General features: G+C 67.1%; 53 protein-coding genes and 1 pseudogene (1 of these 54 only partly in view). 29 read left to right on the top strand and 25 right to left on the bottom strand.

Annotated features, from left to right (window positions below; genetic code table 11):
• The 15 genes from hisD to AXA74_RS14160 all read right to left on the bottom strand — a co-directional run.
• Nucleotides 1-524, bottom strand: partial view of a histidinol dehydrogenase gene (gene hisD, locus AXA74_RS14230; RefSeq protein ID WP_032957703.1) — the 5' portion only. It extends 784 nt beyond the left edge of the window; 524 of the gene's 1,308 nt are visible here — the first part of the coding sequence; it begins with the start codon at nt 522-524; its stop codon lies beyond the left edge, outside the window.
• A gap of 25 nt (nt 525-549) precedes the next feature.
• Nucleotides 550-1,221, bottom strand: coding sequence for an ATP phosphoribosyltransferase (hisG, locus tag AXA74_RS14225; RefSeq protein ID WP_029577754.1), 672 nt, complete (start codon nt 1,219-1,221; stop codon nt 550-552).
• Complete coding sequence (gene murA / locus AXA74_RS14220; protein WP_029577753.1) at nt 1,218-2,483, bottom strand: UDP-N-acetylglucosamine 1-carboxyvinyltransferase; 1,266 nt, start codon at nt 2,481-2,483, stop codon at nt 1,218-1,220. Before murA ends, hisG begins: the two co-directional genes overlap by 4 nt.
• A complete protein-coding gene (locus AXA74_RS14215) occupies nt 2,483-2,728 on the bottom strand; it encodes a BolA family protein (RefSeq protein ID WP_029577752.1) in 246 nt (81 codons plus the stop codon). Before AXA74_RS14215 ends, murA begins: the two co-directional genes overlap by 1 nt.
• A 3-nt stretch (nt 2,729-2,731) precedes the next feature.
• On the bottom strand, nt 2,732-3,529 hold the full coding sequence (locus tag AXA74_RS14210) for an ABC transporter permease (RefSeq protein ID WP_029577751.1): 798 nt from the start codon (nt 3,527-3,529) through the stop codon (nt 2,732-2,734).
• Nucleotides 3,526-4,335 (bottom strand): ABC transporter ATP-binding protein, encoded by an 810-nt coding sequence (locus tag AXA74_RS14205; RefSeq protein ID WP_032962866.1) that lies wholly within the window; start codon nt 4,333-4,335, stop codon nt 3,526-3,528. Before AXA74_RS14205 ends, AXA74_RS14210 begins: the two co-directional genes overlap by 4 nt.
• A 131-nt stretch (nt 4,336-4,466) precedes the next feature.
• Nucleotides 4,467-5,093: an MlaC/ttg2D family ABC transporter substrate-binding protein gene (locus AXA74_RS14200; RefSeq protein ID WP_029577749.1), complete on the bottom strand. Its 627-nt coding sequence runs from the start codon at nt 5,091-5,093 to the stop codon at nt 4,467-4,469.
• Between the two features lie 26 nt (nt 5,094-5,119).
• Nucleotides 5,120-5,908, bottom strand: a complete 789-nt coding sequence (locus AXA74_RS14195; RefSeq protein ID WP_029577748.1) for an MlaA family lipoprotein — start codon at nt 5,906-5,908, stop codon at nt 5,120-5,122.
• Between the two features lie 68 nt (nt 5,909-5,976).
• Nucleotides 5,977-6,459 carry an outer membrane lipid asymmetry maintenance protein MlaD gene (gene mlaD, locus AXA74_RS14190; protein WP_029577747.1) on the bottom strand — a complete coding sequence of 161 codons (483 nt, stop codon included), beginning with the start codon at nt 6,457-6,459 and terminating at the stop codon, nt 5,977-5,979.
• Between the two features lie 12 nt (nt 6,460-6,471).
• A complete protein-coding gene (gene mlaE / locus AXA74_RS14185) occupies nt 6,472-7,254 on the bottom strand; it encodes a lipid asymmetry maintenance ABC transporter permease subunit MlaE (protein ID WP_029577746.1) in 783 nt (260 codons plus the stop codon).
• Nucleotides 7,251-8,087 (bottom strand): ABC transporter ATP-binding protein, encoded by an 837-nt coding sequence (locus tag AXA74_RS14180; protein ID WP_029577745.1) that lies wholly within the window; start codon nt 8,085-8,087, stop codon nt 7,251-7,253. The genes mlaE and AXA74_RS14180 overlap by 4 nt, the downstream gene beginning before the upstream one ends.
• A gap of 330 nt (nt 8,088-8,417) precedes the next feature.
• Nucleotides 8,418-9,053: an OmpW/AlkL family protein gene (locus AXA74_RS14175; RefSeq protein ID WP_029577744.1), complete on the bottom strand. Its 636-nt coding sequence runs from the start codon at nt 9,051-9,053 to the stop codon at nt 8,418-8,420.
• 187 nt (nt 9,054-9,240) lie between these two features.
• Nucleotides 9,241-10,707 carry a glutamate synthase subunit beta gene (locus AXA74_RS14170; RefSeq protein ID WP_029577743.1) on the bottom strand — a complete coding sequence of 489 codons (1,467 nt, stop codon included), beginning with the start codon at nt 10,705-10,707 and terminating at the stop codon, nt 9,241-9,243.
• Between the two features lie 8 nt (nt 10,708-10,715).
• On the bottom strand, nt 10,716-15,455 hold the full coding sequence (locus AXA74_RS14165; protein WP_029577742.1) for a glutamate synthase-related protein: 4,740 nt from the start codon (nt 15,453-15,455) through the stop codon (nt 10,716-10,718).
• Between the two features lie 361 nt (nt 15,456-15,816).
• Nucleotides 15,817-16,590: a hypothetical protein gene (locus AXA74_RS14160; protein ID WP_029577741.1), complete on the bottom strand. Its 774-nt coding sequence runs from the start codon at nt 16,588-16,590 to the stop codon at nt 15,817-15,819.
• A gap of 167 nt (nt 16,591-16,757) precedes the next feature.
• On the opposite strand from AXA74_RS14160, the gene AXA74_RS14155 reads away from it, so the two are divergent.
• The 5 genes from AXA74_RS14155 (at nt 16,758) to rpoH (ending at nt 21,029) form a co-directional block, all read left to right on the top strand.
• Entirely contained in the window at nt 16,758-17,864 is a 1,107-nt protein-coding gene (locus AXA74_RS14155) for an S-(hydroxymethyl)glutathione dehydrogenase/class III alcohol dehydrogenase (protein ID WP_029577740.1), read from the top strand.
• A 10-nt stretch (nt 17,865-17,874) separates the two neighbouring features.
• Nucleotides 17,875-18,714 carry an S-formylglutathione hydrolase gene (fghA, locus tag AXA74_RS14150; RefSeq protein WP_032979418.1) on the top strand — a complete coding sequence of 280 codons (840 nt, stop codon included), beginning with the start codon at nt 17,875-17,877 and terminating at the stop codon, nt 18,712-18,714.
• Nucleotides 18,715-18,771: 57 nt separating this feature from the next.
• A complete protein-coding gene (locus tag AXA74_RS14145) occupies nt 18,772-19,455 on the top strand; it encodes a hypothetical protein (RefSeq protein ID WP_029577738.1) in 684 nt (227 codons plus the stop codon).
• A gap of 98 nt (nt 19,456-19,553) precedes the next feature.
• Nucleotides 19,554-20,012: a DUF302 domain-containing protein gene (locus AXA74_RS14140; protein ID WP_029577737.1), complete on the top strand. Its 459-nt coding sequence runs from the start codon at nt 19,554-19,556 to the stop codon at nt 20,010-20,012.
• A 129-nt stretch (nt 20,013-20,141) separates the two neighbouring features.
• Nucleotides 20,142-21,029: an RNA polymerase sigma factor RpoH gene (rpoH, locus tag AXA74_RS14135; RefSeq protein ID WP_029577736.1), complete on the top strand. Its 888-nt coding sequence runs from the start codon at nt 20,142-20,144 to the stop codon at nt 21,027-21,029.
• Nucleotides 21,030-21,336: 307 nt separating this feature from the next.
• Here the strand turns inward: rpoH and AXA74_RS14130 are convergent, their stop codons facing one another.
• On the bottom strand, nt 21,337-22,167 hold the full coding sequence (locus AXA74_RS14130) for a metallophosphoesterase (protein WP_223850469.1): 831 nt from the start codon (nt 22,165-22,167) through the stop codon (nt 21,337-21,339).
• Between the two features lie 173 nt (nt 22,168-22,340).
• Here AXA74_RS14130 and AXA74_RS14125 point away from each other — a divergent pair, with 173 nt between their 5' ends.
• Nucleotides 22,341-24,908, top strand: coding sequence for a cation:proton antiporter (locus AXA74_RS14125; protein WP_032962870.1), 2,568 nt, complete (start codon nt 22,341-22,343; stop codon nt 24,906-24,908).
• Here AXA74_RS14125 and gntR read toward each other — a convergent pair whose 3' ends face one another.
• Both gntR and AXA74_RS14115 read right to left on the bottom strand, forming a co-directional pair.
• Entirely contained in the window at nt 24,909-25,937 is a 1,029-nt protein-coding gene (gene gntR, locus AXA74_RS14120) for an HTH-type transcriptional regulator GntR (protein WP_029577733.1), read from the bottom strand.
• 23 nt (nt 25,938-25,960) lie between these two features.
• Complete coding sequence (locus AXA74_RS14115; protein ID WP_185844204.1) at nt 25,961-26,782, bottom strand: NUDIX hydrolase; 822 nt, start codon at nt 26,780-26,782, stop codon at nt 25,961-25,963.
• Between the two features lie 336 nt (nt 26,783-27,118).
• Here AXA74_RS14115 and coxB point away from each other — a divergent pair, with 336 nt between their 5' ends.
• The 5 genes from coxB (at nt 27,119) to AXA74_RS14095 (ending at nt 31,251) form a co-directional block, all read left to right on the top strand.
• Nucleotides 27,119-28,276 carry a cytochrome c oxidase subunit II gene (gene coxB / locus AXA74_RS14110; RefSeq protein ID WP_029577731.1) on the top strand — a complete coding sequence of 386 codons (1,158 nt, stop codon included), beginning with the start codon at nt 27,119-27,121 and terminating at the stop codon, nt 28,274-28,276.
• Between the two features lie 101 nt (nt 28,277-28,377).
• The gene (gene ctaD, locus AXA74_RS14105; protein WP_029577730.1) at nt 28,378-29,979 is read left to right on the top strand and encodes a cytochrome c oxidase subunit I; all 1,602 of its coding nucleotides are present in this window, start codon (nt 28,378-28,380) and stop codon (nt 29,977-29,979) included.
• A gap of 8 nt (nt 29,980-29,987) precedes the next feature.
• Nucleotides 29,988-30,113, top strand: coding sequence for a cytochrome oxidase small assembly protein (locus tag AXA74_RS24220; protein ID WP_029577729.1), 126 nt, complete (start codon nt 29,988-29,990; stop codon nt 30,111-30,113).
• A gap of 4 nt (nt 30,114-30,117) precedes the next feature.
• Nucleotides 30,118-30,342 carry a DUF2970 domain-containing protein gene (locus AXA74_RS14100; protein ID WP_029577728.1) on the top strand — a complete coding sequence of 75 codons (225 nt, stop codon included), beginning with the start codon at nt 30,118-30,120 and terminating at the stop codon, nt 30,340-30,342.
• 33 nt (nt 30,343-30,375) lie between these two features.
• Entirely contained in the window at nt 30,376-31,251 is an 876-nt protein-coding gene (locus AXA74_RS14095; RefSeq protein ID WP_029577727.1) for a cytochrome c oxidase subunit 3, read from the top strand.
• 63 nt (nt 31,252-31,314) lie between these two features.
• Here AXA74_RS14095 and AXA74_RS14090 read toward each other — a convergent pair whose 3' ends face one another.
• Nucleotides 31,315-31,515 (bottom strand): twin transmembrane helix small protein, encoded by a 201-nt coding sequence (locus tag AXA74_RS14090; RefSeq protein ID WP_029577726.1) that lies wholly within the window; start codon nt 31,513-31,515, stop codon nt 31,315-31,317.
• Between the two features lie 34 nt (nt 31,516-31,549).
• Here AXA74_RS14090 and AXA74_RS14085 point away from each other — a divergent pair, with 34 nt between their 5' ends.
• From AXA74_RS14085 to AXA74_RS14065, 5 genes are read left to right on the top strand one after another with little or no spacing between them, the layout of a single operon-like run.
• Nucleotides 31,550-32,302 (top strand): SURF1 family protein, encoded by a 753-nt coding sequence (locus AXA74_RS14085; protein WP_032965074.1) that lies wholly within the window; start codon nt 31,550-31,552, stop codon nt 32,300-32,302.
• Nucleotides 32,303-32,316: 14 nt separating this feature from the next.
• Nucleotides 32,317-32,925, top strand: a complete 609-nt coding sequence (locus AXA74_RS14080) for an SCO family protein (RefSeq protein ID WP_172899576.1) — start codon at nt 32,317-32,319, stop codon at nt 32,923-32,925.
• A gap of 4 nt (nt 32,926-32,929) precedes the next feature.
• Nucleotides 32,930-33,943 carry a COX15/CtaA family protein gene (locus AXA74_RS14075; RefSeq protein ID WP_032962873.1) on the top strand — a complete coding sequence of 338 codons (1,014 nt, stop codon included), beginning with the start codon at nt 32,930-32,932 and terminating at the stop codon, nt 33,941-33,943.
• A gap of 28 nt (nt 33,944-33,971) precedes the next feature.
• Entirely contained in the window at nt 33,972-34,868 is an 897-nt protein-coding gene (gene cyoE, locus AXA74_RS14070; RefSeq protein WP_029577723.1) for a heme o synthase, read from the top strand.
• Nucleotides 34,869-34,891: 23 nt separating this feature from the next.
• Complete coding sequence (locus tag AXA74_RS14065; protein WP_032979416.1) at nt 34,892-35,500, top strand: SCO family protein; 609 nt, start codon at nt 34,892-34,894, stop codon at nt 35,498-35,500.
• A gap of 12 nt (nt 35,501-35,512) precedes the next feature.
• Here the strand turns inward: AXA74_RS14065 and AXA74_RS14060 are convergent, their stop codons facing one another.
• Nucleotides 35,513-35,740: a DUF3717 domain-containing protein gene (locus tag AXA74_RS14060; protein WP_029577721.1), complete on the bottom strand. Its 228-nt coding sequence runs from the start codon at nt 35,738-35,740 to the stop codon at nt 35,513-35,515.
• 128 nt (nt 35,741-35,868) lie between these two features.
• On the opposite strand from AXA74_RS14060, the gene AXA74_RS14055 reads away from it, so the two are divergent.
• The 6 genes from AXA74_RS14055 (at nt 35,869) to AXA74_RS14030 (ending at nt 42,533) form a co-directional block, all read left to right on the top strand.
• Nucleotides 35,869-36,486, top strand: a complete 618-nt coding sequence (locus AXA74_RS14055) for a glycine zipper 2TM domain-containing protein (protein ID WP_029577720.1) — start codon at nt 35,869-35,871, stop codon at nt 36,484-36,486.
• An 11-nt stretch (nt 36,487-36,497) separates the two neighbouring features.
• A complete protein-coding gene (locus AXA74_RS14050; protein ID WP_029577719.1) occupies nt 36,498-37,250 on the top strand; it encodes a PhaM family polyhydroxyalkanoate granule multifunctional regulatory protein in 753 nt (250 codons plus the stop codon).
• A 66-nt stretch (nt 37,251-37,316) separates the two neighbouring features.
• Nucleotides 37,317-38,690 carry a bifunctional UDP-N-acetylglucosamine diphosphorylase/glucosamine-1-phosphate N-acetyltransferase GlmU gene (gene glmU / locus AXA74_RS14045; RefSeq protein ID WP_029577718.1) on the top strand — a complete coding sequence of 458 codons (1,374 nt, stop codon included), beginning with the start codon at nt 37,317-37,319 and terminating at the stop codon, nt 38,688-38,690.
• A complete protein-coding gene (locus AXA74_RS14040) occupies nt 38,687-40,081 on the top strand; it encodes an MFS transporter (RefSeq protein WP_080700972.1) in 1,395 nt (464 codons plus the stop codon). Before glmU ends, AXA74_RS14040 begins: the two co-directional genes overlap by 4 nt.
• Before the next feature lie 77 nt (nt 40,082-40,158).
• Nucleotides 40,159-41,481, top strand: a complete 1,323-nt coding sequence (locus tag AXA74_RS14035) for a UDP-glucose dehydrogenase family protein (RefSeq protein WP_029577716.1) — start codon at nt 40,159-40,161, stop codon at nt 41,479-41,481.
• Entirely contained in the window at nt 41,478-42,533 is a 1,056-nt protein-coding gene (locus AXA74_RS14030) for a glycosyltransferase family 4 protein (protein ID WP_032979415.1), read from the top strand. Before AXA74_RS14035 ends, AXA74_RS14030 begins: the two co-directional genes overlap by 4 nt.
• Here the strand turns inward: AXA74_RS14030 and AXA74_RS14025 are convergent, their stop codons facing one another.
• A complete protein-coding gene (locus AXA74_RS14025; protein ID WP_029577714.1) occupies nt 42,534-43,046 on the bottom strand; it encodes an Lrp/AsnC family transcriptional regulator in 513 nt (170 codons plus the stop codon).
• Nucleotides 43,047-43,191: 145 nt separating this feature from the next.
• Here AXA74_RS14025 and glmS point away from each other — a divergent pair, with 145 nt between their 5' ends.
• On the top strand, nt 43,192-45,024 hold the full coding sequence (gene glmS / locus AXA74_RS14020; protein ID WP_029577713.1) for a glutamine--fructose-6-phosphate transaminase (isomerizing): 1,833 nt from the start codon (nt 43,192-43,194) through the stop codon (nt 45,022-45,024).
• A 275-nt stretch (nt 45,025-45,299) separates the two neighbouring features.
• Here the strand turns inward: glmS and AXA74_RS14015 are convergent, their stop codons facing one another.
• The 3 genes from AXA74_RS14015 to AXA74_RS14005 are packed head-to-tail and all read right to left on the bottom strand — an operon-like array spanning nt 45,300 to nt 49,868.
• Nucleotides 45,300-47,792 (bottom strand): branched-chain amino acid ABC transporter ATP-binding protein/permease, encoded by a 2,493-nt coding sequence (locus tag AXA74_RS14015; RefSeq protein ID WP_032979414.1) that lies wholly within the window; start codon nt 47,790-47,792, stop codon nt 45,300-45,302.
• A complete protein-coding gene (locus AXA74_RS14010) occupies nt 47,789-48,667 on the bottom strand; it encodes a branched-chain amino acid ABC transporter permease (protein WP_032979413.1) in 879 nt (292 codons plus the stop codon). Before AXA74_RS14010 ends, AXA74_RS14015 begins: the two co-directional genes overlap by 4 nt.
• A 16-nt stretch (nt 48,668-48,683) precedes the next feature.
• Complete coding sequence (locus tag AXA74_RS14005) at nt 48,684-49,868, bottom strand: ABC transporter substrate-binding protein (RefSeq protein ID WP_029577710.1); 1,185 nt, start codon at nt 49,866-49,868, stop codon at nt 48,684-48,686.
• A 274-nt stretch (nt 49,869-50,142) separates the two neighbouring features.
• Here AXA74_RS14005 and AXA74_RS14000 point away from each other — a divergent pair, with 274 nt between their 5' ends.
• From AXA74_RS14000 to AXA74_RS13985, 4 genes are read left to right on the top strand one after another with little or no spacing between them, the layout of a single operon-like run.
• A complete protein-coding gene (locus tag AXA74_RS14000) occupies nt 50,143-50,571 on the top strand; it encodes a nuclear transport factor 2-like protein (protein WP_029577709.1) in 429 nt (142 codons plus the stop codon).
• The gene (locus AXA74_RS13995; protein WP_029577708.1) at nt 50,568-51,506 is read left to right on the top strand and encodes a polysaccharide deacetylase family protein; all 939 of its coding nucleotides are present in this window, start codon (nt 50,568-50,570) and stop codon (nt 51,504-51,506) included. Before AXA74_RS14000 ends, AXA74_RS13995 begins: the two co-directional genes overlap by 4 nt.
• Nucleotides 51,503-52,759: an amidase gene (locus tag AXA74_RS13990; protein WP_051593850.1), complete on the top strand. Its 1,257-nt coding sequence runs from the start codon at nt 51,503-51,505 to the stop codon at nt 52,757-52,759. The genes AXA74_RS13995 and AXA74_RS13990 overlap by 4 nt, the downstream gene beginning before the upstream one ends.
• 47 nt (nt 52,760-52,806) lie before the next feature.
• Nucleotides 52,807-53,583 (top strand): GntR family transcriptional regulator, encoded by a 777-nt coding sequence (locus AXA74_RS13985; protein WP_032956408.1) that lies wholly within the window; start codon nt 52,807-52,809, stop codon nt 53,581-53,583.
• Nucleotides 53,584-53,603: 20 nt separating this feature from the next.
• On the opposite strand, the gene AXA74_RS24565 is transcribed toward AXA74_RS13985, so the two are convergent.
• Nucleotides 53,604-53,969 (bottom strand): hypothetical protein, encoded by a 366-nt coding sequence (locus AXA74_RS24565; RefSeq protein WP_142028362.1) that lies wholly within the window; start codon nt 53,967-53,969, stop codon nt 53,604-53,606.
• Nucleotides 53,970-54,185: 216 nt separating this feature from the next.
• On the opposite strand from AXA74_RS24565, the gene AXA74_RS13980 reads away from it, so the two are divergent.
• Both AXA74_RS13980 and AXA74_RS24690 read left to right on the top strand, forming a co-directional pair.
• Nucleotides 54,186-55,199 carry a Bug family tripartite tricarboxylate transporter substrate binding protein gene (locus AXA74_RS13980; protein WP_048940402.1) on the top strand — a complete coding sequence of 338 codons (1,014 nt, stop codon included), beginning with the start codon at nt 54,186-54,188 and terminating at the stop codon, nt 55,197-55,199.
• Between the two features lie 119 nt (nt 55,200-55,318).
• Nucleotides 55,319-55,476: pseudogene (locus tag AXA74_RS24690) on the top strand (Rieske 2Fe-2S domain-containing protein); the annotation flags it as partial.

Genomic DNA, 55,476 nt, shown 5'->3' with positions numbered 1-55,476 from the left:
ACGATGGGATTGCGCAGGCCGTCGGGCGTGGGCGTGACCATGATGAGCTCGGGCACGCCGGCCACCTTGGCCGGAATGGCGTTCATCAGCACCGAGGACGGATAGGCGGCCTTGCCGCCCGGGACGTAGAGACCCACGCGGTCCAGGGGCGTGACCTGCTGGCCCAGCATGGTGCCCTCGGCGTCGGTATAGGTCCAGGTCTCGGCGCGCTGGTGCTCGTGATAGGCGCGCACGCGGTCGGCGGCGGCTTCGAGGGCATTGCGTTGCGCGGCCGGCAGCGAGGCCAGCGCCGCGTGCAGGTCGGACTGGGGGATTTCGAGCGCGGCCGCGCCGTCCACCGCCACGCGGTCAAAGCGCTGGGTGTATTCGAGCAGGGCGGCGTCGCCGCGGGCGCGCACATCGGCCAGGATGCCGGCGGCGGCGCGGTCGATGGACTCGTCCTCGGAGGCTTCGAAGGCCAGCAGGCGGGACAAGGCGGTTTGGAAGCCCGCGTCGCGGGAATCGAGTCGATTGATCAAGGCCATGGCGTCGGTCTTCAAGAGGGGCGGATCAGTCCTGGCGCGCCGAGGCGCGCTGGAAGGCGTCCAGCAACGGTTGCAGGCGGTCGCCGCGGGTCTTGAGCGAGGCCTGGTTGACGATCAGGCGCGAAGAGATCGGCATGATGGCCTCGACTTCGCGCAGGCCGTTGGCCCGCAGGGTGCCGCCGGTGGACACCAGGTCCACGATGGCGTCGGCCAAGCCGACCAGGGGAGCCAGCTCCATCGAGCCGTAGAGCTTGATGATGTCGACGTAGACCCCTTTGCTGGCGAAGTGCTCGCGCGCGGACTGCACGTATTTGGTGGCCACGCGCAGCCGGGCGCCCTGGTGCACGGCCGCGGCGTAGTCGAAATCATGGCGCACGGCCACGCTCAGGCGGCACTTGGCGATGTTCAGGTCGATGGGCTGGTACAGGCGGCCGGGCTGCCCGGCGGCGTGCTCGATCAGCACGTCCTTGCCGGCGATGCCGAAGTCAGCCGCACCATATTGCACATAGGTGGGCACATCGGAGGCGCGGACGATGATCAGCCTCAGCCCGGGGTCGCTGGTCGGCAGGATCAGCTTGCGGGAGCTTTCGGGGTTTTCGCCCACTTCGATGCCGGCCTCGGCCAGCAGCGGCATGGTCTCTTCGAAAATGCGCCCCTTGGACAGGGCCAGTGTCAGGGGCGCGGGGGCGATGCTCATTCCTCTTCCTTGCCGGAGACGCGCTCGATGCGCGCACCGAGATTGCGCAGTTTGACTTCCATGCGGTCGTAGCCGCGGTCCAGGTGGTAGATGCGGTCGACCAGGGTGATGCCCTCGGCCGCCAGGCCGGCGATCACCAGGCTGGCCGAGGCGCGCAGGTCCGTGGCCATCACTTTGGCGCCCGAGAGCTGGCGCACGCCGCGCACCACGGCCGTGTGGCCGTCGATATCGATGTCCGCGCCCAGCCGGCAGAGTTCCTGCACATGCATGAAGCGGTTCTCGAAGATGTTCTCGACCACGACGGCGGTGCCTTCGGCCACGGTATTGAGGGCCATCAGCTGGGCCTGCATGTCGGTGGCCAGGCCGGGGTATTCGTGGGTGCGCAGGCCGACGGCCTTGGGGCGGCTGTCCATGGCGCCGCGGATCCAGTCAGGGCCGGTCTCGATGGTCAGGCCCGCTTCGACCAGTTTGTCCAGCGTGGCGCCCATGATGGCCGGGTCGGTGTTGCGCAGCATGATGTCGCCGCCCGCCGCGCCGACGGCGCACAGGAAGGTGCCGGCCTCGATGCGGTCGGAGATGACGGTGTGCGTGGCGCCGTGCAGGCGCTGCACTCCGTCGATGACGATGCGGTCGGTGCCGTGGCCCTGGATGCGGGCGCCCATCTTGATAAGCAGTTCGGCCAGGTCCACGACCTCGGGCTCGCGCGCGGCGTTCTCGAGGACGGTCTGGCCCTCGGCCAGCACGGCGGCCATCAGCAGGTTCTCGGTGCCGGTGACGGTCACCATGTCGGTGCGCACCGAGGCGCCCTTCAGGCGCTTGGCGCGCGCCACCACGAAACCGTGTTCCATGGTGATCTCGGCGCCCAGGGCCTGCAGGCCCTTGATGTGCTGGTCCACCGGGCGCTGGCCGATGGTGCAGCCGCCCGGCAGGCTCACGCGCGCCTCGCCGAAGCGGGCCACCAGCGGGCCCAGCACCAGGATGGAGGCGCGCATGGTCTTGACCAGCTCGTAGGGCGCCTCCAGGCTGTCGACCTGGTCGGCCTGCAGCATGACCTGCGTGCCCGCGCTCTCGGCCTTCACGCCCATCTGGCCCAGCAGGCGCAGCATGGTGCGGGTGTCGTTGAGCTGCGGCACATTGGCCAGGCTGAGCGGGTCGGCGGTCAGCAGGCCGGCGCACAGGATGGGCAGGGCCGAATTCTTGGCGCCCGAGATGGAGATTTCGCCTTCGAGCCGGGCGCCGCCGGTGATGCGCAGTTTGTCCATCAGCGGCCCGCCTTGCGGAATTCCTCGGGCGTGAGGGTGCGCATGGACAGCGCGTGGATTTCGGCTTTCATGCGGTCGCCCAGGGCGGCGTAGACCAGCTGGTGGCGGGCGATCAGGCGCTTGCCCTCGAAGGCGGGGCTGACGATGACCGCGTCGAAATGCGAGCCATCGCCTTGCACGTCGATATGTTCACAGGGCAGTCCGTCCACGATGTATTGGCGGACTTGCTCGGGGGTGGGAAGCATGGGTCAGTTCCGAAGCTTGTAGCCGCTCGCCAGCAGGCGCAGCGCGAGTAAGGAAAGCACGAGGAACACGCCGGCCACCACCGCCAGGCTATGCCAGGGCGAGACGTCGGAGACGCCGAAAAAGCCGTGGCGAAAACCATCGATGGTGTAGAAGAGCGGGTTCCAGTGCGACACCGCCTGCCAGAATGGCGGCAGGGTATGGATAGAGTAAAACACGCCGGACAGGAAGGTGGCCGGCATCACGAGAAAGTTCTGGAAGGCGGCCAGCTGGTCGAATTTTTCCGACCAGAGTCCGGCCACCACGCCCAGCACCGCCATGATGCCGCAGGCCAGCACGGCGAAGGCCAGCACCCAGAGCGGGTGGCTGGGCACCAGCGGCACGAAAAACAGCGCCACCAGCCAGACGCACAGGCCCACGGCGATGCCGCGCGCGATGGCGGCGATGACATAGGCGGCAAAGAACTCCCGGTGCGACAGCGGCGGCAGCAGCACAAACACCAGATTGCCCGTGATCCGGCTCTGGATGAGCGAGGACGAGGGATTGGCGAAGGCGTTCTGCAGCATGCTCATCATCATGAGCCCAGGGATCAGGAAGGCGGTGTACGGCACCGAGCCGTAGACCATCAGCCGCCCTTCCAGCACATGGGCAAACACCAGCAGGTAGAGCAGCGCCGTGATGACGGGCGCGGCGATGGTCTGGAAGCTCACCTTCCAGAAGCGCAGCAATTCCTTGCGCAACAGGGTCGGGAAGCCCGAGCCCGCGTCCAGGCGCGGCTGCACCAGCGGCTGGGAGGCGCTCACGACAGGGTCTCCTCGTCGACCAGGGCCGCCGGCGGCGGATCATCCTGGTGCATGATGCGCACGAAGGCGTCTTCGAGGTCCACCCCGCCCACGCGGGCCAGCAGGGCCTGGGTCGTGTCCAGGGCCACGATGCGTCCGCCCTTGAGCATCGCGATGCGGCCGCACAGGGCCTCGGCTTCTTCGAGGTAGTGGGTGGTGAGCATGATGGTGTGGCCGGCGCGGTTCAGGCGCGAAATGAATTCCCAGAGCGTGCGGCGCAGGTCCACGTCCACGCCGGCGGTCGGCTCGTCCAGCACGATGACCGGGGGACGGTGCACCAGGGCCTGGGCGACCAGCACCCGCCGCTTCATGCCGCCGGACAGCGCGCGCATATTGGCGTCGGCCTTGTCGGCCAGGCCCAGGTTGAAGAGGATCTCGTCTATCCAGTCGTCATTGTTGCGCAAGCCGAAATAGCCGGATTGCAGGCGCAAGGTCTCGCGCACCGTAAAAAAGGGGTCGTATACCAGTTCTTGAGGCACGACGCCCAGGGCGCGGCGGGCTTCTTTGTAGTCGGCGACGACGTCGTAGCCACAGACGCTGGCCCGGCCCTCGGTGGCATGGGCCAGCCCCGCCAGGATGGAGATCAGTGTGGTCTTGCCGGCGCCATTGGGGCCCAGCAGGCCGAAGAACTCACCGTGCTCGATGCGCAGGCTGACGTCCTTCAGGGCCTGGAAGCCCGGCCCGGCCGAAGCGCCAAACAGGCTTTTCCACCCTTGCCGGCGAGGCGGATAGATCTTGGAGACGTGTTCGAGGCTGACGGCTGACATAAACGCGGCGGAAATTCCCGGGTCATGCCCGGTTGGCGCCCGGAAAGAGCGAAACCGCCATTATAGAGGGGCCGGGGCCGTGGGCCCCGCCTTGCCCCCACGGGCGGCCCGGGGCCGCCGGCCGCTGCCCCTTATTGGTTGCGGCGGTTCAGGGCGTCGATCAGGCCGTCGATGCCGTTCTGGTTGATCTGCTGGGCGAACTGGTTGCGGTAGTTCTCGATCAGCCAGATGCCTTCGACGTTCAGGTCGTAGATGCGCCAGCCCTGGGCGGTCTTTTCGAGCCGGTAATCCACCTGCACGGGCTGGGAGTTGGTCTGGCTGATGAGCGAGCGCACGACCACGTCGTTGGCGTTGGGGTCGCCGCGCTGCGGCAGCAGCTTGATGGTGGTGCCGTTGTCCACCTTGGTGAGCGCGCCGCTGTAGGTGCGCACCAGGGTGCCGCGGAAGGCTTCGGCCAGGCGTTTTTTCTGGTCGTCCGTGGCCTGGCGCCAGTAGCGGCCGGCGGCCAGGCGCGTGGTCTTCTCGAAATTGACGTAGGGCAGGATGTGCTGGTCGACCACCTGGTTGATGCGGTTCAGGTCGCCGGACTTCACGCCACGGTCGGCCTTCAGGACATTGATCGTCTGGTTGGCGGCATTCAGGACGAACTGGTCGGGCGTGCCCTTGGGATCAGGCGTCTGGGCCGCCGCCGCGCCGCTCGCCACGAGGGCGCAGGCCAGGAAAATACGTTGCAGAAAGGCAAAAACGGAAAACTGCATGGAAACTCCTTCTTTCTTGCCCGGCTTTACTTGGCCGGTTGCGTGGCGGCGGGGGCCGCCTTAGACGACGTGTCGTCCTCGTCGTCTTCATAGTTGGGCAGGCTCGATTCGTCGCCGACCCGGTCGCCGCGCACCATGGCCGCGCGGCGCTGCAGATAGGCATCGCGCACGAAGCTGTAGGGGTCCAGCGCGACGCGGTCGACCGTGTCGGTGACATCCAGCAGATTGGCGCGGGCGTCGATGATCTCCAGGCCCCACAGCGAGTTGCGCAGCGGGATGTTGTCGATGCGGCCCACGGTGGCCAGCTGGTTGCCGTTCCAGTCGCCGATCAGGCCGACGCCGTCGCGCACGGAACTCGAACCCCAGAAAGGCAGCACGAGGTAGGGGCCCTGGCCGAAGCCCCAGACGCCCAGCGTGGTGCCGAAGTCGTTGGGGATCTTGCGCGCGCCGTTCATGGAGGCCACGTCGATGCAGCCGCCCACGCCCATGGTGGTGTTGAACAGGAAGCGGCCCAGGGTGTTGATGAAGTCGTGCCCGCGGCCCTGCAGCATGCTGTTGGTGCCGGCCCAGATATCGCCCAGGTTGCTGAACATATTGTGCACGCAGGTGCGCACCGGCGAAGGCACGACATAGGTATAGCCCTGGGCCACCGGCTTGAACAGGGCCCGGTCCACGGTGTCGTTGAATTTGTACACGCCACGGTTGAAGCCCTCCCAGGGATCGCGGGGATCCGGGTGCTGCGGCGCGGCGCAGCCGGCCAGCACGGCGCCGGCCGCGGCGATGGTGGTCAGTCGGGTGAGGGCTTGCATCTTCATGGTGTAGCGCACCTTCGAGAGGTATTCGTATTTTTGATGGTATGGGGCCGCGGATCCCGCGCCTGGGCTCAGGGGGCCGCGCCGGCCGCCGTACCCTGCTTTTCCGCCGTGCCGTACAGGAACTTGCTGATCAGCTGCTCCAGGACGACGGCGCTTTGTGTATAGCGGATTTTGCCGCCATCAGCAAAATTTTCCTCTTCGCTGCCGGGCGTGACGCCGATGTATTGTTCGCCCAGCAGGCCCGAGGTCAGGATGCTGGCCGAGGAGTCGGACGGGAATTGATACGGCGTTTCGAGGTCCATGGTGACCACGGCCTGGAAACTCTTGTCATCGAAGGCGATGCGCGAGACGCGGCCCACGACCACGCCAGCGCTCTTGACCGGGGCGCGCACCTTCAGGCCGCCGATATTGTCGAAATTGGCGGTGAGCGTATAGGTGGGCGCGAAGGAAAAACTGCTCAGGTTGCCGGCGCGCAGCGCCAGGAACACCAGCGCCGCGGCGCCCAGCAGCACGAACAGCCCAACCCAGAAATCGGTTTTTTCACGTGACATGATGAATCCGTATCAATTGCCAAACATCAGGGCAGTCAGGAGAAAGTCCAGGCCCAGCACGGCCAGCGAGCCCACCACCACGGTGCGGGTGGTGGCGCGCGCCACGCCCTCGGGCGTGGGGCGGGCCTGCCAGCCCTCGTAGAGCGCCACCAGGGTCACGGTGACGCCGAAGACCAGGCTCTTGATGACGCCGTTGGCGACGTCGTTCCAGACGTCGACGCCGTCTTGCATCTGCGACCAGAACGCGCCGGTGTCCACGCCGATCAAGACCACCCCGACGACCCAGCCGCCCAGGATGCCGACCATGGAGAAGACCGAGGCCAGGATGGGCATGGCGATGACGCCGCCCCAGAAGCGGGGCACCAGCACCCGGCGCATGGGATCGACCGCCATGACCTCCATGGCGGCGAGCTGTTCGCCGGCCTTCATGAGACCGATCTCGGCGGTCAGCGAGGTGCCGGCGCGGCCGGCGAACAGCAGCGCGGTCACCACCGGCCCGAGCTCGCGCACCAGCGACAGGGCCACCAGCAGGCCGAGCGCTTCTTCGGAGCCATAGCGGTTGAGGGTGTAGTAGCCCTGCAGGCCCAGCACGAAACCCACGAACATGCCGGACACGGCAATGATCAGCAGCGAATAATTGCCGATGAAATGGACTTGCTGGGACACCAGGCGCGGGCGCTGCAGGACGATGCCCGAGCGGGCCAGCACGGCGCCGAAGAAGCGGGTGAAGAATCCGACGCCGCGGATGGTGTTGCCCAGGCCGGCGCCGATGGCGGTGATGAAACGGGCGCTCATGGTCTGCGTCCTTGCTGTTGCCCCAGCCAGGCCTGGAAGGCCGGCGTCTCCGGATAGCGGAAAGCCACAGGCCCGTCGGGCGCGCCGTCCAGGAACTGGCGGACATAGGGATCTTCGGAGCCGGCCAGCGTCTGCGGCGTGCCGGAGGCCTTCAGCTGGCCCTGCCCCACCAGGTAGACGCGGTCGGCGATGGCGAAGGATTCCTGGATGTCATGGGTGATCAGGACCGAGGCGCAGTGCAGGCGGTCGGACAGATGGCGGATCAAGCGGGCCGTGATGCCCATGGAGATGGGGTCCAGGCCGGCGAAGGGCTCGTCGTAGAGGATGAGCTCGGGCTCCAGGACGACGGCGCGGGCCAGGGCCACCCGGCGCGCCATGCCGCCCGAGATCTCGGCCACGCGCAGGTGCGCCGCGGCCCGCAGCCCGACGGCATCGAGCTTGTCCAGCACTTTCTCGAGGACCTCGGCTTCGCTGCTGGCGGTGTGCTCGCGCAGCGGGAAGGCGACGTTTTCGAAGACGTTCAGGTCGGTAAAGAGGGCGCCCTGCTGGAACAGCACTCCCATGCGCTTGCGCAGGCCCTGCAGGGCCTGGGGGCTGGCGGTGGCGATGTCCTGGCCGAAAGCCTGGACTTCGCCGCGCTGGGCCAGGATCTGGCCGGTGGCCGCGCGCAGCAGCGTGGTCTTGCCCGAGCCGGAGCCGCCCATGATGGCGACCACTTGGCCGGCGTGGACTTCCAGCGTGATGCCCGACAGCACCGTGAAGTCGCCATAACCCAGCGCCACGTCCTTGCAGGACAGTACGAGATCCGAGCTGTTGCGAGTAGAAACGGGCATGGGCAGCGGGTGGGTTGCTGGACGCTGCGCGGGAGGCATCCCGGGCGCGTTCGCGGTTGGCAAAGGGGGCATTGTAGCCCGAGCCCCCTCGGCGCCGCGAGGGTGGCGCGCCCGTGGAACAGTGTTTTCCGACAGCAAGACCGGTCGGGTGCGGGCCCAGAAACGGTAAAGGCAAGCCGCCCGGCGGGAAGTGACTGATTGCAGCGCGATGTTGCCGGCCTTGAGGAGGCCGCCGCGGCGCCCGCTCCCTGGCGCCTGCCGGGCGGCAATAGCCTTGCCCGGCCCAGGGTCTTTGGGCCGGATGCCGCGCCCCGGCGGGGCGCGGGGGGATCAGAAGCGGTAGCCCACGCCGATGGTGGCCACCCAGGGGTCGATGCGGGCGGTGCCGATGCGCTCGCCGTTGAGTTTCACCTTGGACGAGATGTCGATATAGCGCAGGTCGGCATTCATGAACCAGCGCTCGCTGAGCTTGATGTCCACGCCCAGCTGGGCGGCCACGCCCCAGGAGTCCTTCAGCTTGAGGTCCGAGCCGGACAGGGCGCCGGTGGTCTTGGTGTCGAAGAAATGGGTGTAGTTCAGGCCCACGCCGACATAGGGCTGGACGGTGCTGTCCGGCAGGAAATGCCATTGCAGGCTGAGCGTGGGCGGCAGGTGCTTGGTGCTGGCGATCTTGCCCAGGCCGCTGCCGCGGATGTCATGCTCGAAGGGCCAGGCGCCCAGCAGTTCGATGCCGACGTTGCGCGTGGCCATGTAGGTAATGGTGAAGGACGGGCGGACGCTGTTGTTGACGTCCAGGTCCACCGTGCCGTTGAGCACGCTGCCGTTATTGGATTTCGGGCGCACCTGCGTGGCCCCCACCTTGAACAGCCAATCGCCCTCTTCGTGGGCCTGAACGGGGGCGGACAGGGCGGCGGCGCACAGCGCGGCCAGGACAATAGCGCGACCGCGCCCGGGAACCGAATGCATTTCCTCTCTCCAGATGTCTTGACGGTAGGAGCACAGATTCGCAGACGGCGGGCCGGACGGCCTTGACCTGGGTCAAGGCCGCCAGCCTCATGCCGCAAATGTGGGAATGGCGCGACAGCCCGGCGCGCCCAAGAAAATGGCCGGCGGGCGCATGGCGCCGGCCGGCCTTGGCTGCAAGCCCGGAAAATCAGCGCGGCAGCTCGGAACTTCCCATCAGGAAAGCGTCCACGGAGCGCGCGCACTGGCGGCCTTCGCGGATGGCCCAGACCACCAGCGACTGTCCGCGGCGCATATCGCCGGCGGCGAAGACCTTGGGCACGTTGGTCTGGTAGTCATCGGTGTTGGCGCGCACATTGCCGCGGGGGTCGCGGTCCACGCCAAAGGCGTCGAGCACGCTTTGCACCGGCGAGACGAAACCCATGGCCAGCAGCACCAGATCCGCCTTGATCTCGAACTCGGAGCCCTCGATCTCGCGCATCTTCATCTGGCCGGTGGCCTCGTCCTTGACCCATTCGACGCGGGCGCCGACGAGCTTCTCGATCTTGCCATTGGCGCCCTTGAAGGCCTTGGTGGTGACCGACCAGTCGCGCTGGCAGCCTTCTTCGTGCGAGGACGAGGTGCGCAGCTTGAGCGGCCAATAGGGCCAGACCATGGGCTTGTTCTCCTGCTCGGGCGGCTGGGGCAGCAGCTCGAACTGGGTCACCGACAGCGCGCCGTGGCGGTTGCTCGTGCCCACGCAGTCCGAGCCCGTGTCGCCGCCGCCGATCACCACGACGTGCTTGCCGCGGGCCAGGGTCTGGTTGCTCAGGCGGTCGCCGGCCACGGCCTTGTTCTGCTGGCGCAGGAAGTCCATGGCGTAGTAGACGCCTTCCAGTTCGCGGCCGGGCACGGGCAGGTCGCGCGGGGTTTCCGAGCCGCCGCTCATGACCACGGCATCGAACTCGTCGAGCAGCGATTGCGGGGTGCGCACGCTCAGGCCATCGGCGGCCGGATCGCTGGCATTGCCGATGAAGGTCGAGGGCGCGAACTCCACGCCTTCGGCTTCCATTTGCACGATGCGGCGGTCGATCTGGGTTTTTTCGAGCTTGAAGTCGGGAATGCCGTAGCGCAGCAGGCCGCCGATGCGGTCGCTCTTTTCGAAGACCGTCACGGCGTGGCCGGCGCGCGCCAGCTGCTGGGCGCAGGCCAGGCCGGCCGGGCCGGAGCCCACCACGGCCACGCGCTTGCCGGTCTTGCGCGCCGGCAGCTTGGGCAGCACCCAGCCTTCGGCCCAGCCCTTGTCGATGATGGCGTGCTCGATGGACTTGATGCCCACGGCGTCGCTATTGATGTTCAAGGTACAGGCGGCTTCGCAGGGTGCCGGGCAGATGCGGCCGGTGAACTCCGGGAAGTTGTTGGTCGAGTGCAGCACGTCCAGCGCCGCGCGCCAATCCTGACGGTAGACCAGGTCGTTCCAGTCCGGGATGATGTTGTTGACCGGGCAGCCGTTGTTGCAGAACGGGATGCCGCAGTCCATGCAGCGCGCGGCCTGTTGCTTGGCCTGGTCATCGTTCAGATGCAGGACGAATTCGCGCCAGGTCTTCAGGCGCTTTTGCGGAGCTTCCGACGCCTCTTGCAGGCGTTGATACTCCATGAAACCAGTGATCTTTCCCATGTCGGTCCTCAGGCAGCCATTTGTTGCGGGTTGGCTGCACGCCACAATTCACCCAGGGCGCGGCGGTATTCCGTCGGCATGACTTTGACGAACTTGCCGCGCGCGGCCTCCCAGTCGCCCAGGATTTCGCGGGCGCGGAAGCTGCCGGTGTAGCGGAAGTGATCCTCCACCAGGCGGCGCAGGATGGTTTCGTCGGTTTCGCGCTCGCCGCCGCGCTGCGCGCTGTGCCAGATTTCGATGTTGCCCATGGCCTGCTGCTCGGCATGCGGGGCCACCGCCTCGAGTTCGACCATGGACAGGTTGCAGCGCTCCTTGAAGCTGCGGTCCGGATCCCAGACGTAGGCCACGCCACCGGACATGCCGGCGGCGAAGTTGCGGCCGGTATTGCCCAGGACGACGACCGTGCCGCCGGTCATGTATTCGCAGCCATGGTCGCCCGTGCCTTCGACGACGGTCGCCGCGCCCGAGTTGCGCACCGCGAAGCGCTCGCCGGCCACGCCATTGAAGAAGGCCTCGCCGGCCAGCGCGCCGTACATGACGGTGTTGCCGGCAATGATGTGGTCCGGGCCGAAGCCGCGGAAGTCATTGGGCGAGCGCACGATGATGCGGCCGCCGGACAGGCCCTTGCCGACATAGTCGTTGGCCTCGCCGACCAGGTCCATGGTGATGCCATGGGCCAGGAAGGCGCCGAAACTCTGGCCGGCCGTGCCGTTGCACTGGATGTGGATGGTGTCGTCGGGCAGGCCCTCGTGGCCGTAGCGCGCGGCCACCGCGCCGGACAGCATGGCGCCGATGGTGCGGTTGCGGTTGCGCACGGGGACGATGAAGGAAACCTTCTCGCCGCGTTCGAGGGCGGGACGGGCGCGCTCGATCAGCTGGTGATCCAGGGCGCCGGCCAGGCCGTGATCCTGCTCTTCGGTATGGCGCACCGGGATGTCGGACGTCACGCGGTGGAAGACGCGCTGGAAGTCCAGGCCCTGGGCCTTCCAGTGTTCGATGCCGGTACGCATGTCCAGCAGATCGGTGCGGCCGATCAGGTCGTCGAACTTGCGGATGCCCAGCTGGGCCATGATCTCGCGCACTTCTTCGGCGACGAAGAAGAAGTAGTTCACGACGTGCTCGGGCTTGCCCTGGAATTTCTTGCGCAGTTCGGGGTCTTGCGTGGCCACGCCCACCGGGCAGGTGTTCAGGTGGCACTTGCGCATCATGATGCAGCCCTCGACCACCAGCGGCGCGGTGGCGAAGCCGAATTCGTCGGCGCCCAGCAGCGCGCCGATGATGACGTCGCGGCCCGTCTTCATCTGGCCGTCGGCCTGCACGCGGATGCGGCTGCGCAGACGGTTGAGCACCAGGGTCTGCTGGGTTTCGGCCAGGCCGAGCTCCCAGGGCGTGCCGGCGTGCTTGATGGACGAGACCGGCGAGGCGCCCGTGCCGCCGTCGTGGCCGGCGATGACGACGTGGTCGGCCTTGGCCTTGGCCACGCCGGCGGCCACCGTGCCCACGCCGACTTCGGACACGAGCTTGACCGAGATCGAGGCGCGCGAATTGACGTTCTTCAGGTCGTGGATCAGCTGGGCCAGGTCCTCGATGGAGTAGATGTCATGGTGCGGCGGCGGCGAAATCAGGCCCACGCCGGGCACGGAATAGCGCAGCTTGGCGATGTATTCGGAGACCTTGTGGCCGGGCAGCTGGCCGCCCTCGCCGGGCTTGGCGCCCTGGGCCATCTTGATCTGGATCTGGTCGGCGCTGGACAGGTATTCGGCCGACACGCCGAAACGGCCCGAGGCCACCTGCTTGATGCGCGAACGCAGCGAGTCGCCCTTCTTGAGCGGCACATCGGCCTCGATGCGGTCGTCGCCCAGCAGCGAAGCCAGGGTGTCGCCGTCCTTGATGGTGCTCTTGCCCTTGCGCATCTCGGCGCGGTAGCGCAGTTCGTCCTCGCCGCCCTCGCCCGTGTTGGACTTGCCGCCGATGCGGTTCATGGCCACGGCCAGCACCGAGTGGGCCTCGGTGGAGATGGAGCCCAGCGACATGGCGCCGGTGGCAAAGCGCCGCACGATCTCCTTGGCCGGCTCGACCTCGTCCAGCGGGATGGCGCGGGCCGGGTCGACGCGGAACTCGAACAGGCCGCGCAGCGTCATGTGGCGGCGGCTCTGGTCGTTGATGATCTGCGCGTATTCCTTGTAGGTGCGGTAGTTGTTCGAGCGCGAGGCGTGCTGCAGCTTGGCGATCGAATCCGGCGTCCACATATGCTCTTCGCCGCGGATGCGGAAGGCGTATTCGCCGCCGGCGTCCAGGGCGTTCTCGAGCACCGGATCGGCGCTGAAGGCGGCGCGGTGCATGCGCAGCGCTTCTTCGGCGACCTGGAAGATGCCGATGCCTTCGATATTGGAGGCGGTGCCGGTGAAGTATTTCTCGACCAGCTCGCGCTGCAGGCCGACGGCCTCGAAGATCTGGGCGCCGCAATAGGACATGAAGGTGGAGATGCCCATCTTGGACATCACCTTGTTCAGGCCCTTGCCGATGGCCTTGATGTAGTTCTTGACGGCCTTCTCGGGGCTGGCCATGCGGCCCAGCGATTCCAGCGCCAGATAGGGGTGGACGGCCTCTGCGCCGTAGCCGCCCAGGAGCGCGAAATGATGCACCTCGCGCGCCGAGCCCGTCTCCACGACCAGGCCGGTGTTGGTGCGCAGGCCGGCGCGGATCAGGTGCTGGTGCACCGCCGAGGTGGCCAGCAGGGCCGGGATGGCGACGCGCTCGCTGTCGACCAGGCGGTCGGACACGATGAGGATGTTGTAGCCGCTCTGCACCGCGTCCACGGCGCGGGCGCACAGCGCGGCCACGCGGGCTTCGATGCCTTCGGAGCCCCAGGCCGCCGGATAGGTGATGTCCAGCTCGTAGCTGCGGAATTTCTTGCCGGTGACCTGGTCGATGTCACGGATCTGCGCCATGGCGGCGAAGTCCAGCACCGGCTGCGATACTTCCAGGCGCAGCGGCGGGTTGACGTTGTTGATGTCCAGCAGATTGGGCTTGGGGCCGATGAAGGACACCAGCGACATGACCATCTGTTCGCGGATCGGGTCGATCGGCGGGTTGGTCACCTGCGCGAACAGCTGGCGGAAATAGTTATAGAAAGGTTTGGCGCGGTTCGACAGCACGGCCAGGGGCGCGTCATTGCCCATGGAGCCGATGACTTCCTCGCCGGTGCTGGCCATGGGTTCCAGGATGAATTTGTAGTCTTCCTGGGTCCAGCCGAAGGCCTGCTGGCGGTCCAGCAGCGAGACCGGGCTTTGCGTGGCCGGCGAGGCCGAGCGCGGCGCGGGCAGCGACTCCAGCTTGATCTGCAGCCGCTCGATCCACTGGCGGTAGGGGCGGCTGTTGGCCAGCTGGGACTTGATCTCGCTGTCGTCGATGATGCGGCCCTGCTCCAGGTCGATCAGGAACATCTTGCCGGGCTGCAGGCGCCATTTCTTGACGATGCGGTTCTCGGGGATGGACAGGGTGCCGGCTTCCGAAGCCATGATGACCATGTCGTCGTCGGTGACCAGGTAGCGGGCCGGGCGCAGGCCGTTGCGGTCCAGGGTGGCGCCGATCTGGCGGCCGTCGGTGAAGGCCACGGCCGCCGGGCCGTCCCAGGGCTCCATCATGGCCGCGTGGTATTCGTAGAAGGCGCGGCGGCTCTGGTCCATCTGCGTGTGCTGTTCCCAGGCTTCCGGGATCATCATCATCATCGCGTGGGCCAGCGAATAGCCGGAGTTGACCAGCAGTTCCAGGCAGTTGTCGAAGGTGGCGGTGTCCGACTGGCCTTCGTAGACGATGGGGTAGAGCTTCTTGAGGTCTTCGCCCAGCACGGCCGACTGCATCATGCCTTCGCGGGCGCGCAGCCAATTGAAATTGCCCTTGACCGTGTTGATTTCGCCGTTGTGGGCGATCATGCGGTAGGGGTGGGCCAGCGGCCAGGCCGGGAAGGTGTTGGTCGAAAAGCGCTGGTGCACCAGGGCCAGGGCCGAGACGGTGCGCGGATCGGCCAGGTCGCGGTAATAGCGGCCGACCTGGTCAGCCAGCAGCAGGCCCTTGTAGACCACCGTGCGCACCGAGGCCGAGGGCACGAAGTATTCCTTGCCGTGAGCCAGGCGCATGTTCTGGATGGCGTGGCTGGCGGTCTTGCGGATGACGTAAAGCTTGCGCTCCAGGGCGTCGGGCACCATCACGTCGGCGCCGCGGCCGATGAACAGCTGGCGGATGACCGGCTCGCAGTCGCGCACGGCCGGCGACATGGGCATGTCGCGGTCCACCGGCACGTCGCGCCAGCCCAGCACGGTCTGGCCTTCGGCGCGCACCGAACGCTCCAGCTCCTGTTCGCAGGCCAGGCGCGAGGCGGTTTCCTTGGGCAGGAAGACCATGGCCACGCCGTACTCGCCCGGCGGCGGCAGGGTCACGCCTTGTTGGGCCATCTCGTCGCGGTACAGGGTGTCGGGAATCTGGATCAGGATGCCCGCGCCGTCGCCCATCAGCTTGTCGGCGCCCACGGCGCCGCGATGGTCGAGGTTCTCGAGGATCTTCAGGCCCTGCTGGATGATGGCGTGGCTCTTGCGGCCCTTGATATGGGCGACAAAGCCGACGCCGCAGGCGTCATGCTCGTTCAGGGGGCTGTACAGGCCCTGGGCGGCGGGCAGGCCGATGCGCGTGGCGTCGATGGCGACGGCCGCGACCGGGCGACAGGATTCTTTTTGGGGGGTATGGGACATAACGCGCTCCGCAGTGGCCTGCGTCGTGAATGTTGCAGTGCAGGGTGAAGTTACCCCCTGCACGGGGGGAGCGCAAGATGTATTTTGGGGGTATGTCCCTAAATATAGATAACCATGGTTGTCCGGATAATAAAAGGGGACGCAGATAAACTTGTTTTATTTCAATGGCTTGAAGTGTCGCAATTTTCGGGGTTTGCCGGTTGCGGCACGAAAACCATCGAAATCGTTGTTATGCGTCACCAATTAAATAACCACAAATGGCGGGCGACAAAAACCCTTGGGCGCACGAAAGCCATGGCGGAATGGGATAAGGGAGGGGCGTCCAATGACGCCACCCGGCCGCGGCCGGGTGGGGGAAGGATCAGCTGCTGGCGCTGCCGCCGTTGCCGGGGGATGGCGGGATGGCGGGAGGAGTGTCCGGGGTGTCGGCCGCCGGGGCGGCGGCCGGCTTTTTGCGCGGGCGTCCGCGTTGCCCGGGCGCCACGCGGCGGCTGGCCGTGTGCGCCAGGCTAGCGATGAAATCCGGGCCGCCGAGCGCCCACTGGCCGGACACCGCCTGCTCGATGCGCTGGGTCTGCTCGCGTGACAGGCCGTCATGCAGCAGCTTGCGGTAGTTGGCCTGCCGGTCAAACGGCGTGTTGCCGCAAGCCCAGTAATCGGCGTGGTCGGATTGCCACTGCGCTGGCGCGACGCTGGTATTGCCGGTATGGCTGGCCGCCGAGGACCAGGGCCAGGTATCGGCATCGATCGAGGCGCCGCTGCGCACCGGATAGGTCTCCAGCCACACCAGTGACGGCAGCACCCAGACGCCGGGCTCCAGCAGGGCCGAGCGGTAGCGGCCCGCGAAGACGCGGCCGCCGCGCAGCCTGGCTGCCAGATTGCGGCCCAGCGTCTGCATCAGGCGCGGCAGGCCTTCTTCGTCGGCGGGCGTGGCCAGCAGCAGAATGCGGTCATTGGCGAGGACCCAGCCATGCACCGCCACCTTGTGGCGCTGCGCCGACTCGCCTAACCAACCGGCCAGCTGATTGAGGATGTCCGAAGGCGCGGGCTGGGACGGCGATGCCAGCGACTGGACAAAGTTGGCCTGCACCAATTGGGGCAGCCCTGGGGCATACAGGCGGGGCAGACGGGCCATATCGGGTCTCGCGGTGGCGCAAGCACATTAGGGATCTATACCCTATATAAATAGTGCCACCGTCGCCCGCGGTCAAGCCCGCGATTTCGCTTCCGGAGACACACGACCGGTCAGGTTAACATCTGGAACTGTTTTTCAGTACCCGCAGATACACCTAGGAGCCTCGTATGAAGACCAAAGCCGCCATCGCCTGGAAGGCCGGTGCCCCGTTGACCGTCGAAGAAGTCGATCTGGACGGCCCGCGTGCCGGCGAGGTGCTGATCGAAGTCAAGGCCACCGGCATCTGCCACACGGACTACTACACCCTCTCCGGCGCCGATCCGGAGGGGATTTTCCCCGCCATCCTGGGCCATGAAGGCGCCGGCGTGGTGGTCGATGTCGGGCCGGGGGTCACTTCGCTGCGCAAGGGCGACCATGTGATCCCGCTCTACACGCCGGAATGCCGCCAGTGCAAGTTCTGCCTGTCGCGCAAGACCAATCTGTGCCAGGCCATCCGCAGCACCCAGGGCAAGGGCCTGATGCCGGATGGCAGCTCGCGCTTCTCCATCGGCGGCAAGCCCATCTTTCACTATATGGGTACCTCCACCTTCGCCAACCACATCGTGGTGCCGGAGATCGCCGTGGCCAAGGTGCGCGAGGACGCGCCCTTCGACAAGATCTGCTACATCGGCTGCGGCGTGACCACCGGCATTGGCGCCGTGGTCTACACGGCCAAGGTCGAGGCCGGGGCCAATGTGGTCGTGTTCGGCCTGGGCGGCATCGGGCTGAACGTCATCCAGGGCGCCAAGATGGTGGGCGCCGACAAGATCATCGGCGTGGACTTGAACCCGCAGCGCGAGGCCATGGCGCGCAAGTTCGGCATGACGCATTTCGTCAATCCCAACGATGTCGAGAATGTGGTCGACCATATCGTGCAGCTCACCGACGGGGGCGCCGACTATTCCTTCGAGTGCATCGGCAACACCAAGGTGATGCGCCAGGCGCTGGAGTGCTGTCACAAGGGCTGGGGCCAATCCATCATCATCGGCGTGGCCGAGGCCGGCGCCGAGATCAGCACCCGCCCCTTCCAGCTGGTGACAGGGCGCGAGTGGAAGGGTTCGGCCTTCGGCGGGGCGCGCGGCCGCACCGACGTGCCCAAGATCGTCGACTGGTATATGGAAGGCAAGATCAATATCGACGACCTGATCACCCACACCCTGACGCTGGACCGTATCAACGAGGGCTTTGACCTGATGAAGCGCGGCGAGTCGATCCGGTCGGTCGTGCTGTACTGACGGATGCGCCATGGAACTGCTCTCTGAACATCGCGCTTTCGGCGGACGGCAGCGTTTCTATCGCCATGATTCCGCGCAGATCGGTCTGCCCATGCGGTTCTCGGTCTTCCTGCCCCGGCAGGCCGAGGCCGCCCGCGTGCCGGTGCTGTTCTACCTGGCCGGCCTGACTTGCACGGAAGAGACCTTCATGATCAAGGCCGGCGCCCAGCGCCTGGCCGCCGAGCACGGCATCATGCTGGTCAGCTGCGACACCAGCCCGCGCGGCGCGGGCGCGCCCGGCGAGACCGACCATTGGGACTTCGGCGTGGGCGCCGGTTTCTACCTGGACGCGCGCACCGAAGGCTATGCGCCGCACTACCGCATGGAAAGCTATGTGGCCGGGGAGTTGTTCGACCTGGTCACCGGCGAGCTGCCCGGCGATGCCGCGCGCGCGGGCATCTTCGGCCACTCCATGGGCGGCCATGGCGCCTTGACGCTGGCGCTGCGCCATCCGGGGCGCTGGGCCAGCGTGTCGGCTTTCGCGCCCATCGCCGCGCCCACGCGCTGCCCCTGGGGCAGGAAGGCTCTCGCCGGCTATCTGGGCGAGGACGCCGCGGCGTGGGCCCAGCACGATGCCAGCGAGCTCATGCGCGCCCGGCGCGTGCCCTATCCCGAGGGCATCCTGATCGACCAGGGGCTGTCGGATCAATTCCTGGCCGAGCAACTGTATCCCGAGGTGTTCGAGGCCGCCTGCCGGGATGCCGGACAGCCGCTCACGCTGCGCCGCCATGAGGGCTACGACCATGGCTATTACTTCATCTCGACCTTCATGGCGGATCACATCCGGTTTCACGTCGAACGCTTGCGTTAAGGCTTGCCGGCGGGGCCGCTTCTATACTTGCGCGACCCCTGACCGGAGCGCTTGTCCTTGACTGATCTGCTGACGCCTTTCGTGTGGGTCGCCCTCGGGGCGATCGTCGTGCTGCTGCTGGGCCTAGGCATGTTGCTGGGCCGCGGCGGCGCGCGCGACGACATGGGGCGGTTCCGTCTGAGGCCGGTCCGGCGCCTGTTCGGCCTGCTGCTGGCGGCCGTGGCCGCCCTGGCGGTGTTGCTGGCGCTGTCGCTGGTGCAGTTCTTCCGTCTGACCACCGATGTGCCGGTCGCCGAGATCCGCGTCAGCCGCCAGGCCGACAATCAATATCTGGTGTCGGCGCAGGCCCAGGGCCTGGGCACGCGCGACTACACCCTCTACGGCGATGAATGGCAGATCGACGCCAAGGTGGTGCGCTGGCGGCTGCCGGCCGTGGTCACGGGCGCGCCGCCGCTGTATCGCCTGGAACGCCTGTCCGGCCGTTACCGGGATGCCGGGCGCGAACAAAGCGGCACGCGCTCCGTCCATGTGCTGGACGATTGGCCTGCACCCGATATCAGCGCGGTCAAGCGCTGGCTTCCCGGCTGGCTGCCCTTTGTCGACGTCACCTATGGCAGCGCGGCGTATATGCCGCTTTTCGACGGCGCGCGCTACCAGGTGCTGTTCGACCCGCGGGGCGCGCTCTTCATCCGCCCGGCCGACGAGGCGACGGCGCAAGGACTGAAGCAGCGCGGCTGGTAGCCGCCGGGCCTTGGTCCAATTCGGGCCGGGTCCGGGCCGTCCTGCCCGGCCGGCTTTCTATACTTGCCCGCTCTCTAAGCCAGCCAAGGAGCGCATACATGAAGCACGGCACCCCATTCACCCTCATCAGGCGTTTCATCGGAGGCGCCGCCATGGCCCTGGCCATGGCGGCGGGCGCCCAGGCCCATGATGCCCTGGTCAAATTCAACAGCGCGCGCGGCTTTGACGAGACGGTCACGCATCTGCGCCAGGGCCTGGTCGAGCAGGGCATGACGGTCTTCGCCGAGATCGATCACGCCGGCGCGGCCAAGGCCGTCGGGCTGACCATGCCGCCCACCAAGGTGCTTGTCTTCGGCAATCCCAAGGCCGGCACGCCGCTGATGCTGGCCGCGCCCGATGTGGCGCTGGACCTGCCCCTGCGCGTGCTGGTGCGCGAGCAGGACGGCCGGGTCGAGGTGCTGATGCACCCCACGGCCAACCTGGGCCTGCCGCCCGACCTCCAGGGGCGGCTCGCCCCGGCCATCGAACTGGTGGGCAAACGGGTTGCCCAGAAATAGGGTCACATCGTTTTCCGAGGGGAAAGGCCGGAACTTTGGTGCGCCGCAATAGTCGAATTAGCACTCAAAGTGTTGGAGTGCTAACATCAAGCTCATGCCGTTTTCCCCTCGTTCCATGGAGGCCGCAATATGAATTCTGCCAGTCCCTCGTTGGCCGCCTCGGGCAACGCCTTGGCCTTGGCGGTTGCCAATCCGGGCGCGTTGGGCACGATCGATGCCTATATCTCGACGGTCAATCGCCTGCCGGTGCTGACCGCCGAACAAGAGTCCACGCTGGCGCGCCGCCTGCGCGACGGCGGCGACCTCGAAGCCGCCCGCGAACTGGTGTTGTCGCACCTGCGGCTGGTGGTGTCGGTCGCCCGCCAGTACCTGGGCTACGGACTGCCCCACGCCGACCTCATCCAGGAAGGCAACGTCGGCCTGATGAAGGCCGTCAAGCGTTTCGACCCTGAGCGCGGCGTGCGCCTGGTGTCCTTTGCCGTGCACTGGATCAAGGCCGAAATCCACGAATACATCATCCGCAACTGGCGCCTGGTCAAGGTGGCGACCACCAAGGCCCAGCGCAAGCTGTTCTTCAACCTGCGCAGCATGCGTCCGGACGGCCACACGCTGGATACCGAGCAGGTCGACCACATCGCGCGCGAACTCAATGTCCGCCGCGAAGACGTCAGCGAGATGGAAGTCCGGCTGTCGGGCCGCGACCTGTCACTGGAAAACCAGGACGATGACGACGACAGCTACGCGCCCATTGCCTACCTGTCCGACGAGTGCCGCGAAGAACCGACCCGTGTGCTGGAGCGCAAGGCGCGCGACGATCTGCAAGGCAAGGGCCTGTCCGACGCCATCATGGCGCTGGATCCGCGTTCGCGGCGCATCGTCGAGGCCCGCTGGCTGCAAGACGACGGGGGCGCCACGCTGCATGAGCTGGCCGCCGAGTTCGGCGTCTCGGCCGAACGCATCCGCCAGATCGAGGCCGCCGCGCTGAAGAAGATGCGCGGGGCCCTGGCGCCGGCCTGATTTCCACGCCCATGGCACAAGGCCTGCTCCAGCGGAGCAGGCCTTGTGCATTCCGGGCGCCGCGAGGCTTGCCGGCAGATTCGACACCAATTGATACAAATTCGCCGGCAAAGCCCGGCATTTGCCCGAAACTTATCCTCCGGGGCCCTGACTAAACAACGTAGACCGCAATGCTATTTACGGTTTTGCAGTCTTGGCGTCCGTCTCGGCTTCTCCTCTTTCCCCTCCCCTATGAGACGGACGGTTTTGCGGGGCACCTACGCATATCGGTGCCCCGTTTTTTATTGCCGTGCCGCGGGGCCTTTTTTCAGGCGGCCCTGGCTTGGGGCGCGGCCTGGCCGCGCAGGGCGGCCCATACGCCGGCATCCAGGCGGCGCACGCCCGTGGCAATCGACCCATCCGCATAGAGCTTGATCCAGCGATAGCCGGGCGCCCGGGGATCGATGGCGTGGCGGCCGTCCTTGAGCATGAACTGAAAGCAGGTCGAAGGCGTGCCCAGCATGCGCAGATGATGGTGCCGGCAGTCGAACTCCTGGTGGATATGCCCCCAGAGGGCGATCCGGGCCCGCGGGTGGCTGGACAGGCGCGCAAAGACCGCCGCGGCGTTGTCGACCATCATGGGGTCATGCCAATTGCCGTCCACCCGGGCCAGGTTGTGATGCAGGGCGACCAGCACATGGCGTTCGCCCGCGTCCCGCAGGGCCTGGTCGAGCAAGTCGAATTGCGCCGGGCCGATACGGCCGAGGTCCTGGCCGGCCACGGTGGAATCCAGCATGATGACGCGCCAGCCGGGCAGGTCGTGGACGGGCTGCACCCAATCGCCCAGTTCCTGGCGCAGCACCTGCGGCGCATCATGATTGCCGGGCAGGCAGCGCACCGGGTGGGTGGCGTCGCGCAGGTGCGCCCGCAGGCGCTGGTAGGCGACCGGGCTGCCGTCCTGGGAGAGATCGCCGGTCAGCAGCATCAGGTCGGGCCGGGCCTCCTGGCGCCGGACGAGGTCGAGCACGGCCCGCAGGCTGGCGTCCGTGTTCACGCCGAGCATGAGCGCCTCGGGGTCTTCCATCAGATGCGAGTCGGTCAGTTGCACAAGCAAGGCGGGCGCTTCGTGGCGGCGCGCCGCAAGCGGGTTCTGGGGCAAGGCCGCTCCCGGTATCGGAAACCGCCAACCTTAGCGAAAAATCGTGGCGCTGGCATGACCCATATCCGGGGCAGGCGTAACCAAGTGTGGGCGCGGGGCGGGGCGCCCCGGCAAGCCGGCGCGAAAAAGACGCTATCCTTGGCCCTTGTTCTCTTGCGCGGCCGCGCCTCCCCATGGATATCGGATTTCTCGTTTTCGGGCTCGCCGGGCTCTTGACCCTGGTCTGCTTCATGCCGCCCCTGGCCGGCCGCCTGGGCCTGCCATATTCGGTGCTGCTGGCCATCGTCGGCTGTCTGCTGGGCATTGGGATTCATCTGCATGGCTGGGCGCCGCCGGTCTTGGGCGACCTGCTGGACACCATCGAGCGTTTCGAGATTTCTTCCGAGACCTTTCTCATGGTCTTCCTGCCCGTGCTGCTGTTCGAGACGGCGCTGTCCATGAACGTGCGGCGCCTGATGAACGACATCGGCCCGATCCTGATGATGGCCATCGTCGCGGTGGTGGTGTGCACCCTGGTGGTCGGCGTGGCGGTCAACGCCGTGTCTTCCTATGGGCTGCTGGTCTGCCTCCTGCTGGGCGCCATCGTGGCCACGACCGATCCGGCGGCCGTGGTCGGCATCTTCCGGGAGGTGGGTGCGCCCAAGCGGCTCACCACCCTGGTCGAGGGCGAGAGCCTGTTCAATGACGCGGCTTCCATCGCGCTGTATTCGGTGCTGCTGGCTGCGCTGGGCGGCTCGGGCGAGCTTTCGGCCCGGGCCGTGTTCAATGACTTCATCATCCACTTCCTGGGCGGGGGCATCGCCGGCTGGCTGATGGGCCGGGCGGCCTGCTCGCTGTTTGCCTGGCTGCGCGGCTTCCCGACCGCCGAGATCACCCTCACCCTCACGCTGGCCTATCTGTCCTTTTTCATCTCCGAGCACTATCTGAATGTCTCGGGCGTGGTGGCGACGGTGGTGGCCGGCCTGGTGGTGGGGTCGACGGGGCGCACCCGCATGTCGCCCACTACCTTCGAGTACCTGTCCAACTTCTGGGGGCAATTCGGCTTCTGGGCCAATTCGCTCATCTTCCTGTTTGCCGCCATGCTCATCCCCAAGCTGATGGCGGCGGCCGACTGGCAGGAGCTGTTCCTGGTGGTGGTGGTGTTCGCGGCGACGCTGGTGGCGCGCGCCATCGTGGTGTTCGGGCTGCTGCCGCTGTTGCAGATATTCAAGATCGGGGCCGAGGTGAGCAATCCGTACAAGAGCGTGATGCTCTGGGGAGGATTGCGGGGGGCGGTGTCGCTGGCGCTGGCGCTGGCCGTCACCGAGCAGACCACGGTATCCGAGGAGGCGCGCCAGTTCGTGGCGGTGGCGACCACCGGTTTCGTGCTGGCCACGCTCTTCATCAACGGCATCAGCCTGCGCCCCTTGATCCGCATGCTGGGCCTGAACCAGCTCTCGCCCGTGGAGCGCACCATCCGCAACCAGGCCTTGTCCGTGGCCCTGGAGACGCTGCAGGGCAAGACGGATGAAATCGCCAAGGAAGACCATATCGCGCCCGAGGCCCGCGACCGCATCCACGCCGTATTCGATGCCAGCCTGACGGCCGTGCACGACAGCCAGGTCGCGCGCATGAGCCTGGAGCAGCGCACGGCCGTGGGCCTGGCCATCGTGGCGCGGCACGAAGAGGAAATGTTCTTCGACATTCTCAAGGCCCAGATCGTCGATTGGCGCATGGCCGAAAGCCTGCTGGCGCGCGCCGAACGCCTGGAGGACGCCGTGCGCACGGGGGGCGTGAAGGGCTTTGACGAGGCCATCGTGGCCGACGTGCGCTATTCCACGGGTTTCCGGCTGGCCTTGCGGCTGCATTATGTCTTCGGCTTCCAGGGCTGGCTGGCCCGCGAGCTGGGCCAGCGCTTTGCCAATCTGCAGACCAAGCGGTCGGTGGCGCAGCGCCTGATGCAGTTCGCGCGCGAGCAGATCGGCCCCTTGCTGGGCGACGATGCCGCCCAGCACATCGTGACCGCCCACCAGCGCCGCCTGGACCTGGTCGACAATGCCCTGCAGGCGCTCAACCTGCAGTATCCGAGCTATGCCCTGTGGCTGCAGGAGAGCTATCTGGGCCGGGTGGCCCGGGAGCTGGAGCGCATCCGCTACCGCGACATGCTGGAGCAGTTCCTGATCAGCGGCGAAGTCTATGCCGACCTGATGGCCCAGCTCAAGACGCGCTGGGCGCACATCGACCGCCGTCCGCCGCTGGATATCGAGTTGGGGGCGGCCGAACTCATCAAGCGCGTGCCCATCTTCGAAGGGCTCAGCCCGGACTCGCTGCGGGCCATCTGCAAGCTGCTCAAGCCGCGCCTGGCCCTGCCCGACCAGCGTGTGCTGGCCCATGGGCGCCATGGACAGGAGATGTGCTTCGTGGCTTCCGGGGCCGTCGTGGTGCAGCTGCCCGACAACACCACGGTGGAACTGGGCAGCGGCGAGTTCTTCGGCGAGCTGGCGCTCCTGGGCGATGAACATATCAATGCCGATGTGCGTTCGCTGGGCTACAGCAAGCTGCTGATGCTCTCGGCGCGCGACCTGCACGCCGTGCTGGCGCGCGATGCCGATCTGCGCGAGCGCATCGACAAGGTGGTCAAGCAGCGCCTGCGGGCCATCGAAGTGTGGCGCCAGTTCTCCGAAACCGGCCAGGTCTATCCGCCAGGCGTCCAGCCGCCGCCCAGGCAGCCCGCCGAGGGCCCGCTGCCGGCGCCGGAGTGATCAGCTGGTCTGGCGCTGCAAGAGCTCGAAGCCCAGGTCCACGCGGCCTTGCCCGGGCGGGTGGCCCTGCAGCTGCTCCATCAGCAGCTGGGCGGCCACGCGGCCGATCTGGTAGCGCGGGGTGCGGATCGTCGACAGCGGCGGATGCGTCCAGGCGCTGCCGGCCAGGTCGTGATAACCCACCAGGCCGAGCGCTTCGGGCACCTTGATGCCCAGGCGGGCGCTCTCGGAGACCGCGCCCTGCGCCAGATCGTCATTGCAGAAGAACACGCCGTCGCAATCGGGATGGGCTTGCACGAGCTGGCGCAGCAGTTCGGCGCCCAGGGCGATGGAGGACTTCCGCGGCGTCATGATTTCCAGGCCCGGGTCATGCAGCCCGGCTTCGCGTAGAGCCTGGCGGCAACCCTCGCAGCGCCGCAGCGAACGGGGATCGAGCTGGGCGCCGACGATGCCGATGCGGCGGTAGCCGCGCGCGATCAGATGACGTCCGGCGGCATGGCCGGAATCGAACTGGGAGAAGCCCACGCTCATGCCCGGATCGCCTTCGGGCAGGTTTTCGATGGTGTGCACGGCCGGGATGTGATGCCTGCGCAGCATGTCCCAGACGCCGGGCGTATGGTCGATGCCGGTGAGGACGAGCCCGTCGGGCGCGTGCCGCAGATAGGCGCGCAGCTGGGTCTCTTCCGCGGCTGGCGAATAGCCGGTCACGCCGATGAGCAGGTGATAGCCGTGCTCGTCGAAGACCTCCTTCAGGCCGGTCAGGATGTCAATGAACACGACATTGGACAAGGCCGGGATGAGCGCCACCACGATGCGCGATCGCGCCGAGGCCAGCGCGCTGGCGGCGTGGTTGATGACATAGCCCATTTCGGCGCACGCGGCCTCGATGCGGGCGCGCAGCTCGGGCGCGACCTTGTGCGGCGTGCGCAGGGCGCGCGAGACCGTGATGGCGCTTACGCCAGCGCGCTGGGCGACGTCGTGCATGGTGACACGGCCCTTGCCGGCGCTGCGGGGTCTGCGTGTCGTCATGGCGATGGCCGGCGCGTCGGCCCCTATGCTGCGCTGCGGTGCTGGATGTCCTCGAGGATGACCAGGGCGGCTTCCAGGGTGAATTCGCCGGCCTCGATGCGGTCCACGACCTCGGGGATTTCCAGGGTTGCGATTTCCATGACTTCACCGTCGCGATTGGCCGGCCGCGTGTCTTCGGCCAGCACGCAAGTGCTGGTGAGCAGCGCTTCGACCTGATAGCCCTCGGGCAGGCGGCGCTGCATGCGCAGCACCGTGCGCAAGGGGCCGCGCTGGCCGATCTGGTCCGGCTCCAGGCCGGCTTCTTCGGCGCATTCGCGCTCCAAGGCGCGATCGAAGGACTCTCCACTGCCCACCAGCCCGCCCACCAGGGTGTCCCACATGCCGGGATCGGTGGACTTGGACAGGGCGCGCCGCGCCACCCAGAGGCGGTCATCGGGTGTCCAGGCATTGAGATGGACCGCAACGGTGAGCAGGCCCAGCGGGCGCATGGCCGCGCGCTCGATCACGCCCAGATGCGCCGTGCCGGCGGTGATGTCGAGCAGCTCGTCGCGCCAGCCGCGCAGGCAACGCGCATCGCGCAGCGTCTGGGCCACCTGGGCCAGCGCGGCGTCCAGCGCCGGGCCCGGACCGAGCGCGGGCAAGATACGCAAGGCGTCGTCTTCGATGCGGACCAGACCGCTGTCGCGCAAGGCGTCGCAGGCCGCCAGCGTGGCCCAGCCACAGCGCTGGCCGGCGATGTAGACGGGCCTGGCATGCTCGGGCGGAGGCTGCAGCGCCTTGTCGCGCAGGGCGGCCGACAAGCGGTTCAGGCGTTCGGGTGCGGGAAGGGAAGACGGTCGAAGCATGAAGCGGATTTTAGTTCACGGTATAGTCTAGGGACCGGTTGCCCCGAATCGGTACGATTGCGGGGGTAAACAGGCGGCCATGATTGTTTATCTGGTTCGTTCCAGGCATGGCATTTAAATAGCCCGCAGGCAAGTCTCGCTATCTAGAACTTACATAAGACTTGGCCTGTAGCTATAATTCCGCGGTTTTAGATGTGTTGTGTGTGGGAGCGACAGGGTCTGTTGTCTTTCGCCTGGTTCGTGACTACCGTCTAATAATTGCGCGTTCCCTGCCTTCCGGCGGCCCGTACGGCGTGCGGTGGTATTGGGCCATCCGCGCCATGTTTCGAGGTAAGCATGAAGATGTGGAGAGGGTTGCTGGGGGCTGGTGCATTACTGGTTGGCAACATGGCTTTTGCCCAGGTGCAGGATATGCCGGGCGGACCGCGTGTCAATCAGCTGAATTTGCATGAGGGCGTGACGCAAATCGCGCGCGATGCGATGTGGCTGCACTGGATGATGCTCACGATCTGCGTCGTGATCTTCATTGGTGTGTTCGGTGTGATGTTCTATTCCATCTGGGCGCACCGGCGGTCGCGCGGCCACAAGGCGGCCACGTTTCACGAGCATCTGGGCGTCGAGGTCGCCTGGACCGTCATTCCTTTCATTATCGTCATCGCCATGGCGCTGCCGGCCACGCGGACCGTGGTCGCCATGAAGGACACTTCCAGCCCGGACCTGACCGTCAAGGTCACCGGCTACCAATGGAAGTGGGGCTATGAATACCTGGATGGCGAAGCCAGCGGCATCAAATTCCTCTCCACGCTGTCCACGCCGCGCGCGCAGATCGAGAACCGCGAGCCCAAGGGTGAGTTCTACCTCATGGAGGTGGACAACCATATGGTCGTGCCCGTGGACAAGAAAGTCCGCGTGGTCCTGACCGCCGGCGACGTCATCCACTCCTGGATGGTGCCGGATTTCGGCGTCAAGCAGGACGCCATCCCGGGCTTTCTGCGCGACACCTGGTTCCGCGCCGAAAAGGTGGGCATCTACCGCGGCCAATGCGCCGAATTGTGCGGCAAGGACCACGCTTTCATGCCCATCGTGGTCGAGGTCAAGTCGCAGGCCGATTACGACGCCTGGGTGGCCGAGCAGAAAAAGCTCATGGCCGCGCAAGCCGACGATCCCAACAAGGAATGGACCCAGGCCGAGCTGATCGCCCGCGGCGAGAAAGTCTTCGCCAGCACCTGTGTGGCCTGTCACCAGGCCAATGGCAAGGGCATCCCGGGCTCCTTCCCGGCCCTGGACGGCGATCCCGTCGTGCTGGGCCCCAAGGCCGCGCAGATCAATACCGTGCTCAAGGGTAAACCCGGCACGGCCATGGCCGCGTTTGGCGGCCAGCTCAACGACGTCGAGATCGCGGCGGCGATTACCTATACGCGCAACGCCTGGAGCAACGCAGGCAAGGGGCAGGATCCCGTGGTCCAGCCCAAGGACGTTGCGGCCGCGCGCTGAGCGCGGTCCCCTCGCTGTTTTAAGAAGCTGTTTCCGTAGATACAGATATAGCGCCGGTCCCCTTGGACAGGGACCGGTGGATCAGCAGGAAGGAGTCCACCATGAGCAGCGTCATAGTCGATCACGTGTCGCCGGGCCACGGCCACGATGACCACCACCACGCCACCCCGACGGGCTGGCGCCGCTGGCTGTTTGCTACCAACCACAAAGACATCGGGACGATGTATCTCATCTTCTCGTTCGTCATGCTCCTGGAAGGCGGCACGCTGGCCTTGCTGTTGCGCACCGAGCTCTTCGAGCCGGGCCTGCAGTTCTTCCGGCCCGAACTGTTCAACCAGTTCACCACCATGCATGGCCTGATCATGGTGTTCGGCGCCATCATGCCGGCCTTCGTGGGCTTCGCGAACTGGATGATCCCGTTGCAGATCGGCGCGTCGGACATGGCGTTCGCGCGCATGAACAACTTCAGCTTCTGGCTGCTGCCGGTGGCCGGCATCATGCTGACGGTGTCCTTCTTCGTGCCCGGCGGCGCCACGGCCGCCGGTTGGACGCTGTACGCGCCGCTGTCGACCCAGATGGGCCCCGGCATGGACCTGGCCATTTTCGCCATGCACATCATGGGCGCCTCGTCCATCATGGGCGCGATCAACATCATCGTGACCATCCTGAACATGCGCGCGCCCGGCATGACGCTGATGAAGATGCCGCTGTTCTGCTGGACCTGGCTGATCACCGCTTTCCTGCTGATCGCGGTACTGCCGGTGCTGGCCGCGGCCATCACCATGGTACTGACCGACCGCCATTTCGGCACGGGCTTTTTCAACGCCGCCGCCGGCGGCGACCCCGTGCTCTACCAGCACGTCTTCTGGTTCTTCGGGCATCCCGAGGTCTACATCATGATCCTGCCGGCTTTCGGCATCGTGTCGGCCATCGTGCCCGCCTTCGCCCGCAAGCCGCTGTTCGGCTACGCCTCCATGGTGTACGCCACGGCCTCCATCGCCGTGCTGTCCTTCATCGTCTGGGCGCACCATATGTTCACCACCGGCATGCCGGTGACCGGCCAGCTGTACTTCATGTACGCCACGATGCTGATCTCCATCCCCACCGGGGTGAAGGTCTTCAACTGGGTGGCCACGATGTGGCGCGGTTCGATGACCTTCGAGACGCCGATGCTGTTCGCGGTGGGCTTTATCTTCGTGTTCACCATGGGCGGTTTCACCGGCCTGATCCTGTCGGTGGCGCCCATCGACATCCAGGTGCACGACACCTATTACGTGGTGGCGCACTTCCACTACGTGCTGGTGGCCGGCTCGCTGTTCGCCCTGTTCGCGGGCACATATTACTGGCTGCCGAAGTGGACGGGCCGCATGTACAGCGAAAAGCTGGGCAAGCTGCATTTCTGGTCCTCGCTGATTTCCTTCAACGTGACCTTCTTCCCCATGCACTTCCTGGGCCTGGCCGGCATGCCGCGCCGTTATGCCGACTACGCCGCCCAGTTCACGACTTTCCACCAGATCGCCACCATCGGCGCCTTCTGGTTCGGCCTGTCGCAGCTGATCTTCCTGTGGGCGGTGATCCGCTGCTACCGCGGCAAGGGAGAGGCGGCCGCCGCCAAGCCCTGGGACGGCGCCGAAGGCCTGGAATGGACGGTGCCCTCGCCCGCGCCCTTCCACACCTTTGAAACGCCGCCGCAAGTCAAATGAGCGCCGTCATGACGCCGCAGCAGCGCCGCCGCAACCGTATCGCCGGGCTCATCCTGCTGGCTTTCGTGCTGGCGGTGTTCGGCTGGACGTTCGTGCGCGGCGCGGGCTTTCTGGCCCGGATGGCGGGGCAGTAGAACCATGAGCGAAGATCTGCACCAGGCCGCGCAGCGCAAGCTGAGCTTTTTCCAGACGCTGAAGGCGATCGCCTGGGCTTTCTTCGGTGTGCGCAAGGGCGCCGGCTATCGCGAGGACATTGCCCGGTTGAATCCGGTCCATGTCATCCTGGCCGGCCTGCTGGGCGCCGTGATATTCGTCGTCGTGCTGGTCATGATCGTCCGATGGGCGGTCGCCAGCCTGACCTGAGCAACTTACAACTATCGTTGCAGGGAGAGAACCATGAGTGCAAGCCACTCGGCTCAAGGTAAAGAGGCGCCGTACTACTATGTGCCGGCGGACTCCGGCCACCCCGTGCGCACCGCGCTGGCGCTGTTGGTCGTCGGCCTGGGCGCGGCGGCCTGGGTCAACGGCGTGGGCTGGGGCAAGTGGGCCGTCCTGGCCGGCTTCCTGGGCGTGATCACCGTGCTGTATTTCTGGTTCGGCGAAGCCATCGCCGAATCGGAGGGCGGACTGTTCAGCAAGCGGGTGGATCTCTCCTACCGCTGGGGGATGAGCTGGTTCATCTTCTCGGAGGTGATGTTCTTCGCGGGCTTTTTTGGCGCGCTGTGGTATGTGCGCACGATCACCACGCCCTGGCTGGGGGATATGGACCACCGGCTGCTGCTGTGGCCGGACTTCCAGGCGGTATGGCCCAACTTCGGGCCGGCCGGCGTGGTCGAGCACTTCCAGACCGTGGGCCCGTTCTGGCTGCCCACCATCAACACCGCCCTGCTGCTGACCTCGGGCGTGACGCTGACCATCTCGCACCACGCGCTGCGCGCCAACCATCGCGGCTCGGCCATCTTCTGGCTGGCGGCCACCGTGCTGCTGGGCTTTACCTTCGTGGCCTGCCAGGCCTATGAATACCATCACGCCTATTCCGAACTGAACCTGAAGTTCAACTCGGGCGCCTATGGTTCGCTGTTCTACATGCTCACGGGCTTTCACGGTTTTCACGTGATCATGGGCGCGACCATGTTGACCGTCATCCTGGTGCGTCTGATCCGCGGCCACTTCACCGCCGATCATCACTTCGGTTTCGAGGGCGCGGCCTGGTACTGGCACTTCGTGGACGTGGTCTGGCTGGGCCTGTATCTGTTCGTCTACTGGTTCTGAGCGCTTCGCCGCCGACCGCGCGATGCCCCCGGCGACGGGGGCATTCGTTTCATGGGCGGGATGTCAACGCAGGCCGGTGCTCTGTATCCAGCCGAAGTGATGGGCGATGAGCACGAACAGAAAGAGCGCCACGGACAGGCCAATGCGCACGGTCAGCGCATTGACGGTACGGTTGGTGCTGCCTTTATCCTTCATCAGATAGACCAGGGCCGACCCCAGGCTGGCCAGAATACCGATGAAGGCCACGATGACGATGACACGCATTCCGGCCTCCGCTGAAAACAAAATTATTGCAGACATGGCACGACCGCATTCGACCCGACTTACCCTGATAGCCCTGCTTCTGCTGGCTGGGGTCGTGGCGGTGACCGTCTCGCTGGGGCGTTGGCAATTGCACCGCGCCGACGAGCGGCGCGCCGTGCTGGCCGCGATCGAGTCCGGCCGCGGCCAGGCCCCGCTGGAGCTGGGCAGCGGCGCCTCCGCCCGGCCGGGCGACTTCGCGCCCTGGCGGCCGGCGCGCGCCCGAGGCCAATGGCTGGCGCAGTACAGTGTCTGGCTGGACAACCGCAACCACGATGGCCGCCCGGGCTATTGGCTGGCCACGCCGCTGCAACTCGCGCCGGGCGGCCCCGCCGTGCTGGTGCTGCGCGGTTGGCTGGCGCGCCAGCCCGGGACCGCGCCCGCCGCGCCGCCCACCCCCGCCGGTCCCGTGACGGTGCAGGGCGAACTGGCCCAGCGCGTGCCGCGCCTGTTCGAGCTATGGAATATGGGCGGCGGCGGCAGCCTGCCTGCCCGCCTGGCCCCGGGCCAGCTGCCCACCGTGCAGAACCTGGACCTGGCCGCCTATGGGCAGGCCACCGGCCTGGCGCTCTTGCCCGTGGTCTTGATGCAGACGGTATCGGAGGACGACGGCTTGCTGCGCGATTGGCCGCAGCCGTCCGTCGATTTTCACCAGAACCAGGGCTATGCCCTGCAGTGGTTCTCCTTTGCAACCATCGCCGTGCTGGCCTGGGTGGCGGTGGCCGTCAGGGCCTGGCGCCGCCGCCCCTGAGAGGAAGCCCTGCCATGACTTACGCGCCCGCCATGCCCCGTAAAGCCTCGCTGCTGCCCATGGTCTTGATTTTCCTGTGCGCCCTGGCGCCCATCGTGGCCGCCGTGGTGGTCTATTACAACCCCCAGTGGTGGCCCGATGACGCCAGCAACTACGGCAGGCTGATCGAACCGCAGCGGCCCCTGCCCGGCGCCGGCGAGCTCACGCTGACCACGCTGGACGGCCAGGCCTTCGATCCGGCCTCGCTCAAGGGGCAGTGGCTGCTGGTGTCGGTGGACCGGGCCGAATGTCCCGAGGCTTGTGCGCGTAAACTATTCGTCGCGCGCAATGCGCACGCCAGCCAGGGCAAGAACGTCGATCGCGTCACGCGCGTGTGGTTCATCACCGACAATGCCGCCGTCCCCCAGAAGGTGCTCGATGCCTATCAGGGCACCCTCATGCTGCGTGCGCGCGCCGATCAGCTGGCCCGTTTCCTGCCGCCGGATCCCGCCGGCGGCCTGCTCGGGCCCATCTGGGTGGTTGACCCCCTGGGCAACCTGATGTTGCAGTTCCCCGCCGATGCCGATGGCGTCAAGGTGCGCAAGGATCTCAGCAGGCTTTTGTATAACTCGCGTATTGGCTGAGTCCATGGACCGCATCGTTCAACGTTATCGCAAACTCGTTTTCTTCACCTGGTTTCTCACGCTGGACCTGATCATGTTCGGCGCCTTCGTGCGCCTGACGGATTCGGGCCTGGGCTGTCCGGACTGGCCCGGCTGCTACGGCAAGGTCACGCCGCTGGGCGCGCTGCCCGACATCCACCAGGCCGCCAGCGACATGCCCTTCGGGCCGGTGACCCTGTCCAAGGCCTGGATCGAAATGATCCACCGCTACGTGGGCGCCTTCCTGGGCATGCTCATCATCGCCATCGTCTACCTGGCCTGGCGCTACCGCCGCCAGCTGGGACGCTCGCCCGCGCTGGCCACGGTGTCGCTGGTGGCGGTGTGCGTGCAGGGCGCTTTCGGCGCCTGGACGGTCACCCACAAGCTCATGCCGGCCGTGGTGACGGCCCACCTGGTGCTCGGACTGTCGCTGCTGGCCTTGATGACCTGGCTGGCCGCGCGCGAGCGGCCCCATCTGCCGGTGCCGGCCGCCGCGGCCCGGCTGCGGCCCTGGATGGCGGGGGGACTGGTCCTGCTGGCCGTCCAGGTGACGCTGGGCGGCTGGGTCAGCACCAATTACGCCGCGCTGGCCTGCATGGATTTCCCCACCTGCCACGGCCGGTGGGTGCCCGAGATGGATTTCCATGGCGGGTTTTCGGTGATCCGGGGTCTGGGCGAGCTGCCCTCGGGAGAAATGATCTCCCAGAGCGCGCTGACGGCCATCCACTGGGTGCATCGCAACTTTGCCTTCGTCGTCTTTGTCTATATGGGCATCCTGGCCTGGCGCCTGCGGGCGCTGGCCGGTGTGTCGGGCCCGGCCCGCCTGATGCTGGCCCTGCTGGCCGCACAATTGGTGACGGGTCTGACCACGATTTTCTTCCAGTGGCCGCTGCTGATCGCCGTACTGCATAACGGCGGGGCCGCGGGCCTGGTCCTGGCCTCGGTGGTGGTGCTCGTGCGCCTGGCGACGGCGGGCGGCCCGCCGCTGCGCAGGCTTTGATCGCCAGGGAGGCTAAAATAGGCAAATCATGACGTCCATCGCTGCTTCCCAACCCGGATTGCTGCGCCAGTATCTCGTGCTCACCAAGCCGAGAGTCACACAGCTTGCTGTGTTCTGCGCCGTGATCGGGATGTTCCTGGCGGTGCCCGGCCTGCCCGACCTCAAGCGTGTGCTCTTCGGCACCGTCGGGATCTGGCTGCTGGCCGCCGCCGCTTTCGCCATCAATTGCCTGATCGAACAGGAAATCGACGCCCGCATGACGCGCACGGCGCGTCGCGCCACCGCGCGCGGGACGATTTCGCCCGCCCAGGTCCTGAGCCTGTCCGGCCTGCTGGGCGGCGCGGGCATGCTGGTGCTCTATCACCTGGTCAATCCGCTGACCATGTGGCTGACTTTCGCCACCTTCGTGGGCTATGCGGTCATCTACACCGTCATCCTCAAGCCGCGCACGCCGCAGAACATCGTCATCGGCGGGCTGTCGGGCGCCATGCCCCCGGCACTGGGCTGGGCCACGGTGGCCAACTCCGTGCCGGCCGAGGCCTGGGTGCTGGTGCTCATCATCTTCATCTGGACCCCGCCGCATTTCTGGGCCCTGGCGCTGTATCGCACGCAGGACTACGAAAAAGCCGGCCTGCCCATGCTGCCGGTCACCCATGGCAGCAAATACACCCGCCTGCAGATCATGCTCTACAGCTTCGCGCTGCTGGCCGTGACGCTGCTGCCCTACGCCATGCGCATGAGCGGGCTGCTCTATCTGCTGGCCGCGGTCGGCCTGGGGGCCATTTTCGTGGCCCAGGCCGTGGGCCTGTATCGCCACTATAGCGACGAGCGTTCGCGGCGCCTGTTCCGCTATTCCATCCTCTATCTGTCGCTGCTGTTCGGCGCGCTGCTGGTGGATCATTGGGTCAGCGCCCTCCTGGCCTGACCTTCTTGACGGGGGTTTGCTTCATGTCCGTGTTTTCGTCCGCCCGCCGCCGGGCCGTGCAGGCCATTGCCGCCGTGACCGTCCTGGGAGCCCTGGTCGCTTGCGGCGAAACGCCGCCGCCTTTCAAGGGCAGCGACATCACCGGCACGCAGCTGGGCAAGAACATGGCGCTGACCGACATGAACGGCCAGCCCCGCACGCTGAAAGACTTCGCGGGCAAGGTCACGGTGGTGTTCTTCGGCTTCACGCAGTGCCCGGATGTCTGCCCGACCTCGCTGGCCGAAATGGCCCAGGTCATGCAGGCGCTGGGGCCGGACGCCGATCGCGTGCAGGTGCTGCTGGTGACGGTGGATCCCGAGCGCGATACGCCGGAAATCCTCAAGCAATATGTAACGAGCTTCGATAAACGTTTCCTGGCCTTGACCGGAACGCCAGACCAGCTCAGGCAGGCCGCCGCTTCGTTCAAGGCCTATTACGCCAAGGTGCCCACCAAGGATGGCGGCTACACCATGGACCACACGGCGGCGTTCTATCTGATCGACGGCAAGGGCGAGTCGCGCGTGCTGGCCAACAACACCCTGGGCGCGCAGGCACTGGCCAACGATATCAAGCTGCTGGTCGACGGCCGCTGAACCGCGCCGGGTTCAGGGCGTTTGCATGGCGGCGCGCCAGGCATCGTAGGCCTGGCGGGCGGCCGGGCCCAGTTCGTCCAGGCCCAGGGTCTGGCGGCGCGCCACGATCATCATCGCGTAGGGCGTGGCAAGCGCCGCCGCTTCGGCGCACAATCGAGCCTCTTCCCCTTGGGCGGGCCTGAGGTTGCGCCAGTAGTTGATGGCTTGTTCGAGGTCGGTCAGCGGGATGACGGTGTCCATGGCTGCATTGTCCCAGAATGCAGCCGTCTGTCCATCGGCAAGGCTTTGCAAAGCGTCACCATAGCAATAAGCCGAAATGACGGCCGGGTGCTATACAACGGGCCGTCTAGTACGCAAGGAGAGCCATCATGAGCACCCCGACCGGCACGCGCCGGATCCACCCCCTGTTCGCCAGCGCCGCCGTGGCTGTCATCGTGCTGTGCGCCGTCGGCGTGGCCGCCATCCTGGGCTGGCTGCCCCGCAGCCCCGCGCAGGGCGGCGTGCCCGAGGGCACGCCGCCCATGAGCGCCGAACAGGCGGCGACCAGCGGGCCGGAGTCAGCCAATCTGGCTCCCGCGCCCCAGGCCGCAAGGCCCGCTCCCGAGCCGCAGCGCCCCGCGCCGGCGCCCGCGGCCTGCCCGACCTGCGGGGTGGTCGAGTCCGTGCGCCAGGTCCAGGTGCCCAAGCGGGATGACAGCAACCACATCATCGGCACCGTGGCCGGCGGGGTGGTCGGCGGCGTGGTCGGCAATCAATTCGGCGGCGGCCACGGCAAGGACGCGCTGACGGTCCTGGGCGCGGTCGGCGGCGCTTTGGCAGGCCGTGAAGTCGAGCGTAATATTAGGCAGCAAGAAACCGTGACCCAATACGAGTTGACCGTGCGCATGGCCGACGGCAGCAAGCGCTTGTTCCATAGCGCGCAGCCCTTCGCCTATGGCCAGGGCGCTCAGGTCCGTGTCGAAAACAATCAATTGCTGCCGCGTTGACCGGAGACCGAATGACTGATTCCAACCCCTTCGTCCTGCCTGGCATGGGCCAGAACTCCGAGCTTTCCGGCAATCCGCTGCTGGCCAGCATGGAGATGATGCGCCAGGCCTGGGCGGGGCTGGCCGGTCCGGGCGGACTGGGCCAGAGCCTGCCGCTGACCCCGCCCTTGAACCTGGAGGAGCTGGAACGCCGTATCGCCGAATTGCGTACGGTCGAGGGTTGGCTCAGGCTGAACCTGCAGATGCTGTCCAGCACCATCCAGGGCATGGAGGTCCAGCGCGCCACCATCGCCACCTTGCGCTCCTTCGTGGGTTCCGTCTCGGGCATGCCCTCGGCCGCCGAGGGCGAGGCTTCGCCGCTGGAGGTCGCGCTGGGCCTGAAGCCGGGCCGGGCCGAAGACAAGCCCGCCGCGCCGCAGGCGGCAGCGCCGCAGGCCGCGGCCGATCCCGTCCCGCCCGCGCCCGACCGCGTCAACGAGGCGGCCCAGTCGGCCTCGCAAGCCTGGTGGGATCTGCTCAACCAGCAGTTCAGCCAGATCGCCGCGGCCACCGCGGCCAGTCTGCCGGCCATGATGCCGGGCATGGAGGCCGCCGAGGCCAAGCCCGCCGCCGCCAAGACGGCCAAGGCGGGCAAGGCGCCTGCCGCGGCCAAGAAGGCCGCGCCGCGCAAGACCGCCAAGTCCGACCCGTCCAAGCCGGCCGCCGCCCCGCGCGGGGCGCGCGCGGCCAGCAAGGTGGTCCGCAAATCCACGCGCGCCGGCTAGGCGCGCTCCGTTCGTCTCCGCACGGGCGCCCAGGCGCCCGTGTCATTTTCAAGAGTTATGTCTTCTATGCTTAATGTCGTGATTCTCGCCGCCGGACTGGGCAAACGCATGCAGTCCGATCTGCCCAAGGTGCTGCATACGCTGGCCGGGCGCTCCATGCTCGGCCATGTGCTGGACAGCGCCCGCCAGCTCGATCCGGCGCGCATCATCGTCGTGGTCGGCCATGGCGCCGAGCGGGTCGAGGCCGCCTATGCCGGCGAGCCGGGCCTGAGCTTCGCGCTGCAGCGTCCCCAGCATGGCACCGGGCACGCGGTGCAGCAGGCCGTGCCGCAACTGGCCGGCGGCGACGGCGCCGAGGATGCGACCCTGGTGCTCTACGGCGATGTGCCGCTGGTGCAGCCCGAGACGCTGCGCCGCCTGATGCAGGCGCGCGGCCAGGGCGTGGCGGTGCTGACCGAGGTGCTCGCCGATGCCACCGGCTATGGCCGCATCGTGCGCGATGCCCAGGGCCAGATCGTCCGCATCGTCGAACACAAGGATGCCAACGAACAGGAGCGCGCCATCCAGGAGGTCAACACCGGCATCCTGGTGGCCCCGACCGCCAAGCTGAAAGACTGGCTCACCCGCATCGACAACAATAACGCCCAGGGCGAGTATTACCTGACCGACATCATCGGCCTGGCCGTGGCCGATGGCGTGCCGGTGCATGCCGCGCATCCGGGCGCCGGCTGGGAAACCCTGGGCGTGAACAGCCGCGTACAGCAGGCCGAGCTGGAGCGCCGCTGGCAGCAGGAGCTGGCGCGCCGCCAGCTCGAGGCCGGCGTGACGCTGGCCGACCCGGCGCGCTTTGACCAGCGCGGCACGCTGGTGTGCGGCCGCGACGTCTATATCGATGTGGGTTGTGTGTTCGAAGGCAAGGTGACGCTGGGCGACGGCGTGCGCGTCGGTCCCCATTGCGTGCTGCGTGACGTCGAGATCGGCGCGGGCACGCATATCGAGGCTTTCAGCCATCTGCAGCAGGCCAAGGTGGGCGAAGAGGGGCGCGTGGGGCCTTATGCGCGCCTGCGTCCGGGCGCCGACCTGGGCCGCCAGGCGCATGTCGGCAATTTCGTCGAGATCAAGAATGCCGTGCTGGGCGAAGGCAGCAAGGCCAATCACCTGGCCTATATCGGCGATGCCGACATCGGCGCGCGCGTGAATGTGGGGGCGGGCACCATCACCTGCAACTACGATGGCGTGAACAAACACCGCACCATCATCGAGGACGATGTGTTCATCGGTTCCGATACCCAGCTCGTCGCGCCGGTGCGCGTGGGCCGGGGCGCGACCCTGGGCGCGGGCACCACGCTGACCCGTGATGCGCCGGCCGATGCCCTGACGCTGTCGCGCGCGCGCCAGACGACGGTCGCGGGCTGGAAGCGTCCGGTCAAAAAATCGTGAGCCCGGGCACGCCCCTGGCCGGCGCGCAGGGCAAGGCGCCGCCGGATGGCCTGCCCACGCCCCGGCGCTATTACGCCGCCGCCACGGTCCTCACCGGCATGAGCCTGTCGGTGCTGGACGCGACCATCGCCAACGTCGCCCTGCCGACCATCGCCGCGGACCTGAACTCTCCGCCCTCGGCGGCGGTCTGGGTGATCAATGCCTACAACCTGGCGGTGGTCACCATGCTGCTGCCCATGTCGGCGGTGGCCGAGCGCATCGGCTTTCGCCGCATGTTCACCATCGGCCTGGCGCTGTTCACCCTGGCGTCGCTGGGCTGCGCCGTCTCCGGTTCGCTGCTGCAGCTGAGCCTGGCGCGCATGGTGCAAGGCATAGGCGCGGCCACGCTGATGTGCATGTTCGGCGGCCTGGTGCGCAACATCTACCCCACCCGTATGCTGGGACGCGGCATCAGCATCAACGCCACCACGGTGGCGCTGATGTCGGTGCTGGGGCCGACCCTGGGTTCCTTCATCCTGAGCGTGGCGCACTGGCGCTGGATCTTCGCCGTGAACCTGCCCATCGGCATCCTGCTGATGATGGGCCTGCGGTTCCTGCCCGAAGTGCAGCGCAATACGGCGCGCATGGACTACGTCTCGGCCCTGCTTTCCATGGCCGCGCTGGGCTGCTTCATCTCGGGGGTGGATTCCCTGGCCCAGGACGTGCTGCGCAGCCTGGGCCTGATCGCCGTGGCCATCCTGGCCGGCCTGCTGCTGGTGCGCCGTAGTTGGGGACAGACTGCCCCGCTGGTGCCCATCGATCTGCTGCGCATCCGGCCCGTGGCCTTTGCCGTCATGGCCTCGGCCTGCACCTTCGCGGCACAGATGTCCTCCTATGTGTCCTTGCCCTTTTATTTCGAGCACGTCCTGGGACGGCCCCATCTGGAGGTGGGCCTGCTGATGGCGGCCTGGCCGCTGGGCACCGGGCTGATCGCGCCGGCGGCCGGCTTTCTATCGGACCGCTATTCGGCCGCCGTGCTCTCGGGCGTGGGAGCCGGCGCCATGGTGCTGGGCCTGCTGTGGCTGGTGCTTTCGCCGCTGGATGCGTCCAACGCCCGCATCATGGCCGGCATGTTCGTCACCGGCGTGGGTTTCGGTTTCTTCCAGACGCCGAACAATCGCGCCATGCTGTCGGGCGCGCCGCGCCAGCGCAGCGGCGCGGCCGGCGGGCTGCAAGCCACGACCCGGGTATTCGGCCAGAGCTTCGGCACGGCCCTGGTGGCCATCGCCTTCAGCCTGAGCGCCGCGCACGGCCCCTCGCTGGGGCTGATGGCGGCGGCTTGCTGCGCCAGCCTGGCCATCGTGGTCAATTCAGTGCGCATCGCCAGGAAGATCGGCCAGCCCGGCGCCTGACGCGGCCGGGCCGGCTTCTATAATGGCGGCCGGAAGCGCCTCCTTGGGGGAGCGCAAGGATTTACGAGGCTGCGCGCATGAAAATCACGGTGATAGGAACCGGCTACGTGGGCTTGGTGTCGGGCGCCTGCCTGGCGGATATGGGCAATGAAGTCATGTGCCTGGACACCAACGCCGACAAGATCGCCCAGCTGCGCCTGGGCCGCATCCCCATCTACGAGCCCGGCCTGGAAGACCTGGTGCGCCGCAACGTGGCCGGCGGCCGGCTGCATTTCACCGCCGATGTCGCGCAAAGCGTGGCCTTCGGCAGCGTGCAGTTCATCGCCGTGGGCACGCCGCCGGGCGAGGACGGCTCGGCCGACCTGCAATATGTGCTGGCCGCCGCGCGCAATGTCGCCCGCCACATGACCGAGGCCAAGGTGGTGGTGGACAAGTCCACGGTGCCCGTGGGCACGGCCGACAAGGTGCGCGCCGCCATGGCCGAGGAACTGGCCCGGCGCGGGGTGGCGCTGCCGTTCTCGGTGGCCTCGAATCCGGAGTTCCTCAAGGAAGGCGCGGCGATCGCCGACTTCATGAGCCCGGACCGCATCATCGTCGGCGCCGACGACGCGCATACCGTCGATGTGATGCGCCGCATCTACGCGCCCTTCCAGCGTACCCACGAGCGCCTCATGGTGATGGACGTGCGCTCGGCCGAGCTGGCCAAGTACGCGGCCAACGCCATGCTGGCCACGCGCATTTCCTTCATGAACGAAATGGCCAATCTGGCCGAGAAGCTGGGCGCCGACATCGAACAGGTGCGCCGCGGCATCGGCGCCGATCCGCGCATCGGTTATCAATTTCTCTATCCCGGCGTGGGTTATGGCGGCTCATGCTTTCCCAAGGATGTGCAGGCGCTGCTGCGCATGGGCGCCGAGCATGGCGAACCCATGCGGGTCATCAGCGCGGTCGAAGCCGCCAACGAGCGCCAGAAGCTGCGGCTGGCCGAGAAGGTGCAGGACGTCTATGGCGAGGACCTTGCCGGCCGCCGCTTCGCGCTCTGGGGCCTGGCCTTCAAGCCGAACACCGACGATATGCGCGAGGCGCCCAGCCTGAGCATCATCGCCGAGCTGACCCGCCGGGGCGCCGAGGTGCGCGCCTTCGATCCGGTCGCCATGGAGCAGGCCCGGCCGCTCTTGGCCCATAACCCGGCCGTGAGCATGACGGCCGATATGTACGAAGCCCTCGATGGCGCCGACGCCCTGCTCATCGCCACGGAATGGAAAGTCTTCCGCGCGCCCGATCTGGAGCGCGTCAAGCGCCTGCTCAAGCGGCCGCTGGTCATCGACGGGCGCAACCTCTGGGTGCCGGCCGAGATGCGCGAGCAGGGATTCGACTACCAGGGCATAGGCCGCGCATGAAGATCCTGCAGCTCAACTTCGAGAAGGGCTGGCGCGGGGGGGAGCGGCAGACGCTGTATTGCATGCGAGCCTTCCGCAAGGCCGGCCACCAGGTCGAACTGCTGTGCCGAGCCGGCGGGCCGCTGCAGGAGCGCGCCCGCGCCGAAGGCTTCGTGGCCCACGGCGTGCGCAACGTGCCGGGCCAGCTGGCCTTCCTGGCCCGCCATGGCCGCGGCTACGACGTCCTGCATTCGCAGACGGCCAACACCAATACCTGGGCCGTGCTGACCAAGCTGCTGCACCGGCGGCCGGTGGTGTTTTCGCGCCGCACTTCTTTCGTGGTCCAGCCCGGCGAAGAATGGAAGACGGGCTTCAAATGGCGTCACGTCGACCTGTTGGTGGCCATCAGCGAAATGGCCGCCAGCGAGCCGCGCCGCCTGGGCATCGAGCCCGTCATCATCCGCAGCGCCGTCGAGCCGCACGTGATCGACCCGGCCAATGTCGCCAGCCTGGTCGAGGAGTTCGGGCTGGCGGGCCGCAAGGTGCTGGCGACATCGGCCGCGCTCATCCGCGACAAGGACCCCGTGACCCTGGTGCGCGCGGTCGGCGAACTGGCCCGCCAGCGGCGGGATTTCGTATTCCTGCATTTCGGCGCCGGCGGCGACCGCGAGGCCGAGGCCCGCGCCGAAGCGCGCAAGCTGGGCATCGAGGACGTCTATCTGTTCACCGGCTTTCGCAACGGCGTCGAGGACTTCTACAGCATCATGGACGTCTTTGTGATGGCCTCCAGCGAAGAAGCGCTGGGCAGCAGCGTGCTGGACGCCTTCCTGCAGAAGGTGCCCGTGGTTTCCACGGACGCCGGCGGCCTCAAGGAAAGCCTGGCCGATGGCCGGGGCGTGCTGGTGGCCGTGGGCGACCACGAGGCCATGGCCCGCGGCATGGCGCGCTGCCTGGATGACGCGGCCTTCCGCGCCGAGGCCACGCAGCGGGCCTACGACTACGTGCGCAGCGAGCACGACGTCACGGAAATGGGCCGGCGCTATCTGGCCGAGTTCGAGCGCCTGGCGCGCTGATCAGGCCGCCGGCTGGGCGGGCGGCAGCTCCACCCGGGTCTCGAACTTGGCCCGATGCACCGAGAAGAACGTCCGCACATTGCGCACATTGGCATGCGCCGTGAAGGCGCGGTGGGCCAGCGCATGGTAGGCCGGCATATCGCGCACCAGCACGATGACCACGAAATCCGGTCCTGGCGAGACCCGGTAGCACTGCAGCACGGCCGGTTCGGCCAGCATCCATTGCTCGAACTCATCCAGGCGTTCCGCCGCCTGCACATCGAGCGTAATCTCCACAATGGCGGTCAGCGAACTCCCCAGCTTGGCGGCATCGAGCAGCGCGACCTGGCGGGCGATCACCCCGGTCTCGGTCAGCCGGCGCACGCGGCGCAGACAGGTCGGCGGCGAGGCATGCACGCGCTGGGCCAATTCCTGGTTGGTCAGGGCGCTGTCGCGTTGCAGTTGTTCCAGGATGCGTCGATCCAGGTCGTCCAACTCGGGCAAGCCGGTGGCGGGAGAGGGATTTTCGACCATTTATTTCAATAATCTGTCCGTCAAGAAAGAATATTTAATCACTTATTTGTAAAAAAATAAACGTTCACGAAGACGCTAATATAGAAATCAAATTTCTTGCGGCTGCGCGCACAATGCGCACACTGTCTTTATAGGAGCTATGCTCATGTGCGGTATTGTTGGCGCCGTCGCCCAGCGCGACATCACTCCGGTGCTGGTCGAAGGCCTGCGCCGTCTCGAGTATCGCGGCTATGACTCCTGCGGGGTCGCCGTCTATATGGATGGCCATCTGCGCCGCACCCGCAGCACCCAGCGCGTCTCTGAACTGTCCGAGCAAGTGGCCGAAGAAGGCCTGGCCGGCTTCACCGGCATCGCCCATACCCGCTGGGCCACCCACGGCGTGCCCGCCACCTACAATGCCCACCCGCACTTCTCGGCCCTGGGCAAGGACGAGCCGCGCATCGCGCTGGTCCACAACGGCATCATCGAGAACTACGCCGAACTGCGCGCCGAGCTGCAGCAGGCCGGCTTCGTCTTCGAAAGCCAGACCGACACCGAAGTCATCGCCCACCTGGTCAACCACCTCTACAACGGCGATCTCTTCGAGGCCGTGCAGCAGGCCGTCAAGCGCCTGCAGGGCGCCTATGCCATCGCCGTTTTCTGCCGCGACGAACCGCACCGCGTGGTCGGCGCCCGCCATGGCTCGCCCCTGGTCGTGGGCGTGGGCAAGGGCGAGAACTTCCTGGCCTCCGACGCGCTGGCGCTGGCCGGCACTACCGACCAGATCATTTATCTCGAAGACGGCGACGTGGTCGACCTGCAACTGGCCCGCGTGTGGATCACCGACCAGGAAGGCAAGCCGGTCGAGCGCAAGGTCAACACCGTGCAGGTGCACACCGGCGCGGCCGAGCTCGGCCCCTATCGCCACTTCATGCAGAAAGAGATCTTCGAGCAGCCGCGCGCCGTGGGCGACACCCTGCAGGACATCGAAGGCATCACGCCCGAACTCTTCGGCGACGGCGCCTACAAAGTCTTCAAGGACATCGACCGCCTGCTCATCCTGGCTTGCGGCACGAGCTACTACGCCGGCCTGACCGCCAAGTACTGGATCGAATCCATCGCCAAGATCCCCGTGGCCGTCGAGATCGCCAGCGAATACCGCTACCGCGACAGCGTGCCCAATCCCAAGACGCTGGTCGTCACCATCTCGCAATCCGGCGAGACGGCCGACACCCTGGCCGCGCTCAAGCATGCCCGCTCGCTGGGCATGTCGCACACCCTGACCATCTGCAACGTCGCCACCAGCGCCATGGTGCGTGAGTGCGAACTGGCCTACATCACCCGGGCCGGCGTCGAGATCGGCGTGGCCTCGACCAAGGCCTTCACTACCCAGCTCACCGCGCTCTTCCTGCTCACCCTGTCGCTGGCCCAGACCCGCGGCTTGTTGACCGACGAACAGCAGGCCGAATGCCTCAAGGCCCTGCGCCACCTGCCGGCGGCCATCAGCTCGGTGCTGGCGCTGGAGCCGCAGATCATGGCCTGGGCCGATCGCTTCGCCTCCAAGGAAAACGCCCTGTTCCTGGGCCGTGGCATGCACTATCCCATCGCCCTGGAAGGCGCGCTCAAGCTCAAGGAAATCAGCTACATCCACGCCGAAGCCTATCCGGCCGGCGAACTCAAGCATGGCCCCCTGGCCCTGGTGACCGAGCACATGCCCGTGGTCACCATCGCGCCCAAGGACGCGCTGCTGGAGAAGCTCAAATCCAATATGCAGGAAGTGCGCGCCCGCGGCGGCGAGCTCTACGTCTTCGCCGACGCCGATAGCAAGATCGTCAACGAAGAAGGCATGCACGTCATCCGCATGCCCGAGTACTACGGCGCGCTCTCGCCCATCCTGCACACCATCCCGCTGCAACTGCTGGCCTACCACACCGCCTGCGTGCGCGGCACCGATGTGGACAAGCCCCGCAACCTGGCCAAGAGCGTGACGGTGGAGTGAGGGCCATCGCCCAACTCGACGCCACGTTGAGCGTGCCGTCTGCTTGACCGCGGTGTCACGTTGTGCGTTCGGAAAGGGCCGAGAGGGCCCTTTCCATACGTATCCCGAGGGGGTTACTTCGCTGGCACGACGGCCGGAGGGCTCCATTGTCCGCTGGCCGTCGCCGCCTTCGGCCAGTAAGCCCGGATATAAAGATGGGCTATCAATGCCGCGCCCGGACCTTGGTTTCGTGCGCCGCGCGCCAAGGCGCTCGCGGCGCCGGCCTGCCGCCGGGATCAGGCGTGGCCACCCAGATAGGCCTTGGCCAGCTCGTCGTTGGCGGCGATCTCGGCGGCCGTGCCTTGGGCCATCACCCTCCCGCTTTCGACCACGTAGGCGCGGTCGGCCAGGGCCAGCGCCAGCCCGGCCATCTGGTCGACCAGCAGGATGGTCATGTTTTCGCTGCGCAGCCGATCGAGGGCGGCGAACAGCTCCGCGATCACCTTGGGCGCGAGGCCCAGCGAAGGCTCGTCGAGCAGCAGCACGCGCGGACGGCTCATCAGGCCGCGGGCGACGGCCAGCATTTGCTGTTCGCCGCCCGAAAGCAGGCCGGCGCGCTGGTGGAGGCGCTCGCGCAATCGCGGAAAGCGCAGCAGCATCTCTTCGACGCGCGCCTCGCGGCCGGTGGCGTCCAGGAATGCGCCCAGGCGGATGTTGTCCAGCACCGAAAGCTCGGGGAACACTTGGCGCCCTTCCGGCACCAGCACCAGGCCCAGGCCCACGATGTCCTCGGCGGCGCGGCCTTCGAGCGAGTGGCCATCGATGTGCATGCCGCCCGACTGCGCGGGATGCAGGCCGGCCAGCGTGCGCATCAAGGTCGACTTGCCCGCGCCGTTGGCGCCCAGCAGCGCCACCATTTCGCCCGCCCGCACCTGCAGGCTGATGCCATGCAGCACCGGCTCGGCGCCATAGCCCGCCACCAGATCGGCCACGCCCAGCAGTTCGGCGCCGGCCGTGCGCGGCGCGCGGGCCGCGGGGGATTGTGCCTGCAAGGATTCGCCCAGGTAGGCCTGCTTGACCGCCGGATCGTTCTGCACTTCGGCGGGCGTGCCCACCGCGAGACGGCGGCCGGCGTCCAGCACCACGAGTTGGTTGGAGATGGCCATCACCAGCGCCATGTCGTGTTCGACCAGCGCGACGCCCACGCCGGCGTCGGCGATACGGCGCAGCAGCGCCGCCAGGGTGTCCTTGTCTTCGCGCGACAGGCCGGCCGCAGGTTCGTCGAGCAGCAGGACATCGGGATCGGTGGCCAGCGCCCGGGCGATCTCCACCAGGCGCCGGTCGACGTGCGCCAGGCCGGCGGCCGGGGCGCGCGGCGCGCCCGTGTAGCCGCAGAAAGCCAGCAGCGCGCGCGCCCGCGCCCGCGCCTGGCCGTCGTGGAAGCGGCTGGCCGAGAACAACCCGCCCAGGCGCCCTCGCGCCATGGCGAGCACGACGTTGTCTTCGACGCTCAGGGTGCCGAACAGCTGCGAGGTCTGGTAGCTGCGGGCGATGCCGGCGCGAGCGATGCGGAAGGCGGGCTGGCCCGCCAAGGGCCGCGCGCCCAGGGTGAAGCCACCCGCCGAAGGACGATAGAAGCCGCTCATCATGTTGAGCGCGGTGGTCTTGCCCGCGCCGTTGGGGCCGATCAGGCTCGTGACAGCGCCCTCGGGCACGGTCATGGATAAGTCGCTTACCGCGCGCACGCCACCGAAGGTCATGCCCAGGCCCTCGGCCGAGAGCACCGCGCGGGCGCGCCGCGGCAGCGCCACTTCGCCATGGCCGGCTTCGGCGCCGTGCGCGGCGGCCGGTGACGGCGGGGTCCGGCCCGCCACGCGGATTTGCCGCCATAGCCCGACCGCGCCCTCGGGTGCGACCCACAGCACGAGCAGCAGCAAGGCGCCGAAGAACAGCAGCCGGTACGCCTCGAGCGAGGCGAGCAATTCGGGCAGCACGCCGACGATCAGCGCGCCGATGATCGGACCGGCGACGCTTCCCGCGCCGCCCACGATCACGACCAGCACGAACAGGATGGACTGCATGAAGCTGAAGGTCTCGGCCGTGACGAAGCTCGAGAGCGGCGCGAACAGCCCGCCCGCGAGGCCGGCCGCCGCGGCCGAGATCGTGAATGCGGCGGTCTTGATCGCCAGCGGGTTCAGGCCGATCGATTGCGCCGCGGTCTCGCTGTCGTTGACGGCGCGCATCGCCGCGCCCCAACTGCCGCGCGCCAGCCGCGCATAGGCCGCCAGCACCAGGGCCGCTGTCACGATCGCCAGGATCGCCACGGTCTGCTCGGGCCCCCAGCCCGGCCAGAGCTTGGGCGGCGGGATGCCCATGATGCCGCTCTGGCCGCCGGTCAGATCGCGCATTTCCACGGCGGCATGCTGCACGATGAAGCTGAAGGCGATGGTGATCATCGCGAGGTACGGCCCTTTCACGCGCAGCGCGGGCAGCGCCAGCAGCGCGCCCATCGCGGCGGCCAGCAGCGTGCCGGCGGCCCAGGCCGGCCAGAAGCCCCAGCCGGCCTTGGTCGTGAGGATGGCCACCGTATAGGCGCCGATGGCATAGAAGCCTACGTGACCGAACGATACCTGGCCCGTGAGGCCCAGCAGCACGTTCAGGCCGATGCCCACGATCGCGATCAGCGCGATGTTGGCGAGCACGAAGACGTAATAGCTATTGAGGGTCAGGGCCAGCAAGAGCGCCAGCGACACCAGCGCGGCGCCTGCCGCAAGAGATTTGGCGTTCATACTTTTTTGACCTCGGCCCGTCCGAACAGGCCATTGGGCCGCGCGGCGAGCACCGCGATGACCAGGGCGAACGTGATGATCTGGGTGTAGCCCGAGCCCAGCATGACCGTGACCAGCGCCTCGGCGATGCCGAAGATCAGGCCGGCCAGCATCACGCCCCAGGCCGAAGCGATGCCGCCCAGGATCGCCACCGCAAAGGCCTTCAGGCCGAACAGCGTGCCCATGTCGGCACTGACGTTGAACAGCGGCGCGATCAGGATCCCAGCCACGCCCGCGAACAGCGTCGACAGGGCGAAGGCGGCGGCGACGGCGCGCTTGATCGGGATGCCCATCAGGCGCGCGGCATCACGATTCTGCACCACCGCCAGGAGCGCCGTGCCCCAGCGCGTGCGGCGAGCGACCCGATGCAGTACCGCCGCCAGCGCGAGGCCGAGCAGCGGGATCAACAGTTGCAGCGGATACACCCCCAGTCCCAGTCCGGCGATCTCGATGGGCGCCAAGGCCAGCGGCGACGGCAGGCTGCGGGGCTCCTTGCCGAAGGTATGCATGACCACGTTGTCGAGCACGATGCCGAGCGCGACCGTGGACATGAGCCAGGCATTCGAGCCGCGCGAGGCGAACGGGCGCACCACGACGAACTCCACCACCAGGCCGTAGAGCGCGCAGCAGACCAGCGCGAGGAGAATGGCCGGCGCCATGCCCCAGCCCAGCGTCTGGGCGAAGGTGAAGCAAAGCACCGCGCCCAGCATCATCGAACTGCCCTGGGCAAAGTTGACGGTCCCCGAGACCGAATAGGTGATGTGGAAACCCAGGGCCATGAGGCCATACATGCTTCCCAGGCCCAGGCCGCTGATCAGCGCCGCCAGCAACTGCATCGTGTTCTCCGCCCGCTTATTGCGCCAGCCCGACGGGCAGGATGCGGTTGTCGATGAACTGCGCCCAGACATAGTCCTTCGCGGTGAGCGCGTCATGCACGGCAGGCGTGAAGGGCTGTTGGTATTGCTTGATCAGGCCGTCGTAGCTGTCGATCTTGTAGAAACCCTGGCGGATCGCATCGCCGTCGGTCGAGCCCGCGCGCTCGATGGCCAGCGCGGTGAGCTGCATCGCGTCATAGGCATTGGCCACACCCACGGCCGGAGTGATGTTCTCCGGGCCCTTCACGTCGGGATACTTGGCCTTGAGCGCGGCGATGACTTTCTCGCCGACCGGCGACTGCTTGCCGAAGAAACTGTAGGTCTGGACGAAATGCACCTCCTTGGCATTGGGGCCGGCCAGCTCGGTGAAGCGGCCGCCCGCGGGGCCCCAGTGCGACACTACCGGCACTTTCCAGCCCATGCGGTCGAGCGACTTCACGACCTGGGCCGACGGGCCGACGTTGCCCACCATGAACAGCGTGTCCGCGCCGGCGGCCTTCAGCCGGGTGAGCTGAGGCACCACGTCGACATCGCTGCCCTCGAATTTCTCGCTGCCGACCGGCTTCATGCCCTTGGCGGCAAGCGCGGCCACCAGCCCCTTCTCGTTGGATTCGCCCCAGGGATTGTTGACCATGATGAGGCCGAACTTCGACGTCTTGAAGTGCTTCTGCGCATACTCGACCATGCCCGCATCGACGATCTCGTCCACGGCGGAAACGCGGAAAACGTAGTTGGGATTGGCGCCGTTCTTGGTGATCGGCGTGCCGGCGGCCCAGGGGCCCATGAACGGCACCTTGGCCTGGTTCACCAGCGGCACGATGGCCATGGACACCGGCGTGTCCAGCCCGCCGAAGATCACCGCCACCTTCTCCTTGTAGATCAGCTCGCGCGCGGCCACCACGCCCTTGGCCGGGTTGGCCTCGTCGTCGCGGCGCACCAGCTCAAGCTTACGGCCGCCGAGCAGGCCGCCCTTGGCATTGATTTCGTCGATCGCCACCAGCATGCCGCGCGAGATGGCTTCGCCGGCCAGCGCCGACTGGCCCGACAGCGCGGTGATCAGGCCGATCTTGATCGGCTCGGCGGCGATGGCCTGCGGGCCGAGACCGGCGCTCAGCAGGGCGATTGCGGTGCAAACAAAGGTACGGCGAGACAGACGAGACATGGAGTTCTCCCGAAGGGTTGGTGACGGCAGGCGTATCGGCCACTGTCCCGCTTCAAGCAAAAGCCATGCCAGTGTCTGTTTTTGGTTGCGAATCCTGGCACAGGGTTTGCTTGTGTACCTGGGTGTTTTTGACGGCAATCCATTGCATTTATTGCCGACAATTAATCGGTCCATTGACGGGAAAAAAGGTCTCGCCGCGCTGTCGACGGCATGCCGCGAGTCTCTTTCCGTCAAACCCGAACGCACAGAAACAGTGCACTCATGGGAGCAAACGATGCACACCGCACCAAACTGGAACAGCGACGCCGCGGACCCCGGCGCGATCGTCGACGCCTACCTCGCCACGCTGATGAAGCCCGATCCCGAGGGCGCGCGCCGCTATGTGAGTCCGGCGCTGCGTATCCGTTTCACGGGCGGACGTGAAATGCGCGACCCGGGCGAATGCACCGCCTTCAACGCCTCGCGCTACAAGTGGGTGAAAAAGCGCTTTGAATCCACCGATGTGGTTGCGGGAGCAACGTTCGAGCACGCGGTGGTGTACAACCGCGGCACGCTCCACGGCGAATGGCTCGACGGCACTCCGTTCGAGGGCAACCGGTACGTCGACCGCTATGTCGTTCGCGCCGGTCTGATCACAGAGATGGACGTCTGGAACGACAGCGCCGAATGGCTGCTGGTGCGCGCGGGGCTGGCCGAAGCATGAGCGCGCCTTCCGTTTCCGACGCCGGGCGCTTCGGCCCCTTGCCCACGCACGGCCGCTTCGACTACTCGCCCATCCATGGCCGCGCCGACTATGCCTGGCCTCAAGGCGCGCGCCTGGCGGTCTACCTGGGTTTCAATATCGAGCATTTTGCCTACGGCGCGGGCTTGGGCGCCCGGCTGGGCGCCAGCTTCGGCGAGCCTGACGTGCTGAACTACGCCTGGCGCGAATACGGTAACCGGGTCGGCGCGTGGCGCTGCCTGGAGCTGTTCGACGCGCTGGGTCTGCCCGCCGGGGTGATCGCCAACACCGCCATCCTGGATCATTGCCCCGAGCTCATCGACGCCTGCGTGGCGCGCGGCGACGAATTGATCGCCCATGGCCATACCAACGCCGAGCACCAGGGCGGCTACGATGAGGCCACCGAGCGCGCGCTGCTGGAACACTGCGCGCAGCGTTTCGCCGCCCGCACAGGCAGCCGCCCCGCCGGCTGGCTCTCGCCCTGGATCGCCGAGTCGCCGCTCACCTGCGACCTGCTGGCCGAAACGGGCTACCGCTATACGCTTAACTGGTGCCACGACGACCAGCCGATTGCGCTGCGCACCCGCTGCGCCGCGCCGCTGTGGTCGGTGCCGTATCCGCAGGAAGTCAACGACATCCCCATGATCGTGGCGCGCCAGATGGACGGCAAGGATTTCGCCCAGCTCATCATCGACAACTTCGACGAGATGCTCGAGCAGTCACGGCGGCAGCCGCTGGTCATGGGCATCGCCCTGCATCCCTATCTCGTGGGCCAGCCGTATCGGCTGCGTCACCTGCGCCGCGCGCTTACGCACATCGCCGCCCACCGCGACCGCGGCGATGTCTGGTTCACCACCCCGGGCGCGATCTGCGCCCACGCCGATAGGCTTTCCCGCGCCAAGGAGACCCTTGCATGACCCAGCCTCAATCCGGCCTGCCCTTTACCGACACCGCCGGCGCCTGGGTGCCGCACGGCCGGTTCCGCCTGGCGCCCACGGGAACGGGCCCGCTCGATGGCCTGCGCTTTGCCGCGAAGGACCTCTTCGACGTGGCCGGCCACACCACCGGCGCCGGCAACCCTGACTGGCTTGCCAGCCATGCGCCGGCCATCGCCACCAGTCCCGTCGTCTCGCGTCTGCTCGCGGCGGGCGCGGAACTGCACGGCAAGACCATCACCGACGAACTGGCCTACAGCATCCAGGGCGAGAACGTGCATTACGGCACCCCGCTCAACACGCGCGCGCCCGACCGAGTGCCGGGCGGCTCGTCCAGCGGCTCGGCCGCGGCGGTGGCCGCGGGCCTGGTCGACTTCGCGCTGGGCACCGATACCGGCGGCTCGACGCGGGTGCCGGCCAGCTATTGCGGACTTTGGGGGTTGCGCACCACGCATGGCCTGGTCAGCGCCGAGCATATGGTGCCGCTCTCGCCGCTGTTCGACACCGTGACCTGGCTGGCCGCCGACGCCGGCTTGTTCGAGCGCGTCGGCCAGACCTTGCTGCCCGAGCCGGCCGGCTTGGCGTGGACGTCGGCCGTGGTATTGAGCGATGCCTGCCTCCAGGCCGATGCGGTGTTCCAGCCGCTGCTGCGCGCCGTGACGCAGGCGCTCGAAGCCGGGCTGGGCCTGCCGGTCGCCCACGCGCCGGCCTCGGATACGGACCTGGAACAATGGCGCCAGACCTACGTGACGGTGTCGGCCTATGACGCCTGGCAGACGCACGGCGATTGGATCACCCGCGTCCAGCCCACGTTCGGCGCGGCCGTGGCGGGCCGCTGGAAGATGGCGGCCGCCGTCAGCGCGCAGGCCGCCGCGCAGGCCGGCGCGCAGCGGGCACGGTTGCGCGCGCAGATCCATGCGCTGCTGGGCCGGGGTACGGTCGCAGTGTTGCCTTCGGCCTCGAGCGTGGCGATATCGCGCACCGCCGACCCGGTCACCGTGGATCAGATTCGCGCCAATACTTTTCGCATCACCTCGATCGCGGGCCTGGCCGGACTGCCGCAGGTGAACATCCCCTTCGCCGGAGCCGACGGGCTGCCGGCGGGTGTGTCGCTGCTCGGTCCGGCGGGCAGCGATCTGGCGCTGATCCGCCTCGCCGTGGAGGTGGGCCGCCAGCTCGCGGCCATCGGCACCGAAACCCGGTCATCCGCCGCGCTGGCGGCAATGGCAAAATAAGCAGCCCGCAACCGGCGTGGGCCCGCCTCGCGCCTGACGAAACCGTCATGAAAAAAGCAGCCTCTCCTTTTTCCACCGGCCCGGCCACGCGCGCCGCGCCGCGCGGCCGGCCCAAGGTGCGCCCGGGTGCGCTGGCGCCCGCCGACAGCGGCCATCCCGAAGATGCGGAAACCCGGATCTACCAGTCGGTGGTGACAGGGGTGATGAGCCAGCGCCTGCGCCCAGGCACCAAGCTGCCCGAGGCGGCCTTGTGCGAACTGTTCGGCGTGGGCCGCAGCGCGGTGCAGAAGGCCTTGCAGCGCCTGGCGCATGATCATGTGGTGGAACTGCGGCCCAACCGGGGCGCGATCGTGGCGATGCCCACCCGTGAAGAGGTCGGCATGCTGTTCGAGGCGCGCCGTGCCCTCGAAGCGGCCATCCTGCCGCTGGTGGCGCAGTCCGCCAGCCGGGCCGACTTCGCTTCGCTGCGGCGCCAGTTGCGCGACGAGCACCGCGCCATGCACGACTATCCCCAGACGGAATGGGCGCGCCTGGCGAGCGCTTTTCACCTGCGCCTGGGTGAGCTGTCGCGCAACCCGATCCTGGCGCGCTACCTGGCCGAGATCATCTCGCGTTGCTCATTGGTGGTGGCGATCTTCCAGCCGCCGGGAAACGCCACCTGCGAACACGACGAACATGCTCGCGTGGTCGACTTCCTCGAGCAGGGCCGCGTGGCCGAAGCGGTGGCCGAAATGGATCTGCATCTGCGCCAGCTCGAGTCGCACATCCAGTTGGTGGAGACGCAGCCCGAGCTCAGCCTGGCCGACATGCTGGGCCTGGGCTGAGCCCGGCCATCCCGGGCTCGTCAAGCGGCTCCGCCGGACTCCTGACGGGCCATCATCTCCTTCTGCTTCGCCTTCTCCGCCTTTTCTCCATCGTGGTGGGACTTGATGGCGAGAAACATGAAGGTGCCCAACACGATAAGCTTGAACGCGCCGAAGACGACAGGAACCCAAAAATTCATCATTTCCTCAAAACGCTGCGCCAGCAGCTTCAGTTGCCACTCTTGGGCGAGGCAAGGGTAAACGATCGGCAGCCATGAGGCCGCGACCGGCGCCCACCCGATTTCAGCGAGTGCTAGTGTACTTCGCGCAGCGGGATTCCAAGGCCCGGGTCCGATGGCACATCGGACCCGGTTCTTTTTTTGGGGCCGAGCCGGGACGCGGACCATAACTTTTCGCGTGGCGCCACGAGCCGAAATTTCACCTGAGGGCAGCGCCGCCGCGCAGCTCAGGGAAAGCCCTCAAGTCCGGCGCGCCCTGGCGCATTGAAAAATACTTAGGTCTCTAATATTATTTTTCGCACACGTTCTTGCCTGGCGCGATCGCAGGCCCATTGCGCCGCAACGGCGGTTCGGGAGCGTGAATCTAAAAAAACGGAGACAACCATGTTCGAGATTCCCGCCGGCGCGCGCCGCGCCTGTACTCACGCCGTTTTCGCATCCGGGCTGGCCGCGGCCTGCCTGGTCTTGCCGCAAGCCGCCGCGGCGTCGGAGGACGCCTCGAAATTTCCTTCGCATGCGATTCGCTTCATTGTTCCCTATGCCGCTGGCGGTCTGCCGGATACGGTCGCGCGGGTGGTCGCGCAGCGGCTGACCATTTCGCTCGGCCAGCCTGTCGTCGTGGAGAACAAGCCGGGCGCCAACGGCGTGGTGGCCGCCCAGGCGCTCACCGGGAGCGCGCGTGACGGTTACACCTATCTGGTCACCGACGGCTCGATGATGTCGATCAACCCGTCCCTGTACAAAGATCTCTCCTACGACCCGAAGCGGGATTTCGTTCCGGTGTCCTTGATCGCGACCTCGCCGCTGTTCCTGGCCACGAGCGCACAGACGAAGATCAACTCCCTGGCCGAGTTCGTCGACCGCGCGAAGGCGAAGTCCGCGGCGATCAACTATGGATCGTCCGGCGTGGGCAGCTCCCATCACCTGACCATGGAAGCCCTGAATGTGGCGCTGGGCACCAAGATGACCCATGTTCCGTTCCGGGGCTCCGGGCAGTCCGTGCCAGCCATGGTCGGCAATCAGGTGGATGTGGTGTTCGCGGCGTTGCCCTCGCTGTCCGGTTTCGCGGAGAAAGGCCAGGTCAAGATTCTCGCCACGAATGCCGGCAAGCGTTCGTCGCTGGCGCCCGAGATTCCGGCCATCGCCGAGATCGTCCCGGGATTCGATTTCGCGGTCACGGTGGGCGCGCTGGCCGCGACCGGCGTGCCGGACTATGCGGTGCAAAAGGTGTCGCGCGAGCTGGCCAAGGCGGTCCAGGATCCTGCCGTCGTGAAGCAGTTCAACACCCTGGGCATCGAGCCTATCGGCGGCGGATCCGCCGATTATGGGCGGGCCATCGATGCCGAAACCCAGCGCTACCAGAGCGCGATCAAGGCCGCCGCCATCAAGGCCGATTAAGGCGCGCGCCCTTCGACGCGGCGCGGCGGCCTGGCGCATTGAAAAAATACTTAGAGATCTAATATAATTCCGGAAAAGCAGGCCGCGGGCGCGGCGGATGTGGGAGCCGAGGAGTAACTATGTTGACGAAGGAAGAAAACGAGCTGCTTTGCCGTGTCGAGGGCGACGCGGCCATGGGCCAGCTCATGCGGCGCCATTGGGTGCCGGTCTGCCTGACCGAGGAAGTCAGCGAGCCGGACGGAGACCCCGTCCATGCCCGCATTCTTGGTGAAGACCT

It is taken from the genome of Bordetella hinzii LMG 13501 (assembly GCF_001548475.1).
In the GTDB taxonomy this organism is placed as follows: domain Bacteria; phylum Pseudomonadota; class Gammaproteobacteria; order Burkholderiales; family Burkholderiaceae_B; genus Bordetella; species Bordetella hinzii.
Note: the sequence above shows the minus strand (reverse complement) of the source record. Positions and strands in the feature narration are given on the sequence as shown.

Excerpts from the sequence above, each read along its gene's own strand:
- murA (WP_029577753.1), bottom strand. The coding sequence starts at position 2,483 with ATGGACAAACTGCGCATCACCGGCGGCGCCCGGCTCGAAGGCGAAATC.
- AXA74_RS14060 (WP_029577721.1), bottom strand. The coding sequence starts at position 35,740 with ATGGACACCGTCATCCCGCTGACCGACCTCGAACAAGCCATCAACTAC.
- AXA74_RS14085 (WP_032965074.1), top strand. The coding sequence starts at position 31,550 with ATGGCACGACCGCATTCGACCCGACTTACCCTGATAGCCCTGCTTCTG.
- AXA74_RS14065 (WP_032979416.1), top strand. The coding sequence starts at position 34,892 with ATGTCCGTGTTTTCGTCCGCCCGCCGCCGGGCCGTGCAGGCCATTGCC.
- AXA74_RS14175 (WP_029577744.1), bottom strand. The coding sequence starts at position 9,053 with ATGCATTCGGTTCCCGGGCGCGGTCGCGCTATTGTCCTGGCCGCGCTG.
- AXA74_RS13995 (WP_029577708.1), top strand. The coding sequence starts at position 50,568 with ATGAGCGCGCCTTCCGTTTCCGACGCCGGGCGCTTCGGCCCCTTGCCC.
- AXA74_RS14075 (WP_032962873.1), top strand. The coding sequence starts at position 32,930 with ATGGACCGCATCGTTCAACGTTATCGCAAACTCGTTTTCTTCACCTGG.
- mlaE (WP_029577746.1), bottom strand. The coding sequence starts at position 7,254 with ATGAGCGCCCGTTTCATCACCGCCATCGGCGCCGGCCTGGGCAACACC.
- AXA74_RS14140 (WP_029577737.1), top strand. The coding sequence starts at position 19,554 with ATGAAGCACGGCACCCCATTCACCCTCATCAGGCGTTTCATCGGAGGC.
- AXA74_RS14195 (WP_029577748.1), bottom strand. The coding sequence starts at position 5,908 with ATGAAGATGCAAGCCCTCACCCGACTGACCACCATCGCCGCGGCCGGC.
- AXA74_RS14115 (WP_185844204.1), bottom strand. The coding sequence starts at position 26,782 with ATGCTTCGACCGTCTTCCCTTCCCGCACCCGAACGCCTGAACCGCTTG.
- AXA74_RS13990 (WP_051593850.1), top strand. The coding sequence starts at position 51,503 with ATGACCCAGCCTCAATCCGGCCTGCCCTTTACCGACACCGCCGGCGCC.
- AXA74_RS14160 (WP_029577741.1), bottom strand. The coding sequence starts at position 16,590 with ATGGCCCGTCTGCCCCGCCTGTATGCCCCAGGGCTGCCCCAATTGGTG.
- AXA74_RS14155 (WP_029577740.1), top strand. The coding sequence starts at position 16,758 with ATGAAGACCAAAGCCGCCATCGCCTGGAAGGCCGGTGCCCCGTTGACC.
- fghA (WP_032979418.1), top strand. The coding sequence starts at position 17,875 with ATGGAACTGCTCTCTGAACATCGCGCTTTCGGCGGACGGCAGCGTTTC.
- AXA74_RS13985 (WP_032956408.1), top strand. The coding sequence starts at position 52,807 with ATGAAAAAAGCAGCCTCTCCTTTTTCCACCGGCCCGGCCACGCGCGCC.
- mlaD (WP_029577747.1), bottom strand. The coding sequence starts at position 6,459 with ATGTCACGTGAAAAAACCGATTTCTGGGTTGGGCTGTTCGTGCTGCTG.
- AXA74_RS14050 (WP_029577719.1), top strand. The coding sequence starts at position 36,498 with ATGACTGATTCCAACCCCTTCGTCCTGCCTGGCATGGGCCAGAACTCC.
- rpoH (WP_029577736.1), top strand. The coding sequence starts at position 20,142 with ATGAATTCTGCCAGTCCCTCGTTGGCCGCCTCGGGCAACGCCTTGGCC.
- AXA74_RS14015 (WP_032979414.1), bottom strand. The coding sequence starts at position 47,792 with ATGAACGCCAAATCTCTTGCGGCAGGCGCCGCGCTGGTGTCGCTGGCG.
- gntR (WP_029577733.1), bottom strand. The coding sequence starts at position 25,937 with ATGACGACACGCAGACCCCGCAGCGCCGGCAAGGGCCGTGTCACCATG.
- AXA74_RS14205 (WP_032962866.1), bottom strand. The coding sequence starts at position 4,335 with ATGTCAGCCGTCAGCCTCGAACACGTCTCCAAGATCTATCCGCCTCGC.
- AXA74_RS14125 (WP_032962870.1), top strand. The coding sequence starts at position 22,341 with ATGGATATCGGATTTCTCGTTTTCGGGCTCGCCGGGCTCTTGACCCTG.
- AXA74_RS14100 (WP_029577728.1), top strand. The coding sequence starts at position 30,118 with ATGAGCGAAGATCTGCACCAGGCCGCGCAGCGCAAGCTGAGCTTTTTC.
- AXA74_RS14095 (WP_029577727.1), top strand. The coding sequence starts at position 30,376 with ATGAGTGCAAGCCACTCGGCTCAAGGTAAAGAGGCGCCGTACTACTAT.
- AXA74_RS24220 (WP_029577729.1), top strand. The coding sequence starts at position 29,988 with ATGACGCCGCAGCAGCGCCGCCGCAACCGTATCGCCGGGCTCATCCTG.
- AXA74_RS14000 (WP_029577709.1), top strand. The coding sequence starts at position 50,143 with ATGCACACCGCACCAAACTGGAACAGCGACGCCGCGGACCCCGGCGCG.
- AXA74_RS14170 (WP_029577743.1), bottom strand. The coding sequence starts at position 10,707 with ATGGGAAAGATCACTGGTTTCATGGAGTATCAACGCCTGCAAGAGGCG.
- AXA74_RS14165 (WP_029577742.1), bottom strand. The coding sequence starts at position 15,455 with ATGTCCCATACCCCCCAAAAAGAATCCTGTCGCCCGGTCGCGGCCGTC.
- glmS (WP_029577713.1), top strand. The coding sequence starts at position 43,192 with ATGTGCGGTATTGTTGGCGCCGTCGCCCAGCGCGACATCACTCCGGTG.
- AXA74_RS14030 (WP_032979415.1), top strand. The coding sequence starts at position 41,478 with ATGAAGATCCTGCAGCTCAACTTCGAGAAGGGCTGGCGCGGGGGGGAG.
- AXA74_RS14035 (WP_029577716.1), top strand. The coding sequence starts at position 40,159 with ATGAAAATCACGGTGATAGGAACCGGCTACGTGGGCTTGGTGTCGGGC.
- AXA74_RS14025 (WP_029577714.1), bottom strand. The coding sequence starts at position 43,046 with ATGGTCGAAAATCCCTCTCCCGCCACCGGCTTGCCCGAGTTGGACGAC.
- ctaD (WP_029577730.1), top strand. The coding sequence starts at position 28,378 with ATGAGCAGCGTCATAGTCGATCACGTGTCGCCGGGCCACGGCCACGAT.
- hisG (WP_029577754.1), bottom strand. The coding sequence starts at position 1,221 with ATGAGCATCGCCCCCGCGCCCCTGACACTGGCCCTGTCCAAGGGGCGC.
- glmU (WP_029577718.1), top strand. The coding sequence starts at position 37,317 with ATGCTTAATGTCGTGATTCTCGCCGCCGGACTGGGCAAACGCATGCAG.
- AXA74_RS14080 (WP_172899576.1), top strand. The coding sequence starts at position 32,317 with ATGACTTACGCGCCCGCCATGCCCCGTAAAGCCTCGCTGCTGCCCATG.
- AXA74_RS14010 (WP_032979413.1), bottom strand. The coding sequence starts at position 48,667 with ATGCAGTTGCTGGCGGCGCTGATCAGCGGCCTGGGCCTGGGAAGCATG.
- AXA74_RS14005 (WP_029577710.1), bottom strand. The coding sequence starts at position 49,868 with ATGTCTCGTCTGTCTCGCCGTACCTTTGTTTGCACCGCAATCGCCCTG.
- AXA74_RS14215 (WP_029577752.1), bottom strand. The coding sequence starts at position 2,728 with ATGCTTCCCACCCCCGAGCAAGTCCGCCAATACATCGTGGACGGACTG.
- cyoE (WP_029577723.1), top strand. The coding sequence starts at position 33,972 with ATGACGTCCATCGCTGCTTCCCAACCCGGATTGCTGCGCCAGTATCTC.
- AXA74_RS24565 (WP_142028362.1), bottom strand. The coding sequence starts at position 53,969 with ATGGTCCGCGTCCCGGCTCGGCCCCAAAAAAAGAACCGGGTCCGATGT.
- coxB (WP_029577731.1), top strand. The coding sequence starts at position 27,119 with ATGAAGATGTGGAGAGGGTTGCTGGGGGCTGGTGCATTACTGGTTGGC.
- AXA74_RS13980 (WP_048940402.1), top strand. The coding sequence starts at position 54,186 with ATGTTCGAGATTCCCGCCGGCGCGCGCCGCGCCTGTACTCACGCCGTT.
- AXA74_RS14200 (WP_029577749.1), bottom strand. The coding sequence starts at position 5,093 with ATGCAGTTTTCCGTTTTTGCCTTTCTGCAACGTATTTTCCTGGCCTGC.
- AXA74_RS14180 (WP_029577745.1), bottom strand. The coding sequence starts at position 8,087 with ATGCCCGTTTCTACTCGCAACAGCTCGGATCTCGTACTGTCCTGCAAG.
- AXA74_RS14090 (WP_029577726.1), bottom strand. The coding sequence starts at position 31,515 with ATGCGTGTCATCGTCATCGTGGCCTTCATCGGTATTCTGGCCAGCCTG.
- AXA74_RS14055 (WP_029577720.1), top strand. The coding sequence starts at position 35,869 with ATGAGCACCCCGACCGGCACGCGCCGGATCCACCCCCTGTTCGCCAGC.